General features: G+C 60.8%; 51 protein-coding genes (1 of these 51 only partly in view). 22 read left to right on the top strand and 29 right to left on the bottom strand.

Translation table 11 applies throughout. The features are described from left to right. The 9 genes from ACMDB8_RS05940 to ACMDB8_RS05900 form a co-directional block, all read right to left on the bottom strand. On the bottom strand, window positions 1-1051 hold the 5' portion of the coding sequence (locus ACMDB8_RS05940) for a phospholipase D-like domain-containing protein (RefSeq protein WP_056720764.1). It extends 107 nt beyond the left edge of the window; the window shows 1051 of its 1158 coding nt (coding positions 1-1051); its start codon is at window positions 1049-1051; the stop codon falls past the left edge of the window. A 1-nt stretch (window position 1052) separates the two neighbouring features. Next, the gene (locus ACMDB8_RS05935; protein WP_056720766.1) at window positions 1053-1643 is read right to left on the bottom strand and encodes a YceI family protein; all 591 of its coding nucleotides are present in this window, start codon (window positions 1641-1643) and stop codon (window positions 1053-1055) included. 102 nt (window positions 1644-1745) lie between these two features. After that, entirely contained in the window at window positions 1746-2516 is a 771-nt protein-coding gene (locus tag ACMDB8_RS05930) for an IclR family transcriptional regulator (protein ID WP_056720768.1), read from the bottom strand. A gap of 69 nt (window positions 2517-2585) precedes the next feature. Further along, the gene (locus ACMDB8_RS05925) at window positions 2586-4034 is read right to left on the bottom strand and encodes an amidase (RefSeq protein ID WP_269083132.1); all 1449 of its coding nucleotides are present in this window, start codon (window positions 4032-4034) and stop codon (window positions 2586-2588) included. Next, window positions 4031-5341: a citrate-proton symporter gene (locus ACMDB8_RS05920; RefSeq protein ID WP_409078227.1), complete on the bottom strand. Its 1311-nt coding sequence runs from the start codon at window positions 5339-5341 to the stop codon at window positions 4031-4033. Before ACMDB8_RS05920 ends, ACMDB8_RS05925 begins: the two co-directional genes overlap by 4 nt. 82 nt (window positions 5342-5423) lie before the next feature. Further along, window positions 5424-6599 carry a M20 aminoacylase family protein gene (locus tag ACMDB8_RS05915; RefSeq protein WP_056720771.1) on the bottom strand — a complete coding sequence of 392 codons (1176 nt, stop codon included), beginning with the start codon at window positions 6597-6599 and terminating at the stop codon, window positions 5424-5426. A 145-nt stretch (window positions 6600-6744) separates the two neighbouring features. Continuing rightward, window positions 6745-7068, bottom strand: a complete 324-nt coding sequence (locus ACMDB8_RS05910; RefSeq protein WP_056720773.1) for a hypothetical protein — start codon at window positions 7066-7068, stop codon at window positions 6745-6747. After that, on the bottom strand, window positions 7065-8159 hold the full coding sequence (locus tag ACMDB8_RS05905; protein WP_056720775.1) for a serine hydrolase domain-containing protein: 1095 nt from the start codon (window positions 8157-8159) through the stop codon (window positions 7065-7067). The genes ACMDB8_RS05910 and ACMDB8_RS05905 overlap by 4 nt, the downstream gene beginning before the upstream one ends. 101 nt (window positions 8160-8260) lie before the next feature. Then, entirely contained in the window at window positions 8261-9139 is an 879-nt protein-coding gene (locus ACMDB8_RS05900) for an acyl-CoA dehydrogenase family protein (RefSeq protein WP_409078228.1), read from the bottom strand. A gap of 150 nt (window positions 9140-9289) precedes the next feature. Between ACMDB8_RS05900 and olsB the strand changes: the two genes are divergently transcribed. Together olsB and ACMDB8_RS05890 are read left to right on the top strand one after the other, a co-directional pair. Further along, the gene (gene olsB, locus ACMDB8_RS05895; protein ID WP_046041475.1) at window positions 9290-10045 is read left to right on the top strand and encodes an L-ornithine N(alpha)-acyltransferase; all 756 of its coding nucleotides are present in this window, start codon (window positions 9290-9292) and stop codon (window positions 10043-10045) included. Further along, the gene (locus ACMDB8_RS05890) at window positions 10045-10836 is read left to right on the top strand and encodes a lysophospholipid acyltransferase family protein (protein ID WP_056720778.1); all 792 of its coding nucleotides are present in this window, start codon (window positions 10045-10047) and stop codon (window positions 10834-10836) included. Before olsB ends, ACMDB8_RS05890 begins: the two co-directional genes overlap by 1 nt. A gap of 138 nt (window positions 10837-10974) precedes the next feature. Here the strand turns inward: ACMDB8_RS05890 and ACMDB8_RS05885 are convergent, their stop codons facing one another. Further along, window positions 10975-11553 carry an ACP phosphodiesterase gene (locus ACMDB8_RS05885; RefSeq protein ID WP_056720780.1) on the bottom strand — a complete coding sequence of 193 codons (579 nt, stop codon included), beginning with the start codon at window positions 11551-11553 and terminating at the stop codon, window positions 10975-10977. A gap of 170 nt (window positions 11554-11723) precedes the next feature. Between ACMDB8_RS05885 and ACMDB8_RS05880 the strand changes: the two genes are divergently transcribed. From ACMDB8_RS05880 to ACMDB8_RS05870, 3 genes are read left to right on the top strand one after another with little or no spacing between them, the layout of a single operon-like run. After that, on the top strand, window positions 11724-12026 hold the full coding sequence (locus ACMDB8_RS05880) for an ArsR/SmtB family transcription factor (RefSeq protein WP_007976715.1): 303 nt from the start codon (window positions 11724-11726) through the stop codon (window positions 12024-12026). A 35-nt stretch (window positions 12027-12061) separates the two neighbouring features. Next, window positions 12062-13231 (top strand): MFS transporter, encoded by a 1170-nt coding sequence (locus ACMDB8_RS05875; protein ID WP_056720782.1) that lies wholly within the window; start codon window positions 12062-12064, stop codon window positions 13229-13231. A gap of 21 nt (window positions 13232-13252) precedes the next feature. Next, a complete protein-coding gene (locus ACMDB8_RS05870; RefSeq protein ID WP_056720785.1) occupies window positions 13253-14302 on the top strand; it encodes an alkene reductase in 1050 nt (349 codons plus the stop codon). Between the two features lie 260 nt (window positions 14303-14562). Here ACMDB8_RS05870 and emhR read toward each other — a convergent pair whose 3' ends face one another. Beyond that, the gene (gene emhR, locus ACMDB8_RS05865; protein WP_056720787.1) at window positions 14563-15195 is read right to left on the bottom strand and encodes an efflux system transcriptional repressor EmhR; all 633 of its coding nucleotides are present in this window, start codon (window positions 15193-15195) and stop codon (window positions 14563-14565) included. A 265-nt stretch (window positions 15196-15460) separates the two neighbouring features. Here emhR and emhA point away from each other — a divergent pair, with 265 nt between their 5' ends. The 4 genes from emhA to ACMDB8_RS05845 all read left to right on the top strand — a co-directional run bounded on the left by emhA (window position 15461) and on the right by ACMDB8_RS05845 (window position 22842). Continuing rightward, entirely contained in the window at window positions 15461-16618 is a 1158-nt protein-coding gene (emhA, locus tag ACMDB8_RS05860; protein WP_056720789.1) for an efflux RND transporter periplasmic adaptor subunit EmhA, read from the top strand. Window positions 16619-16621: 3 nt separating this feature from the next. Next, a complete protein-coding gene (gene emhB, locus ACMDB8_RS05855; RefSeq protein WP_056720791.1) occupies window positions 16622-19786 on the top strand; it encodes an efflux RND transporter permease subunit EmhB in 3165 nt (1054 codons plus the stop codon). Next, window positions 19783-21243 carry an efflux RND transporter outer membrane subunit EmhC gene (gene emhC, locus ACMDB8_RS05850; RefSeq protein WP_056720793.1) on the top strand — a complete coding sequence of 487 codons (1461 nt, stop codon included), beginning with the start codon at window positions 19783-19785 and terminating at the stop codon, window positions 21241-21243. Before emhB ends, emhC begins: the two co-directional genes overlap by 4 nt. A gap of 339 nt (window positions 21244-21582) precedes the next feature. Further along, on the top strand, window positions 21583-22842 hold the full coding sequence (locus ACMDB8_RS05845; protein ID WP_223541657.1) for an OprD family porin: 1260 nt from the start codon (window positions 21583-21585) through the stop codon (window positions 22840-22842). 95 nt (window positions 22843-22937) lie between these two features. Here ACMDB8_RS05845 and pcaC read toward each other — a convergent pair whose 3' ends face one another. From pcaC to pcaR, 11 genes are all read right to left on the bottom strand, one after another. Then, window positions 22938-23330, bottom strand: coding sequence for a 4-carboxymuconolactone decarboxylase (pcaC, locus tag ACMDB8_RS05840; RefSeq protein WP_056720797.1), 393 nt, complete (start codon window positions 23328-23330; stop codon window positions 22938-22940). A 10-nt stretch (window positions 23331-23340) separates the two neighbouring features. Continuing rightward, window positions 23341-24132, bottom strand: coding sequence for a 3-oxoadipate enol-lactonase (pcaD, locus tag ACMDB8_RS05835; RefSeq protein WP_056720799.1), 792 nt, complete (start codon window positions 24130-24132; stop codon window positions 23341-23343). 12 nt (window positions 24133-24144) lie between these two features. Continuing rightward, window positions 24145-25509: a 3-carboxy-cis,cis-muconate cycloisomerase gene (locus tag ACMDB8_RS05830; RefSeq protein ID WP_056720801.1), complete on the bottom strand. Its 1365-nt coding sequence runs from the start codon at window positions 25507-25509 to the stop codon at window positions 24145-24147. A gap of 45 nt (window positions 25510-25554) precedes the next feature. Further along, a complete protein-coding gene (locus ACMDB8_RS05825) occupies window positions 25555-26859 on the bottom strand; it encodes an MFS family transporter (protein WP_056720803.1) in 1305 nt (434 codons plus the stop codon). A gap of 192 nt (window positions 26860-27051) precedes the next feature. Further along, on the bottom strand, window positions 27052-27618 hold the full coding sequence (pcaG, locus tag ACMDB8_RS05820) for a protocatechuate 3,4-dioxygenase subunit alpha (protein ID WP_056720804.1): 567 nt from the start codon (window positions 27616-27618) through the stop codon (window positions 27052-27054). Between the two features lies 1 nt (window position 27619). Next, window positions 27620-28324: a protocatechuate 3,4-dioxygenase subunit beta gene (gene pcaH / locus ACMDB8_RS05815; protein WP_056720805.1), complete on the bottom strand. Its 705-nt coding sequence runs from the start codon at window positions 28322-28324 to the stop codon at window positions 27620-27622. A 37-nt stretch (window positions 28325-28361) separates the two neighbouring features. Further along, complete coding sequence (gene pcaF / locus ACMDB8_RS05810) at window positions 28362-29567, bottom strand: 3-oxoadipyl-CoA thiolase (RefSeq protein WP_409078229.1); 1206 nt, start codon at window positions 29565-29567, stop codon at window positions 28362-28364. After that, window positions 29564-30343: a CoA-transferase subunit beta gene (locus tag ACMDB8_RS05805; protein ID WP_056720807.1), complete on the bottom strand. Its 780-nt coding sequence runs from the start codon at window positions 30341-30343 to the stop codon at window positions 29564-29566. Before ACMDB8_RS05805 ends, pcaF begins: the two co-directional genes overlap by 4 nt. Then, window positions 30343-31200 (bottom strand): CoA transferase subunit A, encoded by an 858-nt coding sequence (locus ACMDB8_RS05800; RefSeq protein ID WP_008054173.1) that lies wholly within the window; start codon window positions 31198-31200, stop codon window positions 30343-30345. Before ACMDB8_RS05800 ends, ACMDB8_RS05805 begins: the two co-directional genes overlap by 1 nt. A gap of 273 nt (window positions 31201-31473) precedes the next feature. Then, the gene (locus tag ACMDB8_RS05795) at window positions 31474-32820 is read right to left on the bottom strand and encodes an MFS transporter (protein ID WP_056720808.1); all 1347 of its coding nucleotides are present in this window, start codon (window positions 32818-32820) and stop codon (window positions 31474-31476) included. Between the two features lie 123 nt (window positions 32821-32943). Beyond that, window positions 32944-33786, bottom strand: coding sequence for a pca regulon transcriptional regulator PcaR (gene pcaR, locus ACMDB8_RS05790; protein WP_008054175.1), 843 nt, complete (start codon window positions 33784-33786; stop codon window positions 32944-32946). 690 nt (window positions 33787-34476) lie between these two features. Between pcaR and ACMDB8_RS05785 the strand changes: the two genes are divergently transcribed. Then, window positions 34477-34677: a hypothetical protein gene (locus ACMDB8_RS05785; RefSeq protein ID WP_008054177.1), complete on the top strand. Its 201-nt coding sequence runs from the start codon at window positions 34477-34479 to the stop codon at window positions 34675-34677. A gap of 376 nt (window positions 34678-35053) precedes the next feature. Next, window positions 35054-36529, top strand: coding sequence for an inorganic phosphate transporter (locus ACMDB8_RS05780; protein WP_056720812.1), 1476 nt, complete (start codon window positions 35054-35056; stop codon window positions 36527-36529). A gap of 177 nt (window positions 36530-36706) precedes the next feature. On the opposite strand, the gene ccoM is transcribed toward ACMDB8_RS05780, so the two are convergent. The 3 genes from ccoM to ACMDB8_RS05765 form a co-directional block, all read right to left on the bottom strand. Further along, window positions 36707-36817, bottom strand: coding sequence for a cytochrome c oxidase subunit CcoM (ccoM, locus tag ACMDB8_RS05775; RefSeq protein ID WP_007976669.1), 111 nt, complete (start codon window positions 36815-36817; stop codon window positions 36707-36709). Between the two features lie 144 nt (window positions 36818-36961). After that, the gene (locus tag ACMDB8_RS05770) at window positions 36962-37123 is read right to left on the bottom strand and encodes a hypothetical protein (RefSeq protein WP_008074569.1); all 162 of its coding nucleotides are present in this window, start codon (window positions 37121-37123) and stop codon (window positions 36962-36964) included. 99 nt (window positions 37124-37222) lie between these two features. Then, window positions 37223-37564, bottom strand: coding sequence for a hypothetical protein (locus ACMDB8_RS05765; RefSeq protein ID WP_056720814.1), 342 nt, complete (start codon window positions 37562-37564; stop codon window positions 37223-37225). Between the two features lie 217 nt (window positions 37565-37781). On the opposite strand from ACMDB8_RS05765, the gene rapA reads away from it, so the two are divergent. Further along, window positions 37782-40628, top strand: coding sequence for an RNA polymerase-associated protein RapA (gene rapA, locus ACMDB8_RS05760; protein ID WP_409078230.1), 2847 nt, complete (start codon window positions 37782-37784; stop codon window positions 40626-40628). 170 nt (window positions 40629-40798) lie between these two features. On the opposite strand, the gene ACMDB8_RS05755 is transcribed toward rapA, so the two are convergent. Then, window positions 40799-42148, bottom strand: coding sequence for a spinster family MFS transporter (locus tag ACMDB8_RS05755; RefSeq protein WP_223541660.1), 1350 nt, complete (start codon window positions 42146-42148; stop codon window positions 40799-40801). 257 nt (window positions 42149-42405) lie between these two features. Here ACMDB8_RS05755 and ACMDB8_RS05750 point away from each other — a divergent pair, with 257 nt between their 5' ends. Both ACMDB8_RS05750 and ACMDB8_RS05745 read left to right on the top strand, forming a co-directional pair. Beyond that, window positions 42406-42771, top strand: a complete 366-nt coding sequence (locus ACMDB8_RS05750) for a YkgJ family cysteine cluster protein (protein ID WP_046043993.1) — start codon at window positions 42406-42408, stop codon at window positions 42769-42771. A 147-nt stretch (window positions 42772-42918) separates the two neighbouring features. Next, complete coding sequence (locus ACMDB8_RS05745; protein WP_317850372.1) at window positions 42919-45135, top strand: putative bifunctional diguanylate cyclase/phosphodiesterase; 2217 nt, start codon at window positions 42919-42921, stop codon at window positions 45133-45135. Here the strand turns inward: ACMDB8_RS05745 and ACMDB8_RS05740 are convergent. Continuing rightward, the gene (locus ACMDB8_RS05740) at window positions 45092-45988 is read right to left on the bottom strand and encodes an NAD(P)-dependent oxidoreductase (protein WP_409078231.1); all 897 of its coding nucleotides are present in this window, start codon (window positions 45986-45988) and stop codon (window positions 45092-45094) included. The genes ACMDB8_RS05745 and ACMDB8_RS05740 overlap by 44 nt on opposite strands. 196 nt (window positions 45989-46184) lie before the next feature. On the opposite strand from ACMDB8_RS05740, the gene ACMDB8_RS05735 reads away from it, so the two are divergent. Further along, window positions 46185-48380 carry a hypothetical protein gene (locus ACMDB8_RS05735; RefSeq protein ID WP_056720819.1) on the top strand — a complete coding sequence of 732 codons (2196 nt, stop codon included), beginning with the start codon at window positions 46185-46187 and terminating at the stop codon, window positions 48378-48380. Between the two features lie 295 nt (window positions 48381-48675). Here the strand turns inward: ACMDB8_RS05735 and ACMDB8_RS05730 are convergent, their stop codons facing one another. Further along, the gene (locus tag ACMDB8_RS05730) at window positions 48676-48981 is read right to left on the bottom strand and encodes a DUF2288 domain-containing protein (RefSeq protein WP_056720820.1); all 306 of its coding nucleotides are present in this window, start codon (window positions 48979-48981) and stop codon (window positions 48676-48678) included. A gap of 350 nt (window positions 48982-49331) precedes the next feature. Between ACMDB8_RS05730 and ACMDB8_RS05725 the strand changes: the two genes are divergently transcribed. The 5 genes from ACMDB8_RS05725 to ACMDB8_RS05705 all read left to right on the top strand — a co-directional run bounded on the left by ACMDB8_RS05725 (window position 49332) and on the right by ACMDB8_RS05705 (window position 54335). Further along, entirely contained in the window at window positions 49332-50459 is a 1128-nt protein-coding gene (locus tag ACMDB8_RS05725; RefSeq protein ID WP_056720823.1) for a branched-chain amino acid ABC transporter substrate-binding protein, read from the top strand. Between the two features lie 233 nt (window positions 50460-50692). Next, window positions 50693-51616, top strand: a complete 924-nt coding sequence (gene livH, locus ACMDB8_RS05720) for a high-affinity branched-chain amino acid ABC transporter permease LivH (protein WP_007947264.1) — start codon at window positions 50693-50695, stop codon at window positions 51614-51616. Continuing rightward, window positions 51613-52869 carry a high-affinity branched-chain amino acid ABC transporter permease LivM gene (locus tag ACMDB8_RS05715; RefSeq protein ID WP_056720824.1) on the top strand — a complete coding sequence of 419 codons (1257 nt, stop codon included), beginning with the start codon at window positions 51613-51615 and terminating at the stop codon, window positions 52867-52869. The genes livH and ACMDB8_RS05715 overlap by 4 nt, the downstream gene beginning before the upstream one ends. Continuing rightward, window positions 52866-53633 (top strand): high-affinity branched-chain amino acid ABC transporter ATP-binding protein LivG, encoded by a 768-nt coding sequence (gene livG, locus ACMDB8_RS05710; protein ID WP_056720826.1) that lies wholly within the window; start codon window positions 52866-52868, stop codon window positions 53631-53633. The genes ACMDB8_RS05715 and livG overlap by 4 nt, the downstream gene beginning before the upstream one ends. After that, entirely contained in the window at window positions 53634-54335 is a 702-nt protein-coding gene (locus tag ACMDB8_RS05705; protein WP_015093834.1) for an ABC transporter ATP-binding protein, read from the top strand. It begins immediately after the preceding gene. Between the two features lie 160 nt (window positions 54336-54495). Here the strand turns inward: ACMDB8_RS05705 and ACMDB8_RS05700 are convergent, their stop codons facing one another. Beyond that, window positions 54496-55404 carry a LysR family transcriptional regulator gene (locus tag ACMDB8_RS05700; RefSeq protein WP_046041267.1) on the bottom strand — a complete coding sequence of 303 codons (909 nt, stop codon included), beginning with the start codon at window positions 55402-55404 and terminating at the stop codon, window positions 54496-54498. A 105-nt stretch (window positions 55405-55509) separates the two neighbouring features. On the opposite strand from ACMDB8_RS05700, the gene ACMDB8_RS05695 reads away from it, so the two are divergent. Further along, window positions 55510-56106 carry a short chain dehydrogenase gene (locus tag ACMDB8_RS05695; protein ID WP_056720829.1) on the top strand — a complete coding sequence of 199 codons (597 nt, stop codon included), beginning with the start codon at window positions 55510-55512 and terminating at the stop codon, window positions 56104-56106. Between the two features lie 168 nt (window positions 56107-56274). Beyond that, entirely contained in the window at window positions 56275-56943 is a 669-nt protein-coding gene (locus tag ACMDB8_RS05690) for a COG3650 family protein (RefSeq protein WP_056720830.1), read from the top strand. Window positions 56944-56994 lie beyond the last annotated feature (51 nt).

The raw sequence follows: 56994 nt of genomic DNA, 5'->3' as shown, positions 1-56994 counted from the left end.
CTTGCTCGCTCAACCCAAAGTCCCGCTCGAAACTCGCCGCCACCGAGCGGGTCAATCCGGGGTCCAGGGCCTCCAGGTTGGCTTCCAGGTTGAAGCGCAGGTTCCAGTGATCGAAATTGCACGAGCCGATGCTCACCCAATCATCGACCAGGACCATTTTCAGGTGCAGGAAGCACGGCTGGTATTCGTAAATATTCACCCCCGCCTTGAGCAGTCGCGGGTAGTAGCGATGCCCGGCATAGCGCACGGACGGATGGTCGGTACGGGGCCCGGTCAGCAGCAACCGCACATCGACGCCACGGGCAGCGGCCCGGCGCAGGGAACGGCGGACTTTCCAGGTCGGCAGAAAGTACGGCGTGGCCAGCCAGATCCGTCGTTGACCGCTGTTCAGGGCACGCACCAGCGATTGCAGAATGTCACGGTGTTGACGGGCGTCGGCATAGGCCACCCGACCCATGCCCTCGCCGACGGACGGCACCCGTGGCAGGCGCGGCAGACCGAAATGCGAGGCCGGTCGCCAGGCACGTCGATGGCGGTTGGCAATCCACTGACGATCGAACAACAACTGCCAGTCGAGCACCAGCGGCCCGGTGATTTCCACCATCACTTCGTGCCATTCGCTGACGTCTTCGCCCGGTGTCCAGAACTCGTCGGTGACACCGGTGCCGCCGACCACGGCCAGGCTCTGGTCCACCAGTAACAGCTTGCGGTGATCGCGGTAGAAATTACCAACCCAGCGCCGCCAGTTCAGGCGATTGTAGAAACGCAATTCGACCCCGGCCGCCATCAGGCGCTGTCGCAAGGTCAGTGTGAACGCGAGGCTGCCGTAGTCATCGAACAGGCAACGCACCCGCACACCGCGCTCGGCAGCCTGGACCAGCGCCTGGACCATGGCTTCGGCGCAGGCACCCGCCTCCACCAGATACAGCTCCAGTTCGACCTGTTCTTCGGCACGGGCAATCGCCACCAGCATGCGCGGGAAGAATTGCGGACCATCGATCAGCAGTTCGAAGTGGTTGCCTTCACGCCAGGGAAAAATCGCTCCGGCCATGTCAGCGCGCCGTGAATATCAGTACCGCACTCACCGGCACTGAAAGACTGATCGCCGACAGGCCGGCCATTTTGCGCAACGCTTCCAACCCGGGAGCCAAATCGAAATCCTCGGCATTGATCACCAGCGGTTCGAGGGTCACCACCTGAAAGCGCCGGTCATCGAGCCGGGTCGCCAGCAATTGGGCGTTGTACGTGTGTTTCTGACCATGCAGGTCGACGGTCAGCGGCAGGCGCAACTCCAGTTGCGCGCCGGGAGCGAGGTCGTTGATCGGGCGCAGATCGATTTTCGTGGTGATCAAGGCGTCGGAAAACCGGTCGATCTGGAACAGTTCCTTGCGCATGCGCTCATCGCGCAGCGGGATGCCGCTGTTGATCGACTCCAGCTCGACTTCCACCTGCGCCAGCCCCTCGGGATCGACTTTGCCGTGCAGGACCAGGAAGCGCTGCACTTCAGAGACATTGGCATTCTTGGTGCTGACAAACGACAGGCGCGAAGACTCGCCGTCGAGGTACCAGTCGGCGCGGGCCGACAATGCGGCACCCGTCAGTAGCAGAAAAACGAGGGATCGGAGGGCGGAGCGCTTGAACATAGAGACTCGTCAGGCAGAGAAACCTGTGCTGAACCTTAACCGGCCTGACACAGGTTGCAAGAAATGTGTTGCCTTGAGTCTCTAAACCATCACAAGTTCCACTCAGGCCATCGCCTGTTGCACATTACCAATGGTCGCGGCCAGGCTGTTGAGGTGCAGGTTGAGTACCCGCTCCACCGGCGCCTGATCCATCGGCCAGTGCAGCGCCATGCTGCCGACCAGGCGGCCATCGGTGCGGATCGGCAGGGCCACCGCGCGAATCAGGAACGGCAGGCGCACCGGATACTCCCAATAACCCTCGGTGCGCTGCCCGAAGCCTTGATGCAATGCCTGCTCAGTGGTGTTGAACAAGGCTTCGTCCGTCACTCGCTCACGGCTGGCCAGACGCTCCACTTCATGGCTGTCCAGTTCGCCCAGGCACGCCCGGCCCATGGCCGAATGGAACAGGCTGGCGTGCTGGCCGACGATCTGACAGTTGTTCGGGTATCGCTTGCGCAGCACCGTGGGAATCGCGCTTTCCATGACCTCGATCCGCTCGCCATCAAAACACGACAAGTCCGCCACCAGCCCGGTGCGCTCGCTCAACTCCAGCAACAGCGGCGCGGCGTTCTCCACCAGGCGCCGCTTGAAGCGCTGCTGGCTGTCACCAAACAGGCGCTTGGCGCACAACCGGTAGCGCCGATCGCTCAGGCCGCGATAGATCCAGCCCCGCTCCTGCAACGTCAGCAACATGCGCGACACCGTGGCCTTGGGCAGGTTCGTCAAGTAGTGCAACTCCTCCAGCCCCAACGCCTGATGCTCACCCAGCAACTCGACAATCGCCAGGGCGCGCTCGACGGAACGCACGCTGCCGGATTCTGCCTTGCTCTCCATAGGTTCGATCTCCCTAAGCGCACATGGATGTTCACTTTGCGCAGCAAGATGCGGGCCTGTCGGCCAGTCTCAGGCATTTTGCAGACAGCCGGGCGGCCTGCGCTTGACCCATTGAGTCAACTGCTCATGGGCAAACGCCAGTTGCAACACCGCGCGGTCAGCCTGGGCCCGACCTATGATTTGCAGGCCCATCGGCAGTCCGGCCTGGTTGAATCCCACCGGCACATTCATGCTCGGCAACCCGGCCAGGGTCGGCCCGATGACAACCTCCATCCAGCGGTGGTAGGTGTCCATGGCCTGCCCGCCAACGACGCGCGGCCAAGGGGTTTGTGCATCAAAAGGAAACACCTGGGCGGTAGGCAGCAGCAGGAAGTCGTAACGTTCGAACAATTCGTTCAGCGCTCGATACCACTCGCTGCGACTGACCGAGGCCTGATAGACATCCGCCGCCGTCAGACGCAGCCCGCCCTCGACTTCCCATCGGGCTTCGGGTTTGAGTCGTTCGCGTTTTTGCGCATCGGCATACAACCCGCCGAGGCTGCCTTGCACCAGCCAGTGGCGATGCACCAGCCAGGTTTGCCACAGGCGTTCCAGGGAGAAGTCCGGCTGGCAGGCCTCGACTTTGCAACCCAGGGCGGCGAAGTCCTGCAACGCCGATTCACACAGGCTCATGACGCCGGGCTCCATCGGCAGGTAGCCGTTGTAGTCCCCCAGCCAGCCGAGTCGCACATCGCTGAAATCCTGCTGCAACGACTGATGAAATATCCCCGGGTCTTCAGTCAGCGACAACGGCACGCGCGGGTCATACCCGGCCTGGGTGCCGAGCAAACGGGCAACATCGGTGACCGTGCGGCCCATCGGGCCTTCAGTGGCCAGTTGCTGGACGAACATTTCCGGCCCGGGCCCGAACGGCACGCGCCCCTGGGACGGACGCAATCCATAGACGTTGTTGAACGCCGCCGGATTGCGCAGCGAGCCCATCATGTCGCTGCCGTCGGCCACCGGCAGCATGCGCAACGCCAGCGCCACCGCCGCCCCGCCACTGCTGCCGCCGGCAACCAGGGTCGGGTCGTAGGCGTTGGTGGTGGTGCCAAACACGCTGTTGTAGGTTTGCGAGCCGAGGCCGAACTCCGGGACGTTGCTCTTGCCGATGATGATCGCCCCGCAGTCGCGCACCCGCGCCACGCTGATGGCGTCGTGTTGCGGAACCTGCTCGGCGAACAGCGGCGAGCCCATTGTGGTGCGCAAACCGGCGGTGGCCGCCAGGTCCTTGACCGCTTGCGGCATGCCGTGCATCCAGCCTCGGGACTGACCCCGGTTGAGTTCGCTATCACGCTCGTCGGCCTCTGCCAGCAACGCCTGGGCCGGACGCAGGGACACCAGCGCATTGACCTGTGGATTGAAGCGTTCGATCTGCGCCAGATACGCCTGCATCACCTCGCGACAGGACACCTGCCGCCCATGAATGGCCCGGGACAGCGCATCGGCCTCCATTTCAACAATCGGATTGCTGCTCAAGGTTTCACCCCAAGATTGAGTTCAACGGATCTTTTTGCCCGTGGTGCTTCCTGCATGCAGTAGGTGCCGAGCAACGTCAGCAAGCAGGCGAACAACACGTAGAACGATGGCGCCACCGGAGTCGCCAAAACCTTGCTCAGCCAGGTGACGATCAGCGGCGCGAACCCGCCGAAGACCATGACCGCGACGTTGTAAGCCACCGACACCCCGGTGGAGCGCACTTCGATCGGGAACTGCTCGGCCAGTGCCGTCGGAGCCGGGCCGAAAAAACCACCGATCGCACTGCACAGCAACAGTTGCATCACCAGCAAACGCTCCACCGATGGCGCCGCCGCCACCCACACGTACAAGGGATAAACCATCAGGAAAAACGCCAGGGTGAAGGCCATCAACACCGAGCGGCGGCCGAGGCGGTCCGACAGTGCGCCAGACAAGGGAATGATCACGGTCATCAGCGCCACCGCGAGCATTTGCACCAGCAGCACCTGATCCAGCGGCAGGCCGAGATTCTTATGGGCGAAAGTCGGCATGTTCACCAACACCACGTAGAACGACACGGTCGCGCCACAGGCCAGGCCCATGGACACCAGAATGCTGCGTCGGTGTTCGCGGATCACTTGCATCAGGCTTGGGCTCGCGCCTTTGGCCTGTTTGCGTGCTTCGAGAAATTCTTCCGGTTCTTCCATGTGCTTGCGAATCCACAAGCCCACCGGGCCGATCAGCAAGCCCAGCACAAACGGAATCCGCCAGCCCCAGCTCTCCAGTGCCTCAGGGGACAGCAGGTGGGTGAACAAGGCGACCATCGCCGCCCCGGAGAACACCGCCAGGCATTGCCCGACCAATTGCCACGAACCATACAAACCCTTGCGGTGTGCCGGGGCGCTCTCCACCAGGAACGCCGTGGCGCTGGCGTACTCGCCACCTGTGGCGAAGCCTTGCAGCATCCGCGCAACCACGATCAACAGCGGCGCGCCCATCCCGATAGCGGCGTAGTTCGGCGCAAACGCAATCAGTGCGATGGATACGGTCATCAGGCGAATGATCATCTGCATCGCCGCCTTGCGTCCTTTGCGGTCCGAATACATCCCCAGCAGGATGCCGCCCACCGGACGCATGAAGAAGCCGACGCCGAAAGTTGCCAGGGCCATCAGCAAGGATGCGTATTCGTCGTCAGAGGGGAAAAATTGCCGGGCGATGATGCTGGCCAGAAAGCCGTAAACGATGAAGTCATACCATTCCAGCGCGTTGCCGATAACCGCGGCGACCACCTGCCGGGTGCGCGAAACGCCTGTGCTCGAAGTGTGCATGGGGAGCTCTCCAGAAACCTGTTGGGAAACGGCGGGCACGGCAGCGCGCACCCGGTCCAGCGGCAGTAGAAAGTGCCAGGAGTCAGGCAGGCTTGAGCCAGCTCTCGGTCAGCGCGCCCCAATACGCGGCACCGGTCAGCAGGATGTCGTCGTTGAAGTCATAGGCGGGGTTGTGGACCATCGGCCGCGACACGCCATTGCCGATGAACAGATAGGCGCCGGGGCAGCGTTGCAGCATCCAGGCGAAGTCTTCGCTGCCCATGAGTTTGGGGGTGTTGCCGTCCACCGCATCAGCGCCAACCAACTCGACACCGACCTGCCGGGCGAACTCGGTTTCGGCCGCGTGGTTGACCAGCACCGGGTAGGCCGGGCGATGTTCGATGCGCGAACTGCATCCGAAACTCCGGGCCTGGGATTCGATGATTGCGCGCACGCGTTCGAGGGTCTGCTCGCGCACCTGGGCATTCAGTGCCCGCAGGCTCAGGCGCAGGATCGCCTGCTGTGGAATGACGTTGGCCGCCTCCCCGGCCTGCAACGCGCCCACCGTGACCACCGCCGCCTGCTGCGCATCGATGTTGCGCGCGACCACGGTCTGCAGGGCCATGACCACACTGGCCGCCGCCACCAGCGGGTCGACTGCCAGATGCGGCATCGAACCGTGGCCGCCGACACCTTCGATGGTGACGTTAAGCAAATCCTGCGAGGCCATCATCGGCCCCTCACGAAAACCCAGATGGCCGGCGGGTAGCCCCGGCATGTTGTGCATGCCGAACAACGCATCGCAGGGGAAACGTTCGAGCAGGCCATCGGCGAGCATCGCTTCGGCACCGCCCTGGCCTTCTTCGGCAGGCTGGAAAATCAACGTCAGGGTGCCATCGAACTGGCGGGTCGCCGCCAGGTAGCGCGCCGCGCCCAGCAGCATCGTGGTGTGGCCGTCATGCCCACAAGCGTGCATGCAGCCCTGATGCTGGCTGCTGTAGGTTGCACCAGTGTTCTCGTTGATCGGCAGCGCGTCCATGTCCGCCCGCAAGCCGAGTCTGCGCGGGCTGCTGCCGTTACGCAGCACGCCAACCACACCGGTCTTGCCGATGCCGGTGTGCACCTCGTAGCCCCAATCCGCCAGGGATTTGGCCACCAGCGCCGAAGTGCGGTTTTCCTCGAAGCCGAGTTCCGGGTGGGCGTGGATGTCCTGGCGGGTGGCGTGCAGGTCGCTGGCCACGTCGTTGAGCCAGGCAAGGATGTGCTGATATCGGGTCATGACGATTGTCCTCGGGCCGGGTGTAGTCCCGTTCTTGTTGTTCGCTGTGATTTCGCGACAGCAGGTCGCGCTCACCGCCAGATAACCGCGAGTCGCGCGCCAGGACAATCGAATGTGGTTCCACAGAGTGGAACCTGAAGGGAAATCAGGGCCGCAAGCGGCAGCCCTGGCGCTCGCCGATCCACGCCGCACTGTTGCTGCGGCCCATGCCGCTGACCGTGACGCGCTTGCCGAACGGGTCATCGGTAAAGCCGCTGGCGGGCAGCCACTGTTTCACATAGCCGCGGCAGTACTCGGCGTCGTTGTTCATCACGTAGCGGCACGAACAGTATTCCTTGGCGGTGTAGGCGCTGATGATGTCGGGGAACGCCCACAACGCCACCCGCTCATGCCAGATCCAGCCGAGCAAGGCGATCAGCAGGATCAGCAACAGGGAACTGACCGGTCGACGACGAATGAAACCGCTCATGGCCGCACCTTCCCGGCAAAGGCCTTGAGCGCGAGCTGCAGCAATTGGTTGTGCCGGTAACGACCGTCGCGGTCATCGCCGTAGCGGACGATCACCAGTTGTTCACTGGGGATCACATACATTGCCTGGCCCCAATGACCCAACGCGGCGAAGGTGTCGGCGGGGGCATCGGGCCAGGGTCGTGCCACGCCCTCAACAGCTCGATTGAGCCACCACTGGCCGCCGGGGACGGCATCGTCTTGACCGGCGTGATAGTGAGTGAACGGCTCGCGGTTGAACGCCACCCAGTCCTTGGGCAGCAATTGCTTGTCTGCCCAGCGCCCCTCGCGGGCCATCAACAGACCGACCCGGGCCAGGTCCCTTGCAGTGAGGTAGGCATAGGAAGAAGCGACGAAAGTGCCCGTGTCATCGGTTTCCCAAATGGCATGGCGAATGCCCAGCGGCTCGAACAGCGCAGTCCACGGATAGTCGGGATAGCGGCTGGGGCCGACGATGGTTTTCAATGCGGCGGACAACAGGTTGCTGTCACCGCTGGAGTAGCGAAATGCCTGGCCGGGCGCTGCGTACTCCGCATGGGCCGCGGTGAACGCCGCCATGTCGTGGTGACCACGGGTGTAGAGCATGGCCACCACCGAAGACTTTAGCGGCGCGTATTCGTAGTCTTCCTGCCAGTCCAGGCCCGAGGCCCAGTGCAGCAGGTCGGCCATGGTCATGTCGGGGTATTTTTGCAGGGGCGGATAAAACTTCACCACAGGGTCGCTGAGTTTGAACAAGCCTTCGCCGTAGGCCACACCGAGGACCGTCGCCATCAGGCTCTTGCTGATCGACCAGGTCAGGTGCGGCGTCTCGGCCGTCGTCGGGCCGGCGTAGCGTTCGTAGATCAACTGGCCGTCGCGGATCACCAGCAAGGCATCGGTGCGAATGCCCTGGCGAGTAGTGTCGTCGCGGGGTGGGAAGGCATAGGCTTCCAGGGCTTGAAGCGCCGGGCCAGCGGGCGTCGGGGCGGTCGGCCATTGCTCGGCGGGCCAGTTTTCAGCCTGGGCCGTGAGGCTGAGCAACAGCAGGAAAATCAGGGACAAGCCTTTGGGCATGGCGGGGGCTCACAGGGAATAACCGGATCAGCCTAGCCCAGTTAAATGACACTCACGCGACCCTTGTAGGAGCTGCCGAAGGCTGCTCCTACCCGGAATCGTCAGAGGTCTGCCATTGCCTTGGCCAACCGCTTGCCCCGAGCCCCTGCCGCCAAATCCATCACCGCCTGATCCCGCTGCCACATCGTCGCCCACTCTGGAGGCCCTCCAGCCAGCGCTTCATTCACCTCAGCCTTGAGCCCATCGAACAGAGCAAACAACCCGCCAAGCATCACATGCCCGGCCGGATGGGTCGGTGGCTGGCGGCTGGCTTCCGCACACCCCGCCAGCAACCCCAGCAATCGCAGTTGCAAGCCTTGCGGCCAATCGCATTCCTGACCGACGCCATACAACCACGCCGTCATGGCGCTCAGTACATAGATGTCTTCCAGCGTGCGGAACGGTTTGACGTACGCGTCCCAACCATCCCCCGCGAGCAACTCGCACAGCGCGTTATCCAGAAACAGGTGGCCATGGCTGATGTCCGGCATCAACGGGATCGGCGCCAGCTTTTCCACCCGCACACCCGGCTCGTCGCGATAGATCACCGCCAGGCTCAAGCGTGGATCTGCGCCGGGCTCCTCACTGCGCGCAGCCACCAGCAGCCAGTCGGCTGCATTACCGGCGGTGACGAAATCCTTGCGTCCGCTCAGGCGCAAACCGCTCAACCGGGTTTGCATGTCGGCCGGGCGCAGGCTGCGCTGTTCGGTGGCGCACAGCGCACCCAGGCTCAGTGGCGCGCTTGGCCAGAGCATGCGCAAGGCCGCCTGATACCCCACCAGAAACGCCAGCCCCGGCGTCGCCATCAGCCGCCCGCCAAGCACCGCCAGTTCAAACGGCGCGACCGTGCCCAACTGCTGCAACAAAGTCGCGAAGCCTTCGGCCAGATCCGGGTTGGCGGGCAAGCGATCACGGCGGTTCAACAGGGTTTGCCAGGGCATAAGGGGCTCCTCGAGGGCTGTCATATAAGCATCACCAAAGCTTAATGGCGATGACACCGGGGCTACATAGCCTGACTTTGCACAACACGGCTAGACAAGTCGATTCGCTGTAGCCCAAAGACAGGTGAGCAGCCCGCACGGAGATTCGCCATGACTCAGATCGCCCGCATCAGCGACACCGGCAACGAACGCCGCCTGCAAGCCGAACGCCTGGTGGGCGCCGAGGCATTGCAGGAGGCCCAGGCCTTGCGCTTCAACGTGTTCAGCGGTGAGTTCAACGCCAAGCTCAAAGGCGCGGAACTGGGTCTGGACATGGATGACTACGACGTTCACTGCGCCCACATCGGTGTGCGTGACCTGAATACCGGCCGTCTGGTGGCGACCACCCGTTTGCTCGACCACACGGCTGCCAGCAGCCTGGGCAAATTCTACAGCGAAGAAGAATTCAGCCTCCACGGCCTGGTGCACCTGCAAGGCCCGATCCTGGAAATCGGTCGCACCTGCGTCGACCCGGCCTACCGCAACGGCGGCACCATCGCCGTGCTCTGGGGCGAACTGGCCGAAGTCCTGAACCAGGGCGGCTACAGCTACCTGATGGGTTGCGCGAGCATTCCGATGCAGGACGGCGGTGTACAGGCCCACGCGATCATGCAGCGTCTGCGCGAACGCTACCTGTGCACCGAACACCTGCGCGCCGAACCGAAAAACCCGCTGCCGAGCCTGGCCATCCCTTCGAACGTGATCGCCGAAATGCCACCGCTGCTCAAGGCCTACATGCGCCTGGGCGCCAAGATCTGCGGCGAGCCATGCTGGGACGAAGATTTCCAGGTCGCCGACGTGTTCATCCTGCTCAAACGCGACGAGCTGTGCCCGCGTTACGCCAAACACTTCAAGGCGGCTGTGTAATGAGCCGGCTGCGGGTGTACGCGCGAATCGCGCGAGTGCTGCTGGTGGTGACGCTGGGCCTTTGTATGGCCAGTGTGTTCGGGCTGTTCGAGCGCCTGGGCCTGGCCCACTCGATGGCGCGTCGTCAGCGCTGGTCGCGTTTTTTCATGGCCCGCCTGAGCAACGCCCTGCCCTTCGACGTGACCGTCCACGGCGAGCTGCCGAAGACGCCGATGCTGTGGGTCAGCAACCACGTGTCCTGGACCGACATCCCGTTGTTGGGGATGCTCACGCCGCTGTCGTTCCTGTCCAAGGCCGAAGTGCGCACCTGGCCGGTGGCAGGCTGGTTGGCGGCCAAGGCCGGCAGCCTGTTTATCCGCCGTGGCTCGGGTGACAGCCAGTTGATCCGCAAGCAGATGACCCGTCACCTGGAACAGGCACACCCCCTGCTGATGTTTCCGGAAGGCACCACCACCGACGGCCGTTCGCTGCGTACTTTCCACGGCCGCTTGCTGTCCGCCGCCATCGATTCCGAAGTGGCGATGCAGCCGGTGGCGATTCGTTATGTGCGTGACGGCCAGCCTTGCGCGCTGGCGCCGTTCATTGGCGACGATGACTTGCTTTCGCATCTGATGCGCTTGTTTGCCAATGACCGTGGCGGCGTGGAGATTCATCTGCTCAAGCCAATCGCTTGCGAAGGTCGGGAACGCGCGGCCCTGGCGTTCGAGGCACAGCAGGCGGTGCAGAAGGCGTTGTTTGGAGCTGTCGCAGAACCTCAGCGCGCACCGATGCGCCCTGCCATTGCGGCTTGATTCAATCTCCGATTCACCGAAGTACCCTGTGGGAGCGGGCTTGCTCGCGAAAGCGGTGTATCAGCCGATATCAATGTCGCCTGATACTACGCCTTCGCGAGCAAGTCGGATCGCCGCACCGCCGCTCCCACATTGGTTTTATGGTGTTGGATAGTTCCGGGCAAAATCCTGTAGCTGCGGATAGAACAACCGAAAGTCCTCGCTCAACGGTTCATACAACCGCCGCAACTCCTGCATCGCCGCCGCCAGTTCTTCCGGCCGGGTCAGGCGCCGCGAGATCCCGCGCAACACCTGCTCCAGCACTTCGAATTCCTGATACGAACCCAGCCAGTCATTGGCCACCATGTGCGGCGCAATCTTCGCCAGCCGCTCCGGCAGTTGTCGTTCGCTGGACAGCACCCGGTACACGTCTGAAGTGAACAGCTCCAGCGGCCGGTCGGCGTACAGAGTCCAGTCACGAGCCAGGCAATGGTCGAAAAACACGTCGAGCACGATCCCCGCGTAGCGACGACGGGTCAGGGAAAAACGCGACAACGCGACGTCCACCAGCGGATGGCGATCGGTGAACACGTCGATGCTGCGGTGCAACTGGATAGCCCCCTCGATTTCCGGAGCGAACTGCCCTTGCAGCCGTCCCTTGACGAAATCGCCATACAGACTGCCGAGCAATTGGCCAGGACGCTGGCCACCGAGGTGAAGATGTGCGAGATAGTTCATGGGCGCAGCTTAGCACTGCCCCCTTGTCTTGTTACACTCACCATATCGTTATAACTCGATATACCGAAATGCGAGCTGGTCAGAGCCAAATCATATTTGTATATCGCGAAATACCGATTTAAAGTTCGCCTCATCGCGATATAGCGTTTTAAACATCACGAGCCCACATCATGACCATCAATCTCGACGAAATAATAAAAGCCCTGGCACACCCAGTACGGCGAGAAATCCTGCACTGGCTCAAGGACCCGACCGTCGAATTTCCCGACCAGTCCCATAGTAACGAGCACGGCGTTTGCGCCGGGCAGATCGATCAACGTTGCGGCCTGTCGCAGTCCACGGTGTCCGCACACCTGGCGACCCTGCAACGCGCCGGCCTGATCAGCAGCCGTAAAGTCGGCCAGTGGCATTTTTTCAAACGTAACGAGGAAACCATTCAGGAGTTCCTCCGCATATTCAACAAAGAGCTCTGACCCTTAACGTCAGCCAGCCGACAAGGAATTAACCAATGCCCCTCTCGCTACTCATCCTGGCCTTGAGCGCCTTCGCCATCGGCACCACCGAGTTCGTCATCATGGGCCTGCTGCCCAACGTGGCGGCTGACCTCGGTGTGTCGATTCCCGGTGCCGGCTGGCTGGTGACCGGTTACGCCCTGGGCGTGGCCATCGGTGCGCCGTTCATGGCGCTGGCCACCGCCAAACTGCCGCGCAAGGCAGCCCTGGTGGCGTTGATGGGCATCTTCATTGTCGGCAACCTGCTTTGCGCAGTCGCCGGCGACTACAACGTCCTGATGTTCGCACGTGTGGTCACCGCCCTGTGCCACGGCGCCTTCTTCGGTATCGGTTCGGTGGTAGCCGCCGGACTGGTGCCTGCGAACAAACGCGCTTCGGCCGTGGCCCTGATGTTCACCGGCCTGACCCTGGCCAACGTCCTCGGCGTACCGCTGGGCACCGCCCTCGGTCAGGAAGCCGGCTGGCGTTCGACCTTCTGGGCCGTGACCGTAATCGGTGTGATCGCACTGATCGGCTTGATCCGCTTCCTGCCGGCCAAGCGTGATGAAGAAAAACTCGACATGCGCGCCGAACTGGCCGCACTCAAGGGCGGCGGTATCTGGCTGTCCCTGAGCATGACCGCGCTGTTTGCCGCGTCGGTGTTCACCCTGTTCACCTACGTCGCCCCGCTGCTGGGTGAAGTGACCGGCGTCTCGCCCCGTGGCGTGACCTGGACCCTGATGCTCATCGGTCTGGGCCTGACGGTCGGCAACATCATCGGCGGCAAGCTGGCCGACAAAGGCATGGCCGCGACGCTGATCGGCGTGTTCATCACCATGGCCGTGGTGTCCACCGTGCTGACCTGGACCAGTGTCGCGCTGATCCCGACCGAAATCACCCTGTTCCTCTGGGCCACCGCGTGCTTCGCCGCCGTACCGGCGCTGCAAGTGAACGTGGTGACCTTCGGCAAGGCCGCACCGAACCTGGTGTCGACCCTGAATATTGGCGCTTTCAACATCGGCAACGCCGTGGGTGCCTGGGTCGGCGGCAGCGTGATCGCCCACGGCTTCGGCCTGACCAGCGTGCCCCTCGCGGCAGCCGTACTGGCGGTACTCGCCCTGCTGGTGACCCTGATTACTTTCCGTCAGAGCGGCAATCCCGATCTGGCCCCAGCTACTTCTAACTGATCTCCAAAAGAGAGCCATTAAATGACGACTATTTTCGATCCGATCAAACTGGGCGACCTCGAGTTGGCCAACCGCATCATCATGGCGCCACTGACCCGCTGCCGCGCCGACGAAGGTCGCGTGCCCAACGCGCTGATGGCCGAGTACTACGTGCAACGCGCCTCCGCCGGCCTGATCCTCAGCGAAGCCACTTCGGTCACGCCAATGGGCGTCGGCTACCCGGACACCCCGGGCATCTGGTCCAACGATCAGGTGCGTGGCTGGTCCAACGTGACCAAGGCGATCCATGGCGCGGGCGGCAAGATCTTCCTGCAACTGTGGCATGTGGGTCGCATTTCCCACGGTTTGTACCTGAACGATGAAGCCCCGGTCGCCCCGAGCGCCATCCAGCCCAAGGGCCACGTCAGCCTGGTGCGTCCGTTGGCCGACTTCCCGGTGCCGCGCGCCCTGGAAACCGCTGAAATCGCCGACATCGTCGACGCTTACCGCGTCGGTGCCGAGAACGCCAAGGCCGCCGGCTTCGACGGTGTGGAAATCCATGCCGCCAACGGTTACCTGCTCGACCAGTTCCTGCAAAGCAGCACCAACCAGCGCACCGACAACTACGGCGGCTCCCTGGAAAACCGTGCCCGCCTGCTGCTGGAAGTGACTGACGCGGCGATCGAAACCTGGGGGGCCGGCCGTGTGGGCGTGCACCTGTCGCCACGCGCCGACCTGCATGACATGGGTGACGACAACCTGGCCGAAACCTTCACCTACGTCGCTCGCGAACTGGGCAAGCGTGGCATTGCCTTCATCTGCTCGCGGGAGAAAGAAGGTGCCGACAGCCTCGGTCCACAACTCAAGGAAGCCTTCGGCGGCCCTTACATTGCCAACGAGCGTTTCACCAAGGACAGCGCCAACGCGTTGCTCGCCAGCGGCAAGGCCGATGCAGTCGCATTCGGCGTACCTTTCATTGCCAACCCTGACCTGCCGGCACGTTTGAAGGCTGATGCACCGCTGAACGAAGCGCGCCCGGAACTGTTCTACGCCCCGGGTCCGGTTGGTTACATCGACTACCCGACGCTGTAATCGACAACTGTTGAAAACCAAAAGCCCCGACTCGAAAGAGCCGGGGCTTTTTAATATGTGACGGTTTGACACTATCCCCACGATCATCGGCAGGTACTCACAGCACTCGACACAAATTCCCTACAAATTACTGAGCTTGCTACCTGTCAACCTGCCGAGTGTAAGTATATAAAAGCACCCCATTGTGGAAGGGCGCGTGAAGAACTGTTCATCTTCGGCTTCAACGGTTGACACACAAGGCGCCGATTACGCATTTTGCTTTATTTGCGCAGGCTGGGGCTAAAGCGCAACAGATCCAGACCGGTATCGACCCAACGCTCGGCTTCGGCGTGCAATTCAAAACTGTCGGGGGCCAGCAGCCACTGGTACAGGATGCCATCAATATAAGCATGCAAGCTGATCGCGGCGCGGGCAGTGTCGAGGTTTTCCGGCAACTGGCCACGGTTCACGGCATTGCTCAGGGCCAGGCCGATCCGCTCATTACATTCGAGGCTGGCTGACACCCGTTGTTGGCGCAGATCGCACATTTCATTGGTGAATTCGCACTTATGAAAAAGAATCTCGTTAATGCGTCGGGTTTTCGGGTCCAGCGCAATTTGATGAAACAAATGAATCAACAGCTTGCGCATGCAGCCCAGGGGATCGAGTTCGTCTTCGCTCTCGCTGGCCTTGGCCATTTCTTCCAGCGGCTCATGCAGGGTGTCGAGCATGGCCTGCACCAGATCCGCCTTGTTGCTGAAATGCCAGTAGATGGCCCCTCGAGTGACGCCGGCCAGGGTCGCGATGTCCGCCAGGGTGGTACGCGCCACGCCTCGCTCGTAAAAGGCCTTTTCGGCCGCCACGAGAATTTGCGCGCGGGTTTCCTGAGCTTCCTCTTTGGTACGACGGACCATGGCAGTACAACCTCAATCAGGGTGCTTCAGCGATGCCTGAACATCGGCTGAATAAAAGTGGGGCGAACGTTCTGGGGGGGCGTCCCCGGCCTACAATTTCAACCTTTCAACGGCTTGTGTAACGGCGCGGGTACATAGCCTGGGTATTTACAAACAGCCATGTACGTAAGTATATTCCTTAGCAAGCTACTTATCCACTCGGCAAACATTTTTCAACCTTCCACCTTTCTAGTGCGCACCTTGCGCGCCTGACCCGAGGATTTTCATGCAATTCAAGCCAGCTGTTACCGCTCTGGTCGCCGCCGTCGCCCTGGCATCGCTGCTCAGCGGATGCAAAAAGGAAGAGGCAGCACCGGCCGCCCCACCGCCTCAGGTCGGCGTCGTGACTCTGCAACCGCAAGCTTTCACCCTGACATCCGATCTGCCAGGCCGTACCAGTGCGTTCCGCATTGCCGAAGTCCGCCCGCAGGTCAACGGCATCATTCTCAAGCGCCTGTTCAAGGAAGGCAGTGACGTCAAGGCCGGCCAGCAGCTCTATCAGATCGACCCGTCGATTTATGAAGCAACGCTCGCCAGCGCCGAAGCCAATCTGCGTTCGACCAAGTCGATTTCCGACCGCTACAAGCAACTGGTCGACGAACAAGCCGTAAGCCGTCAGGAATACGACACTGCCGTGGCCAATCGCCTGCAATCGGAAGCCGCGCTGCAGACCGCACAGATCAACGTGCGCTACACCAAGGTCTATGCCCCGCTGACCGGCCGCATCGGCCGCTCCTCGGTGACCGAAGGCGCGCTGGTCAGCAATGCCCAGGTCGACGCGATGGCGGTGATCCAGCAAATCGACCCGATCTACGTCGACGTGACGCAGTCCTCGGTCGAGTTGCTGCAACTGCGCCGTGAGCTGGAAAGCGGTCGCCTGCAAAAGGCCGGCGATAACGCAGCCTCGGTCAAGCTGACCCTCGAAGACGGCAGCGAGTACAAGCTGGACGGCAAGCTGGAGTTCTCCGAAATCTCGGTTGACCAGACCACCGGTTCTGTCACCCTGCGCGCCATCTTCCCGAACCCTGAGCACACCCTTCTGCCTGGCATGTTCGTGCACGCCAAGTTGCTGGCCGGTGTGAACAGCGCGGCGATCCTGGCCCCGCAACAAGGCGTGACCCGCGATCTCAAGGGGACGCCAACCGCACTGGTTGTCGGCCCGGACAACAAGGTCGAACTGCGTCAACTCAAGGCCAACCGCACCGTCGGCAACCAATGGCTGATCGAAGACGGCCTGAAGGCCGGCGATCGCCTGATCACCGAAGGTCTGCAATTCGTCAAACCCGGCATCGAAGTCAAGGCCAGTGAAGCGACCAACGTAGCCGCAAAGAACCCGGCCCCCGCCCAGGCAGCTGATAAAGCGTCTGGCGGCAAAGGGGAGTAAACCATGTCGAAATTTTTTATCGACCGTCCGATTTTCGCCTGGGTAATTGCCCTGGTGATCATGTTGGTCGGGGCACTATCGATCCTCCGGTTGCCGATCAACCAGTACCCGAGCATTGCGCCTCCGGCGATTGCGATCTCCGTGACCTACCCGGGTGCTTCGGCACAAACGGTTCAGGACACCGTGGTTCAGGTGATCGAGCAACAGCTCAACGGTATCGACCACCTGCGTTATGTCTCGTCGGAAAGTAACTCCGACGGCACCATGACCATTACCGCGACCTTCGAGCAAGGCACCAACTCCGATACCGCGCAGGTTCAGGTCCAGAACAAGCTGAACCTGGCCACCCCGCTGCTGCCGCAAGAAGTGCAGCAACAGGGTATCCGCGTCACCAAGGCGGTGAAGAATTTCCTGTTGGTGATCGGCGTGGTGTCGCGTGACGGCAGCATGACCAAGGACGACCTGTCCAACTACATCGTGTCGAACATGCAGGACCCGATCTCGCGGACCGCCGGTGTCGGTGACTTCCAGGTGTTCGGTTCGCAGTACGCCATGCGTATCTGGCTCGACCCGGCCAAGTTGAACAACTTCAACCTGACCCCGATCGACGTCAAGACCGCTATCGCCGCGCAAAACGTCCAGGTGTCGTCCGGCCAGCTCGGCGGCCTGCCTGCCCTGCCCGGCACCCAGCTGAACGCAACCATCATCGGCAAGACCCGCCTGCAGACCGCGGAGCAATTCGACAAGATCCTGCTCAAGGTCAACAAGGACGGCTCCCAGGTTCGCCTCAAGGATGTCGCCGAAGTCGGTCTGGGTGGCGAGAACTACAGCATCAACGCCCAGTTCAACGGCGCCCCGGCTTCCGGCCTGGCGGTGAAACTGGCCACCGGTGCCAACGCTCTCGACACCGCAAAAGCCCTGCGCACGACCATCGACAGCCTCAAGCCGTTCTTCCCTGAAGGGATGGAAGTGGTGTTCCCGTACGACACCACCCCGGTGGTGACCGAATCGATCAAAGGCGTGGTTCACACCCTGGTCGAAGCGGTCGCACTGGTGTTCCTGGTGATGTTCCTGTTCCTGCAAAACTTCCGCGCCACCATCATCACCACGATGACTGTGCCGGTGGTATTGCTCGGTACGTTCGGGATCCTCGCGGCCGCCGGCTTCAGCATCAACACCCTGACCATGTTCGGCATGGTGCTGGCCATCGGCTTGCTGGTGGACGACGCCATCGTCGTGGTGGAAAACGTCGAACGGGTAATGAGCGAAGAAGGCCTGTCGCCCAAGGAAGCCACCAAGAAATCCATGGGCCAGATCCAGGGCGCACTGGTCGGTATCGCCCTGGTGCTGTCGGCGGTTCTGTTGCCGATGGCGTTCTTCAGCGGCTCCACCGGTGTGATCTACAAGCAGTTCTCGATCACCATCGTCTCGGCCATGGCCCTGTCGGTACTGGTCGCGCTGATCTTCACCCCGGCGCTTTGCGCCACCATGCTCAAACCGATCCCGAAAGGCGAGCATGGTGTACCCAAGCGTGGTTTCTTTGGCTGGTTCAACCGCAATTTCGACCGCGGCGTTCGCGGCTACGAACGCGGTGTCGGCAATATCCTGCAGCGCAAGATCCCGTATCTGCTGGCGTACCTGCTGATCGTGGTGGGCATGATCTGGCTGTTCACCCGCATTCCAACGGCGTTCCTGCCGGAAGAAGACCAGGGTGTACTGTTCGCCCAGGTGCAGACCCCGGCCGGCTCCACGGCCCAGCGCACCCAGGTGGTGGTGGATGAAATGCGTGAATTCCTGCTGCGCCCTGGCAAGGATGGCGGCGAAGGCGATGCGGTGAACTCGGTGTTTACCGTGACCGGCTTCAACTTCGCCGGCCGTGGCCAGAGTTCGGGCATGGCGTTCATCATGCTGCGTCCGTGGGACGAACGTAACGCCGACAACAACGTGTTCAAGGTGGCGGCCCGTGCCCAGCAGCACTTCTTCACCTTCCGCGATGCCATGGTGTTCGCCTTCGCGCCACCAGCGGTACTGGAACTGGGTAACGCCACCGGTTTCGACGTGTTCCTGCAGGACCGTGCCGGTATCGGCCACGAAAAACTGATGCAGGCGCGCAACCAGTTCCTCGGCATGGCGGCGCAAAGCAAGATCCTGTCCCAGGTCCGTCCGAACGGCCTGAACGACGAACCGCAATACCAGTTGGAGATCGATGACGAGAAGGCCAGCGCCCTGGGCGTGACCATCGCTGACATCAACAACACGTTGTCGATTGCCTTGGGCAGTAGCTACGTCAACGACTTCATCGACCGCGGTCGTGTGAAGAAGGTTTACGTGCAAGGCCAGCCCGGTGCTCGCATGAGCCCTGAAGACCTGCAGAAGTGGTACGTGCGTAACGCCACCGGCACCATGGTTCCGTTCTCGGCGTTCGCCAAGGGCGAGTGGATCTACGGTTCGCCGAAACTGGCCCGTTACAACGGCGTGGAAGCGATGGAAATCCTCGGCGCCCCGGCTCCGGGATACTCCACCGGTGAAGCCATGCTCGAAGTCGAAGCCATCGCCAGGAAACTGCCGGCGGGTGTCGGTATTTCCTGGACCGGCCTGTCGTATGAAGAGCGTCTGTCCGGTTCGCAAGCACCGGCGCTGTACGCCCTGTCGCTGCTGATGGTGTTCCTGTGCCTGGCGGCGTTGTATGAAAGCTGGTCGATTCCGATCGCGGTGATGTTGGTGGTGCCGCTGGGGATCATCGGTGCACTGATGGCCACTAGCCTGCGCGGTTTGTCCAACGACGTGTACTTCCAGGTAGGTTTGTTGACGACTATCGGTCTGGCGGCGAAAAACGCCATTCTGATTGTCGAATTTGCCAAGGAACTGCACGAACAAGGGCGTAGCCTGCGCGATGCAGCGATCGAGGCCTGCCGCATGCGTCTGCGACCGATCATCATGACCTCGCTCGCCTTCGTCCTCGGTGTGGTACCACTGGCGATATCCACGGGCGCAGGTTCCGGTAGCCAGCATGCAATCGGTACCGGCGTGATCGGCGGTATGATCACGGCGACTGTGCTGGCGATCTTCTGGGTCCCGCTGTTCTTCGTCACCGTGTCGTCCATAGGCCAGCGCAAAATCGCCGACCAGGATGATGCTACTGAAACTCCTAAAGAGGCTGGCCAATGAGCAAGTCGCTACTCTCCCTGGCAGTCGCCGCCTTCGTGCTCGGTGGCTGCTCGCTGATACCTGATTATCAGCAGCCCGAAGCGCCGGTGGCGGGCCAGTACCCGCAGGGCCTGGCATACTCGCCGGCCCAGGCACCGGCGCAAGCGGCTGCCGAGCAGGGCTGGAAGCAGTTTTTCCATGACCCGGCGCTGCAACAACTGATCCAGGTGGCCCTGGAAAACAACCGTGACCTGCGTGTCGCGGCCCTGAACATCGACGCGTTTGCGGCTCAATACCGCATCTCCCGTGCCGATCTGTTCCCGGCCGTCTCGGCCAACGGCACCGGCAGCCGTCAGCGGCTTCCGGCTGACGCTTCGCAGACCGGCGAAGCAGGCATCACCAGTTCCTACTCGGCAACTGTTGGCGTCAGCGCCTACGAACTCGACCTGTTCGGTCGGGTTCGCAGCCTGAACGAAGAAGCGCTGCAGAAGTACTTCGCCACGGAAGAAGGCCGCCGCAGCACGCAGATCAGCCTGGTGGCCAGCGTGGCCAATGCCTACCTGACCTGGCAGGCCGACAAGGAACTGTACAAGCTGACCCAGGACACCCTGGCTGCCTTCGAGGAGAGCTACAAGCTCACCGCCCGCAGCAACGAAGTCGGCGTCGCCTCGGCCCTGGACCTGGCGCAGTCGCGTACCTCGGTGGAAAACGCCCGTGCGCAACTGGCCAAGTACACCCGTCAGGTCGCCCAGGACGAAAACAGCCTGGTGCTGCTGCTCGGTACCGGCGTCCCGGCCAACCTGCAAGCAGCCAAACCGCTTGACGACGACCTGCTGAGCGACGTTCCGCCCGGCCTGCCGTCGGACCTGCTGCATCGCCGTCCGGACATCCTTCAGGCCGAGTACAACCTCAAGGCCGCCAATGCCAACATCGGCGCGGCGCGGGCTGCGTTCTTCCCGAGCATCAGCCTCACAGCCAATGCGGGCAGCCTGAGCCCGGACCTGTCCGGTCTGTTCAAGGGTGGCTCGGGCACCTGGTTGTTCCAGCCGCAAATCAACCTGCCGATCTTCAACGCCGGCGCCCTGAGCGCCAGCCTGGATTACTCGAAGATCCAGAAAGACATTGGCGTGGCGAACTACGAGAAGTCCATTCAAACGGCCTTCCAGGAAGTCGCCGACGGCCTGGCCGCCCGCCAGACCTACGTCCAGCAGTTGCAGGCGCAGAAAGATTTCGTCAATGCCAACCAGGACTACTACCGCCTGGCCGAGCGTCGCTACCGCATCGGTGTCGACAGCAACCTGACCTTCCTCGATGCCCAGCGTCAGCTGTTCAGTGCGCAACAGGTGTTGATCACCGACCGTCTGGCGCAGTTGGTCAGCCAGGTCAACCTGTACAAGGCCCTGGGTGGTGGCTGGAACGAACAGACGGCGAAGAACGAGCCGTTGAAAGAAGAAGCGCCGAAGATGAAGTACTTCTGATAGCGCTGTGAAAACAAGAAGCCCACCTTTTGGTGGGCTTTTTGTTGGCAGTCTGAAAATCTTTGTTGTCCGTTATGGCCGGCCAACACACCACAAAACCCGAATCAATCTTGCGTTCGATAATCGCCCAAAACACGTTTTTTACGATTGAACCATCCAGTACATTCCACGCACCATCCGAACCACAAAACCAATAACAACAGGTTCGACACCATGCCCCCGCGCCCTGCCCTCTCCGGCTGACCCGCTTCGTTTTGTGCTGATTTCGAATATTCGTCTGCAACCCCGGGTTGCGGCATCACCGCGCTTTATCCCCAAGAATTAGAGAGACCCGAGCTCATGACGTCTTCCACCGCGCAGTATTTCGTTCCCGGCCTGATCGCCACCGCCCTGGCCAGCGCCGCCCTGCCCGCCTACGCCGAGGAGTCGGGTTTTGTCGAAGGGGCCAAGGTCAACCTGAACCTGCGCAACTTCTACATCAACCGCAACTTCACCAACCCGACCAAGGCTCAGGGCAAGGCTGAAGAGTGGACGCAAAGTTTCATCCTCGACGCCAAATCCGGCTTCACCCAGGGCACCGTCGGGTTCGGCATGGATGTGCTCGGTTTGTATTCGGTGAAGCTCGACGGCGGTAAAGGCACCGGCGGTACGCAACTGCTGCCGCTGAATCATGACGGTCGCCCGGCAGACAACTTTGGCCGCACCAACGTGGCGTTCAAGGCCAAGCTGTCGCAGACCGAAGTCAAAGTCGGCGAGTGGATGCCGGTGCTGCCAATCCTGCGTTCGGACGACGGTCGCTCGTTGCCGCAAACCTTCCGTGGTGGCCAGATCACCTCGAAGGAGATCAATGGCCTGACGCTCTACGGCGGCCAGTTCCGCCAGAACAGCCCACGGGACGACAGCAGCATGGATGACATGTCGATGACCGGCAAAGCCGCGTTCACCTCCGACCGTTTCAACTTTCAGGGCGGCGAGTACGTGTTCAACGACAAGCGCACCCAGATCGGTCTGTGGAATGCCGAGCTCAAGGACATCTACAGCCAGCAATTCATCAATCTGATCCACAGCCAGCCGATCGGCGACTGGACCCTGGGCGCCAACCTGGGTTTCTTCTACGGCAAGGATGACGGCAGCGCCCAGGCCGGCGAGCTGGACAACAAGACCCTGTACGGCCTGTTTTCGGCCAAGCACGGCGGCCACACCTTCTATGTCGGACTGCAGAAACTCACCGGCGACAACGCCTGGATGCGGGTCAACGGCACCAGCGGCGGCACACTGGCCAACGACAGCTACAACTCCAGCTACGACAATGCCCAGGAGAAATCCTGGCAAGTACGCCACGACTACAACTTCGCCGCCGTGGGCGTACCGGGCCTGACCCTGATGAACCGCTACATCAGCGGTGACAATGTGCACACCGGCACTATCACCGACGGCAAGGAATGGGGACGGGAAAGTGAACTGGGCTACACCGTGCAAAGCGGTGCGCTGAAGGACCTGAACCTGAAGTGGCGCAACTCGACCATGCGTCGCGACTACAGCAACAACGAGTTCGATGAGAACCGCGTGATCATCAGCTATCCGATCAGCCTGCTTTAAAAATCAAAAGATCGCAGCCTGCGGCAGCTCCTACAGGTGTTCACTTACCCCTGTAGGAGCTGCCGCAGGCTGCGATCTTTTTTGAAGCTGCCACCCTATTCCCGCGACTCAACCCCCAACTCATCCCACACCGACTCGGCCAGGTGGAACGTCGCATTGGCCGCCGGAATCCCGCAGTAGATTGCACTCTGCATGATGACTTCCTTGATCTCGCCACGGCTCACGCCATTGTTGGCGGCGGCGCGAAGGTGCAGTTTGAGTTCGCCCTCGCGGTTCATGCCGATCAGCATGGCGATGGTGATCAGGCTGCGGGTGTGGCGCGGCAGGCCCGGGCGGGTCCAGATGTCGCCCCAGGCGTGGCGGGTGATCATTTCCTGAAACTCCGAGTTGAACTCGGTCAGGGCGGTCAGGCTGCGGTCGACGTGGGCGTCGCCGAGGACCGCGCGACGGACTTCCATCCCCTCGTCGTAACGTTGTTTCTCATCCACAGGAAAACCCTCAGTCAGCCGACAGGAACGCCAGCACGCGCTCGCTGAACGCATTGCCTGCCTGGACGTTGGACAAGTGCGCGGCGTAGAACTCGGCGTACTCGGCCCCGTGCACATGCTCTTGAATAAAATGCCCACCGGACGGTGGCGTTACCGCATCTTCGCTACCGGCAATCACCAGCAACGGCACCTTGATCGAAGACAGCTGATCGCGGAAATCGGCATCGCGCACCGCCCCGCAGTTGGCCGCATAGCCTTCTGGCGAAGTGGCCGCGAGCATGTCGGTAATCTGCTTGGCTGCCGCCGGGTTGGCTTCGGAGAAATCCGGGGTGAACCAGCGGGCAATCGACGCATCGCGCAGGGCAACCATGGCCGCCTGTCCATCGCGCAGCACCATCTCAATGCGCGGGTTCCACACCGACGGATCGCCGATTTTTGCCGCTGTGTTGCACACGATCAGTTTGTTCAGGCGCCCGCCGGCATTGATCCCCAGCCACTGGCCGATCAACCCGCCCATGGACAATCCGCAGAAATGCGCGCGCTCGATGTGCAAGGCATCCAGCAAGGCGAGCACGTCGCGGCCCAGTTGCTCGATGCTGTACGGGCCCGGCGTCACCAGCGATTGGCCGTGACCACGGGTGTCGAAACGCAGCACGCGAAAATGCTCAGTGAACGCCGGGATCTGCGCGTCCCACATGTGCAGGTCCGTGCCCAGGGAGTTGGACAGCACCAGTACCGGCGCATCGACCGGTCCATCGAGTTGGTAATGCAGTTCGCCCTCGGCGAGTTGTACAAAAGCCACAGCAAGTCTCCTTCAGGCAGTCAATGCAGAATGTTCAGCCACCGCCCGCTCGACCCAGGTCTGGGCCTGACCGAGATAGTGGGCGGGGTCCAGCAGATGATCGAGTTCAGCCGCCGACAGCTCGGCGGTCACTTGCGGTTCGTCGCCGAGGACCGCGCGCAGGTGACGTTGTTCGGCAACGGCGCGTTTGCAGCATTGCTCCAGCAGATGGTGCGCGGTATCGCGCCCAACCCGCTGCGCGAGGACGATGCTCACCGCTTCGGCGAGCACCAGGCCCTGGGTCAAATCGAGGTTGCGAGCCATGCGCCCGGCATCCACTTCCAGTCCTTTGGCGATCAACAGCGCTTGCTGCAGGCTGCCCGACACCAGGCAGCAAATCTCCGGCAGGGTTTCCCACTCGGCATGCCACAGGCCCAGGCTACGCTCGTGTTCCTGAGGCATGGCGCTGAACAGCGTCGACAGCAGACCCGGCACACGCGTCGCCGCGCCAATCAGCACCGCCGCGCCCACCGGATTACGCTTGTGCGGCATGGTCGAGGAACCGCCCTTGCCCGGCGCCGAGGGTTCGAACACTTCGGCGGCCTCGGTTTGCATCAACAGGCTGATATCACGCCCAAGCTTGCCGAGACTGCCGGCGATCAGGCCGAGCGCGGCGCCGAACTCCACCACGCGATCACGCTGGGTGTGCCACGGCTGATCGGGCAAGGTCAGTTGCAGCTCTTCGGCCAGCGCTTGGGCAATCGGCATGGCCTGCTCGCCAAGGGCCGCCAGGGTTCCGGACGCGCCGCCAAATTGCAGCACCAGCACACGCGGCTTGAGTTCGGCCAAACGTTGACGACTGCGGGTCACTGCCCCCAGCCAGCCGGCGACCTTCATGCCAAGGGTGACCGGCGTCGCATGCTGCAGCCAGGTGCGTCCGGCCAATGGCGTGGTCGCGTAGCGCTGGGCCTGGGACGCGAGGGTCTGCCCCAGTTGTGCCAGGTCGCCTTCGATCAGTTCCAGCGCGCGGCGCAGTTGCAGCACCAGGCCGCTGTCCATCACGTCCTGGCTGGTCGCGCCCAGATGTACATAGCGCTCGGCTTCGGCATCGGTGGCCGCGATCTGTTTGCCCAGCGCCTTGACCAACGGAATCGCCGAATTCCCGGCCGTGGCAATCGCCTCGCCCAACGCCGCAAAGTCGTAAAGCCCGGCACGGCAAGCCGCTTCAATCGGCGCGACAGCACTCGACGGAATCAACCCTGCCCGCGCTTCGGCCCGGGCCAGTGCCGCTTCGAAATCTAGCATGGCCTGGACCCGGCCCTGATCGCAGAACACCTCACGCATATCGCGGGCAGTGAAATAGGCATCGAACAATTGATTGCCCGGTCGCTGGTTCATAAACAGTTCCTGAAGGCGCGGGCCTTTGCGACCCGCGCGTGAAGATCAAAGGTCTTGCTGCAGATACTTCGGCTGTTTCGGCAGGCGCAGGCTGAACAGGAATGCCACCGCCATCATCACCGTGACGTACCAATAGAAGGAGTTTTCCATGCCCACGGCCTTGAGGCTCAAGGCCACATATTCCGCCGAACCACCGAAGATTGCATTCGCCACCGCATATGCCAGGCCGACACCCAGTGCACGCACCTCGGGCGGGAACATCTCGGCTTTCACCAGGCCACTGATGGAGGTGTAGAAACTGACGATTGCCAGCGCCACGGTAATCAGCACGAAGGCCAGGAATGGACTGGTCACGCTTTTCAGGCTCAACAGGATCGGCACGGTGAACAGCGTGCCGAGGGCGCCGAACCAGAGCATCGAGTTACGCCGGCCGATCTTGTCGGCGAGCATGCCGAAAATCGGTTGCATGCACATATAGAGGAACAACGCGCCGGTCATGATGTAGCTGGCGGTCTTGGCCGGCATGCCGGCGGTGTTTACCAGGTACTTCTGCATGTACGTGGTGAAGGTGTAGAAAATCAGCGAGCCACCGGCGGTGTAACCGAGCACGGTGATGAACGCGGCTTTATGGTCGCGAAACAACGCGCTGATGCTGCCGGCATCCTTGTTTTCGCGCATTTCCTTGCTGGTGGTTTCTTTCAGCGAACGACGCAGATACAGCGAAACCAGCGCCGCCATGGCACCCACCACGAAGGGAATCCGCCAGCCGTAGGCACGCAGGTCATCTTCGGTGAGGAACTGTTGCAGGATCACCACCAGCGACACCGCGAGCAACTGGCCGCCGATCAGGGTCACGTACTGGAACGAGGCGAAGAAACCGCGCTGGCCCTTGAGCGCCACTTCACTCATGTAGGTCGCGGTAGTGCCGTACTCACCGCCCACCGACAAGCCTTGCAGCAAACGGGCGAACAGCAACAGGATAGGTGCCCAGACCCCGATGCTGTTATAGGTCGGCAGGCAGGCGATCAGCAGCGAGCCGAAGCACATCATCAGAATCGAGATCAACATCGAATTCTTGCGTCCGTGCTTGTCCGCCAACCGCCCGAAAATCCAGCCGCCAATCGGTCGCATCAGGAACCCGGCGGCAAACACGCCAGCGGTGTTGACCAGTTGCACCGTGGGGTTATCGGACGGAAAAAAGGCCGGTGCGAAATAGATCGCACAGAAGGCGTAGACGTAGAAGTCGAACCATTCGACCAGGTTGCCGGACGAGGCACCGACAATGGCGAAGATCCGCTTCTTGCGTTCTTCGCCGGTATAAAGAGCTATGGACGCAGTGGGTGTTGTCATTGTTTTTTCACTCTTTGGGGACAGTGAGAGTCTAGACACACTTAGCAACACTCCCGTTCCACAATACGTCAGCAACAAAAATCCACTGTGGGAGCGAGCTTGCTCGCGAAGGCGTAGTGTCAGTTGATAAAAATGTTGCCTGACATACCGCTTTCGCGAGCAAGCCCGCTCCCACAAGGGGATGGTGTTCACTTAATAGTCGAAGAACACCGTCTCGGCATCGGTGCCCTGCAGAATCACGTTCCACTGGTACACACCCGCCGCATCCCGCTTGGCCAGCAGCGTATGGCGACGCTCGGCCGGCACGCATTCCAGTAACGGATCGTTGACGTTGGCGGCTTCGCCATCAAAGTAAATCCGCGTCAGCAAGTGCTTGACCAGGCCACGGGCAAACACCAGTACCACCAGGTGCGGAGCCTGGGTCGTGCCTTTGAGCCCCTCGACCGTACCGGGCTTGATGGTGGTGAAACGAAAACGCCCTTCGGCATCCACCGGCACCCGGCCAAAGCCTTCGAAGTTCGGGTCCAGGGGTTTGTCCTGGTCGTCTTCCGGGTGGTCATACTTGCCGGCGGCGTTGGCCTGCCAGACTTCCAGCATCGCGTCGTTGACGATGTCGCCATTGCCATCGACCACTTGCCCGGTGATCGCCACCCGTTCGCCCAGGGTTTGTTCGACGGTCAGGTTTTCGCGGTTCAGCCAGGTCAGGCCGATGTGGTAGTACGGCCCGACGGTGTGGGACGTGGTAGCAGTCAGCGTCATCTTATTTCTCCATCGGCGTGGCGTCGCGGCCGCGCAAAACGATGTCCCAGCGATAACCGAGGGCATAGGAAGGGATGGTTTTTTCCAGATCGAACGCGGCGATCAAGCGCTCCTTGGCACTGGTATCGGGCACGCAGTTGTAGATCGGGTCGTACGCCAGCAACGGGTCGCCCGGGAAATACATCTGCGTCACCAGGCGCGTCAGGATGCTCGGCCCGAACAGCGAGAAATGGATGTGCGCCGGGCGCCACGCGTTGTGGTGGTTGCCCCACGGATAGGCACCAGGCTTGATGGTCTGGAACTGGTACCAGCCATCGGCATCGGTCACGGTGCGGCCGGTGCCGGTGAAATTCGGGTCCAACGGTGCGTCGTGCAGGTCGCGGGCATGGGCGTAGCGACCGGCGGCGTTGGCCTGCCAGATCTCCACCAGAATCCCGGGCACCGGCAGACCGTTTTCATCCAGCACGCGACCGTGGATGATGATGCGCTCACCCTGTGGCTGTCCCTCGTGCTGGGCGGTCAGGTCGCTGTCCTTCTCATTGACGCGCTCGGCGCCGATGGTCGGACCGGTAATTTCCGACAACGAATGCGGCAGGAACACCAACGGTTTCGACGGCGAGCGCAGGTTGGTTGATTGGTAGGTCGGATGCAGGTACGGCGGTTGAGTGCCTTCCTGCGGACGACGGTAACCAGGCTTGTCAGTCATGAAACATTCCTCAGTTCTTATAAGTCTTCAGAGCGCGTCAGACGCGCTCGATCGCCAAAGCCAGACCTTGGCCGACACCGACGCACATGGTCGCCAGACCTTTCTTGCCGCCGGTTTTTTCCAGTTGATGCAAAGCGGTCATTACCAACCGCGCACCGCTCATGCCCAATGGATGGCCCAAGGCAATCGCGCCACCGTTCGGGTTGACCTGGGCCGCGTCGTCCGCGATCCCCAGTTCACGCAGCACCGCCAGGCCCTGGCTGGCAAAGGCTTCGTTGAGTTCGATCACGTCGAAATCGCTGACCGCCACACCGAGGCGTTCGATCAGTTTACGCACCGCCGGCACCGGGCCAATGCCCATTACACGCGGGGCAACACCAGCGCTGGCCATACCCAGCACTTTGGCGCGGGCAGTCAGGCCGTGTTTTTTCACCGCTTCGGCCGAGGCCAGGATCAACGCGGCGGCGCCGTCGTTTACACCCGAGGCGTTGCCGGCGGTGACGGTTTTTTCGGGGCCGTTGACCGGTTTGAGTTTGCTCAGGGCTTCCAGGGTGGTGTCGGCGCGAGGATGTTCGTCCTGGCTGACCACGGTTTCACCCTTCTTGTGGGCAATGCGCACTTCAACGATTTCTTCGGCGAAGAACCCGGCGGCTTGCGCAGCGGCCGTGCGTTGTTGACTGCGCAGGGCGAACGCGTCTTGATCGGCGCGGGACACCTTGTAGTCGTCGGCCACGTTGTCAGCGGTCTGCGGCATCGCGTCCACGCCGTACTGCGCTTTCATCAACGGATTGATGAAGCGCCAGCCAATGGTGGTGTCTTCGAGCTTCATGTTGCGCGAAAACGCGGCATCGGCCTTGCCCATCACGAACGGCGCACGGGACATCGATTCGACGCCACCGGCGATCGCCAGCTCCATCTCGCCGCTGGCGATGGCGCGGAACGCGGTGCCGATGGCATCCATGCCCGAAGCGCAGAGGCGGTTGAGGGTCACGCCAGGAATACTTTCCGGCAGGCCCGCCAGCAACAGCGCCATACGCGCGACGTTACGGTTGTCCTCACCGGCCTGGTTGGCGCAGCCGAGGAACAACTCGTCCACGGCGTTCCAGTCCACCGACGGGTTGCGCTCCATCAAGGCCTTGATCGGCACGGCAGCCAGGTCGTCGGCACGCACCGTCGACAAGCCACCGCCGAAGCGGCCGATGGGGGTACGAATCGCGTCGCAGATATAAACGTCACGCATCACGCTTCTCCGGGGGCTTGGCCGTGTGCGGCAGCGGTGCGGGCCTCGAGGTCGCGCAGCGCGGTCAGTTCGACTTCAGTCGGCTCGGCGGTTTGCTCGACATGGTCGGCAAAGCGAATCGCCCAACCGGTGGCCGCAACCACTTGCTCGCGGGTCACGCCCGGGTGCAGTGCGGTGACCACGAATTCGTGGGTGCCCTCCTCCGGTTCCATGATGCACAGGTCGGTGATGATCCCCACCGGACCGGCGCCTGGCAGGCCGAGACGCTTGCGCGAATCACCGCCCTCGCCGTGGCCGACCGAGGTAATGAAGTCCAGTTTGTCGACAAAGGAGCGCGACGACTGCTTGAGGATAATCAACACGCTCTTGGCGGATCCGGCAATCTCCGGCGCGCCACCGGCACCTGGCAGACGCACTTTCGGCGAGTGGTAATCACCCACGACGGTGGTGTTGATGTTGCCGAAACGGTCGACCTGCGCCGCGCCGAGGAAGCCGACGTCAATGCGCCCGCCCTGCAGCCAGTAACGGAAAATCTCGCCGGTCGGGACTACGGTGTCAGCGGTTTCCGCCAGTTCACCGTCACCAATCGACAGCGGCAGTACGCTTGGCTTGGCACCGATTGGACCCGATTCGTAGATCAAGACCACATCAGGCGAGGAAGTCAGGCGCGCCAGGTTGGCCGCTTTCGACGGCAGGCCGATACCGACGAAGCACACCGAACCGTTCTTCAGACGGCGAGCGGCGGCGACGGTCATCATTTCATTGGTGGTGTAAGTCATTACTTCGCCTCCGAAGCGGCGGCCAGTTTGGCCTGGAACTCGCTGAAGTCAGCGCTGCCGTGGATGTATTCGTTGATCCACGCGGTGAAGGTTTCACGGTCGCGGGCAATCGGGTCCCAGGCCTGGTAGAAGCGGTTGTCGCGCTCGTTGTAACCGTGGGCGTAGGAAGGATGCGCACCACCAGGTACGTGGCAAACCGCGCTCAAGGCCCAGGTTGGCAATACACAGGAGTTCATCGGTGCATTGAGGTCGTCGACGATTTCCTCAACGGTGACGATGCAGCGCTTGGCGGCCAGTGCGGCTTCTTTCTGCACGCCGAGGATGCCCCAGAGCAGCACGTTGCCCTTGCGGTCGGCTTTCTGCGCGTGAATCACGGTAATGTCCGGGCGCACCGAAGGCACGGCGGCCAGCACTTCGCCAGTGAACGGGCAGGTAACCGATTTGATCAGTGGATTGACCTTCGGCAGGTCGGAACCGGCGTAGGCACGCAGCACCGCAAACGGCAGGCCGGAAGCGCCGGCGACGTAGGCATTGGCCAGGTCGGCATGGCTGTGTTCTTCGATTTCCAGCGCGTGGGGCCACTGCTTCTCTACGGCGTCACGCAGGCGATGCAGGGAGCCGACACCCGGGTTGCCGCCCCAGGAGAAAATCAGCTTGCGAGCACAACCGGCACCGATCAACTGGTCGTAGATCAAGTCAGGGGTCATCCGCACCAGGGTCAGGTCTTTCTTGCCCTGGCGAATGATTTCGTGACCCGCCGCCGTCGGGATCAGGTGAGTAAAGCCTTCGAGCGCGACCGTATCGCCGTCGTTTACGAATTGCTTCACCGCGTCGTGCAGCGAAAGGATTTCAGCCATTGGGGCAGGCTCCCGTTTATTGTTAACCGACAGTGGAAGAAGGCGCCGATGCGCAGCGCCGGAATGACTGAAGATTAAGCCCGTGCAAAACGCCAAACAATCCGATAATCGACTAACCGTTCGATTATCGAACATATTGTTGCCTGGCTATCTTTATAGCCTGCCCCCCAAAAGATCGCAGCCTGCGGCAGCTCCTACAGATTTACACATTCCCCTGCAGGAGCTGCCGCAGGCTGCGATCTTTTACTGCTACACCACTATTTCAAACCGGAATCAGGTCGCATCCGCATGACTGACCATGCCCTTGATTACCACCGCCGTCGTTGCCAGCGCCGCCGGAATCACCAGCGCCGTCAGCACCTGCTCGAAGTTCCAGCCCAGCCCCAGCAGCGTCGCACCCATCCACGCCCCGAGAATGGCGCCGAAGCGGCCGATGCCGAGCATCCACGACACGCCGGTGGCCCGCCCCTGAGTCGGATAGAACCGCGCCGCCAGTGACGGCATTGCCGATTGCGCACCGTTGACACACATCCCGGCTACCAGTACCAGGGTCGCCAGGATTGTGATGTTGCCCAGGCTCTGCCCTACCGCGTAGGCAAACACCCCGGCCAGCAGGTAGAAAGTGCCGATGACCTTGTGCGGATTGAACCGGTCCATTGCCCAGCCCACGCCTACCGCACTCAAAACGCCACCGAACTGGAACAGCGCGCCGATGAAGGCGGCCTGCTCCATGCTCGCGCCACTGTCACGCATCAGGGTCGGCAGCCAACTGGTCAGCAGGTAAACGATTACCAGGCCCATGAAGTAAGTCAGCCACAACAGCAAGGTGCCGGTGCTGTAGGTACCGGAGAAGATCACCGCGAACACATTGCGTGCCTTCACGGATTTCTGTTCCGGCACGCTGAAGCTGGACGCCTGGGCCACTACCGTCGGGTCGATCGGCGCCAGTGCCTTGCGCACTTTGTCCGTGCCGCGGTTGCGCACCACCAGGTAACGCGCCGACTCCGGCAGCCAGAACAGCAGAACGACGGCGAGGATCAGCGGCAGAACTCCGCCGATCAGCAACAGGCTGTGCCAGCCAAAGGCCGGAATGAGCTTGGCCGAGATAAATCCGCCGCCAGCCATGCCGAGGTTGAAGCCGCAGAACATGCTGGTCACCAGCAGGGACTTTTTGCGCTCAGGGGTGTACTCCGACAGCAGCGTGGTGGCGTTTGGCATGCCGGCCCCCAGACCCAGGCCGGTCAGGAAGCGCAACACCAGCAACTGATCGACATTGGTGCTGTAGGCCGAGGCCAGGCTGAAGGCACCGAACAAGAGCACCGCGCCGACCAGTACGACTTTTCGCCCGAAGCGGTCAGCCAGAGGGCCGGAGCCCAGTGCGCCGAAGACCATGCCGATCAACGCCGCACTCATCACCGGGCCGAGACTGGCGCGGTCGATACCCCAGTCCTGGGACAGGGCCGGGGCGATGAAACCCATGGCCGCGGTGTCGAGGCCATCGAGGAAGACAATCAGGAAACACAGGATCACCACGCGCCACTGGTAGCGCGAAATGGGTTGGGCATTGATGAAGGACTGCACGTCGAGGCAGTTACCTACAGCAGACTGAGGCTGGTTCATTATTTTTATTCCACGGATCGCAGTCGAACGGTGTCAGCAGATGCTGACGAAGCCGCGACAGTAATGATCCGGAGGAAACAGCGTCAATTCGATAAACGCGACTCTGTGCGTTTATCGAACAGCTTAGGCAAACAGCTGGGCGCTGAGGTCTCGGCTGGCACTCAACAAACCGGGCAGGAAACGCTGCTCCAGTTCATTGCGGCTGACCCGCCCCGCATGGGTGCTGACGTTTAGGGCCGCAACCACCTGCCCGGAAGCGTCGTACACCGGGACGGCAATCGAACGCAGCCCTTGCTCGAGTTCCTGGTCGACGATGCACCAGCCTTGCAGTCGTACTTCTTGCAGGCATTCGAGTAGCGCCTCGGGGGTGTGGATCGTGCGGCTGGTCTTGGCCTGCAATTCGGCGTGGTCAAGGTATTCGCCCAGGGACGTGTCATCCAGCGCGGCCAGCAGGATGCGCCCCATCGACGTGCAATAGGCCGGCAAGCGCCCACCCACCGACAGATCCACCGAAATCAGGCGCTGGGTGGTCGCGGAGCGGGCGATGTACAAAATGTCATCACCCTCCAGCGTGGCCATGTTGCAGGCCTCGTGCAGTTGTTCGCTCATGCGGTCCAGGTAAGGCTGGGCGGAAACCGCCAGCGGCGTGGATGACACATAGGCATGACCGAGGGTCAGCACTTTGGGCAGCAGCGAATAGGTGCGGCCGTCGGTGGTGGCGTAGCCGAGCTTGATCAAGGTGTGCAGGCAACGGCGCACGGCGGCGCGGGGGATTTCCGTGCGGTGGCTGATCTGGGCGATGGTCAGGTGCCGCTTGCGCTCCTGGAACGCTTGCACCACGGCCAGGCCACGGGCCAGGGACGTCATGAAATCCGGGTCGCCGGTCAGTGCCTGGATCCGTTTGGCTGGTGAGGCAACGATGGGAGGAGCCACTGAAGCGAAGGAATTGCGCATTTGATCGTTCATACAAGGTCCTTTTACCCATTCGGATCAGCGACTATTACAAAGGGCTGGCGCCTGACGCTCAAGCCCAGCCTGCCAACTCCGTGCGATTATCGAACGATCGACCGATAATCGCAATCCACCCTATGAACAACCCGATCCACCGACGCCCGGTTTTCGCCGACTCTCGCCCCTATGTTTACGTCGACTCGGCACAGGACTTAATGGGGCAATCCAATTACCGAAACTTACCTGACTTAATGGCGTCAGAAAGGCATCGCAGCGATCTGGTATCAGTCGACGCTCTACTTCATTGTAAAGTTGCAGGCAACAAAACGGTCACACACCAAGAACAACTTTTAACTCTTTGGAGATAGTGTTCTTCAAATCGGCCGCTATAATACAATTTAGTAGCGCTCCGGTTTTTTACTTGCCGAACCCGCTGCCCGGCAATGCGCTGATCCATCGCCGTTGCCCGTTGCAAGCGCCAGATTCGCATTGCACAGCCTTGCCGATGCGCTTGCCGAACCAGGAAACTGAAGCTACGTCAGCTGTTTATCTCTGGTGCCGTGGCCGCCTGTGACATGGAAGTATTGATCACGTTGTTGTCAAAAACGATGCCTTGACGGCACTGTCTCATTCGACGAACGTGATCAAACGATTTGATGCAGCGCGTTTTCACCAGAATTTATCCCAACTCAATCAGGTAGCACTGTGACGAAAGACGAACTGCGCGCGGAACTAGAGCGCCAGGAACAACGTTACAAGGAAGTTTACGGCGGAGAAGTCACCACTTACGCCGCTCAGCCCGAACCGGAACGCAAACCCTGGCGTAAACGCGCCACTGTTCAGGATCAGGTTTTCCAGCAGGAAATTCAAAAAATGGAAAAGGAACTCAAAGCCGAAGAGCCATGACTGCTTCGGCCTGATCCTGACAAAGGCCTGCCTCTGCACCCGCTAAAAGCGGGATGTATGGATGCTGCCTTTCGCGCCCGCTACGAGCGGGCAGCGGCCATCACCGTCGCCGAATCCGACAGAATTCCGGGATCTGACCTATTTCTCAGATTTTTCTCACATCCGTTCAAGCCCCTCTTAACGGGCCGTGAAGGTTTTGTGACAGTGTGTTTTTTCAATTAAATCAATGGCTTAAAAAACGCAGCAAAACCGTGGGTTTTCAGGCACGGCGGCAAAAAAATTCGTTGAAGAATGTTACCGATGAGCAGCTAGTGCATTGATTAGCAGTCTTTTCTGGCATAATCGCGCCCCCTTATGACCGGGTCAGAAAACCTTCATGATCGATTTATTCAGCGGACTGGATGCTTGGGTGCTTGTGAGCCTCTTGCTCGCCCTGGCCTTTGTCCTCGCCTTCGAGTTCATCAACGGCTTTCATGACACCGCTAACGCGGTGGCGACCGTTATCTACACCAAAGCCATGCCGCCTCATCTGGCGGTGTTCTTCTCCGGTGTGTTCAACTTCCTCGGCGTGCTGCTGGGCGGGGTCGGCGTGGCGTATGCCATCGTCCACCTGTTGCCGGTAGAACTGCTGATCAATGTGAACACCGGTCACGGGCTGGCCATGGTGTTCTCGTTGCTCGCCGCCGCCATTACCTGGAACCTGGGCACCTGGTACTTCGGTATTCCCGCGTCCAGTTCCCACACGCTGATCGGTTCGATTCTCGGTGTGGGCCTGGCGAACGCCTTGATCAACGACATACCGTTGGCCGATGGCGTGAACTGGCAGAAGGCGATCGATATCGCCATGTCGCTTGTGTTCTCGCCGATGGCCGGCTTCCTGATCGCCGCGCTGATCCTGATCGGCCTTAAATGGTGGCGTCCACTGTCGAAGATGCACAAGACGCCGGAACAGCGCCGCAAGATCGACGACAAGAAGCACCCGCCATTCTGGAATCGCCTGGTACTGGTGATCTCGGCCATGGCCGTGAGTTTCGTGCACGGTTCCAACGATGGCCAGAAAGGTATCGGCCTGATCATGCTGGTCCTGATCGGTATCGTGCCGGCGCAGTTCGTCCTCGACCTGAACAGCACGACCTACCAGATCGAGCGGACTCGCGACGCCACGTTGCACTTGAGCCAGTTCTACCAGCGTAATTCCGAAACACTGGGCGAGTTCCTGGCCCTGGGCAAGAGCCTGGATGGCGATCTGCCGGAGAAATTCCGTTGCAACCCGCAACAGACCGAACCGACCATCACCGCCCTGCTCGGCACCCTCAAGGGTGTAGCCGACTACCACTCGCTGCCGTCGGAAAGCCGCATCGAAGTACGTCGCTACCTGCTCTGCCTGGACGACACGGCGAAGAAAGTCAGCAAGCTGCCAACGCTCGCCCCCCGTGAAAAGGCTGACCTGGACAAACTGCGCAAGGACCTGACCACCACCACCGAATACGCTCCGTTCTGGGTGATCCTGGCGGTTGCACTGGCCTTGGGCCTAGGCACCATGGTCGGCTGGAAACGCGTGGTACTGACCATTGGCGAGAAAATCGGCAAGCAAGGCATGACCTACTCCCAAGGCATGTCGGCGCAGATCACCACCGCCAGCCTGATCGGCATGGCCAACATCTTCAGCCTGCCGGTTTCCACCACCCACGTGCTGTCCTCGGGCGTGGCGGGCACCATGGTCGCCAACAAGAGCGGCCTGCAAAGCGGCACCGTCAGAACCATCCTGCTGGCCTGGGTATTGACCCTCCCAGCCACCGTGGCCCTGTCGGCCGGGTTGTTCTGGCTGGCCTCGAAGGCCCTTGGCAGCTGATAAGCAGCCAAATCAGAAAAGGCGCGCTCCGCAAGGAACGCGCCTTTTTTATTGCCAAACACTTAAGTCTCCCACAGTGGCTCCATGCACTCCGGCAGATTTTCAAAGGCAAAAAAAAGGGCAACCGAAGTTGCCCAAAATGCCTTGCGTGCTCATTACATCTGGAAAGAACTGCGGTTATTTCCGCTTGTGTGAATCCTTCCAGATAAAAAGTCCGAACCCTGCAAAAAATACAAACATGAGGCTGACAGTCAGCACTCCGGCGATCACCACGTTGTCGAAAAACATGACGCGTCTCCTGTACCTGCCCTGTTGCGATAGGGCTAAGTTAACCAATCGGGCAGGAGAGAATATTGACCGGGATCAATGTCGCCCGAGACTGGGCAAGAGGAAGGGAGAAGTTTGACCCGCATCAATGAATGCGGGGGGATTTCAGCGTTTCTTCGGTTTGTTCTTCGGCTTTTTTTTAGCCTTGCCCAACGGCATGGCCTGTTCGAACGCCTGGCGAACTTCATTGAGCCGCTTTTCATTGAGGTCATGAACACGCTTGGCGCGCTCGGCATTGAGGTCAATCAGTTTGTCGTCTTGGCTCATGGCGGTCAGTGCATCGCTTGAAATGAGTTTCAGCTGCCGTAGCGGTCGGCAACCCTGCGTTAATAATGCGGCTTGATGAGTGAGCTGACCAGCCTGCGCTCAAATCTCGATATCGACCCACAGCCCCTGCCGCGGCTGATCTTCCATCAGCGGTGCCACCGGCACGGTGTTATCGGCATTGAGTTCATCCCCGGGAATCGCCATGTGAGCCTCGGGGTCATGATCGGCCTCGTGGCGACGTCGTTCCTGCTCCTGTCTGCGGCGCTGTTCCTCGCGCAGCACCAGCCCGTCCTCTTCAGGATTGCGCTTTTGCAGGTCGATCGTACTTTCACTGGAGCTTTCCTGCACCGGCACCACCGGAGGAATATCCGGACGCTGACGGATCGGGTCGGTCTGTGAAGTGATCGGCACGGCACTCAAGGGGAGCATCGGTGGCAGCATGGTTTTCAGTCTCCTGTCAGCAGGCTGTCGGCTGCGGGGATGGCGACTTGAGCCATCGGTCGCAAACTGTGACTCATTTGGCACTCATTAGTGCACCGGGCGGCGCGTCATGCACAGGTGGACTAACGTATGACTGTGAGTTTTTCTGAGAGTCCTTTGGCCCTCAAGCCCTCATTCCGTTAAGATAGCCCGCTTTTTCAGGTGGGAGTCAGGCAGCATGGCGCAGCAGTATCAACCGGGGCAACGCTGGATCAGTGACAGCGAAGCCGAGCTGGGTTTAGGCACCGTTCTGGCACAGGACGGCCGCTTGTTGACCGTGCTCTATCCGGCCACTGGCGACACTCGCCAGTACGCGCTAAGGAATGCGCCCCTCACCCGTGTGCGGTTTTCGCCCGGTGATTCCATCACTCACTTCGAAGGCTGGAAGCTGACTGTTCGCGAAGTCGATGACGTCGATGGCCTGCTGGTTTACCACGGCCTCAACGGACAGAACGAAGTGGTCACCCTGCCGGAAACCCAACTGTCGAACTTCATCCAGTTCCGCCTGGCCAGCGACCGTCTGTTCGCCGGCCAGATCGACCCGCTGGCCTGGTTCTCCCTGCGCTATCACACCCTGGAACACACCAGCCGCCAGTTGCAGTCCGCCCTTTGGGGCTTGGGCGGCGTGCGTGCGCAACCGATCGCGCACCAGTTGCACATTGCCCGCGAAGTCGCCGACCGTATCGCGCCACGGGTTCTGCTGGCCGACGAAGTGGGCCTGGGCAAAACCATCGAAGCCGGCCTGGTGATCCATCGCCAATTGCTCTCGGGCCGTGCCAACCGCGTGCTGATCCTGGTTCCGGAAAACCTGCAGCACCAGTGGCTGGTCGAGATGCGCCGCCGCTTCAACCTGCAGGTCGCTCTGTTCGACGAAGAACGCTTCATCGAAAGCGATGCCAGCAACCCGTTCGAAGACACCCAGCTTGCGCTGGTCGCGCTTGAGTGGCTGGTGGACGACGAGAAGGCCCAGGACGCGCTGTTCGCGGCAGGCTGGGACTTGCTGGTGGTCGACGAAGCTCACCACCTGGTGTGGCATGAAGATCAGGTCAGCCCTCAATATTCGCTGGTCGAGCAACTCGCCGAGACCATTCCCGGCGTGCTGCTGTTGACCGCCACCCCGGAACAACTGGGCCAGGACAGCCACTTCGCTCGTCTGCGCCTGCTGGACCCGAACCGTTTCCATGACCTGCAAGCCTTCCGCGCCGAGAGCGAAAATTATCGCCCGGTGGCCGAAGCCGTTCAGGAACTGCTCGACAAGGGACGCCTGTCGCCTGAAGCGCACAAGACCATCCACGGTTTCCTCGGCAATGAAGGCGAAGCCCTGCTGACCGCGGTCAATGATGGCGACACTGAAGCCAGCGCCCGTCTGGTGCGCGAACTGCTCGACCGACACGGCACCGGCCGCGTACTGTTCCGTAACACCCGCGCCGCCGTGCAGGGTTTCCCGGAGCGCAAGCTGCACCCGTACCCGCTGCCGTGCCCGGACGAATACCTCGAACTGCCGTTGGGCGATCACGCCGAGCTGTACCCGGAAGTCAGCTTCCAGGCCCAACCGGACGCCAGCGAAGAGGAACGCTGGTGGAAATTCGACCCGCGCGTCGAATGGCTGATCGACCAGCTGAAGATGCTCAAGCGCACCAAAGTACTGGTGATCTGCGCCCACGCCGAAACCGCCATGGACCTGGAAGACGCCCTGCGCGTGCGTTCCGGCATCCCGGCCACGGTGTTCCACGAGGGCATGAACATCCTCGAGCGTGACCGCGCCGCTGCCTACTTCGCCGATGAGGAGTTTGGCGCGCAAGTGCTGATCTGTTCGGAAATCGGCAGTGAAGGTCGCAACTTCCAGTTCTCCCATCACCTGGTGCTGTTCGACCTGCCGTCCCACCCGGACCTGCTGGAACAACGCATCGGTCGTCTGGACCGGATCGGCCAGAAGCACATCATCGAACTGCACGTGCCATACCTGGAAACCAGCCCGCAAGAGCGCCTGTTCCAGTGGTACCACGAAGCGCTGAACGCATTCCTCAACACCTGCCCGACCGGCAACGCCTTGCAGCACCAGTTCGGCCCGCGCCTGCTGCCACTGCTCGAAGAAGCCGACGATGGCGAATGGCAGGCGCTGATCGACGAAGCCCGCACCGAGCGTGAACGTCTGGAAGCCGAGCTGCACACCGGTCGCGACCGTTTGCTGGAGCTGAACTCCGGCGGCGCGGGCGAAGGCGATGCGCTGGTGGAGGATATCCTTGAGCAAGACGATCAGTTCGCGCTGCCGATCTACATGGAAACCCTGTTCGACGCCTTCGGCATCGACAGCGAAGACCATTCGGAAAACGCACTGATCCTCAAGCCGAGCGAAAAAATGCTCGACGCCAGCTTCCCGCTGGGCGATGACGAAGGCGTGACCATCACTTACGACCGTAACCAGGCGCTGTCTCGCGAAGACATGCAGTTCATCACCTGGGAGCACCCGATGGTCCAGGGCGGCATGGACCTGGTGCTGTCCGGTTCCATGGGCAACACCGCCGTGGCGCTGATCAAGAACAAGGCACTCAAGCCGGGCACCGTGTTGCTGGAACTGCTGTATGCCAGCGAAGTGGTTGCCCCGCGCTCGCTGCAACTGGGCCGTTACCTGCCGCCGGCCGCCCTGCGCTGCCTGCTCGACACCAACGGCAACGACCTGTCGGCCCGAGTGTCGTTCGAGACCTTGAACGACCAGCTCGAAAGCGTGCCGCGTGCCAGCGCCAACAAGTTCATCCAGGCCCAGCGTGACCAACTGACGCCACGGATCAACGCCGGTGAAGCGAAGATCCTGCCGCGCCACACTGAACGTGTCGCCGAGGCGCAACGTCGCCTGGCCGCCGATACCGACGAAGAACTGGCGCGCCTGACCGCCTTGCAAGCGGTCAACCCGACCGTGCGCGACAGCGAACTGGTGGCCCTGCGCAAACAACGCGAGCAAGGCCTGGCCATGCTCGACAAGGCTGCGCTGCGACTGGAAGCGATTCGGGTGCTGGTGGCGGGTTAACAACCCTCCTCCACCGCTATGAAAAGAAGGCCCGCAGCGATGCGGGCCTTTTTTGTTTACTTCAAATTCAGTAGTGCTGCTGATGGCCTCATCGCGAGCAAGCTCGCTCCCACATTGGATCTTCAGTGCCTATGAGATACCTGTGGGAGCGAGCTTGCTCGCGATAGCGGTTAAGCAGTCACCGCAGAACTGTCAGGCTCAACCACCGCCACCAACCCGTCCTTCATCCGCTTGGCGTCCCTCACAAAACACCGCGAAGCCAGGAACAGAAACACCACGGTGAGCAACAACGCCACCGGTATCAGGTACATCGCGTCATGCAGGCCGACCGCTTTAAACGCCTCAGTCATTTGCTCCGCGCCCGCCGCAAGCATCGCCGTGTGGGCGAAGTGATCCGACAAGGCCCCGACCACCACCGGCCCCAGGCCACCGCCCAACAGGTACAGCCCGGCAAAGAACAGCGCCATCGCCGTTGCCCGCAACCGAGGCTCGACCACATCCTGAATCGCCGTGTACACGCAGGTATAAAAGTTGTAGGCGAACAGCCAGCCCATACTGAATACCGCGACAAACACACCGATCTCGATTCGCCCGGAATGCAGCGCCCACGCGGTGCAGACCGTCGAAATCACCAGGCTGAAGGCGGCAAACAGGAGCCGCCCGTTGGCGATGCGCTGGTGAATCTTGTCCGCGATCCAGCCACCGAGGGTCAGGCCGACCAGCCCGGTCACACCGACAATGACCCCGGTCGCCACTGCGGCATCCTGCAACGGCATGAGGAAGTAGCGTTGCAGCATCGGCACCAGAAACGAGTTACAAGCATAGGTGGCGAAGTTGAAACACAGGCCGGCCATCACCAGCCACAGGAAGGTTGGCACTGCCAGTACCCGCCGGATCGGTCGATCGATCTTTTCCTGCGAAACCTGAACGCTCTCGGCGGCGCCGCGCTTGGGTTCCTTGATGAAAAACATGAAGATCGCCAGGATCAGCCCGGGTACCGCCGCGATAAAGAACGGCGCGCGCCAGCTATCAAAGACCTTGACCATCCAGCCAATGGTGAAGAACGCCAGCAACAGCCCCAATGGCAGCCCCAACATGAAGATCCCCATGGCCCTCGCCCGGCGGTGAGCCGGAAACAAGTCGCCGATCAGCGAGTTGGCGGCTGGCGCGTAGCTGGCCTCGCCAATGCCGATGCCCATGCGCACGATCAGGAAACTCCAGAAACTGCCCACCATGCCGTTGACGGCGGTCAACCCGCTCCACACCGCCAGCCCCCAGCCCATCAGTTTGCTCCTCGAACCGGTATCGGCCATGCGCCCCAGCGGCAAGCCGGCAATGGCGTAGACGATGGTGAATGCCGTCCCGATGATCCCCAACTGGAAATCACTGAGGTGCCATTCCATGCGAATGGGTTCGATGATGATGGCCGGGATGGTGCGGTCGAAAAAATTGAACAGGTTGGCCAGGAACAACAGGAACAGGATGCGCCAGGCATTGGCCGCTTGGGTCGAGTTCTGCATGGGTCCGTCTCTTTTATTGTTTTTGGGGCGTCACTGCCCCCGGACTTTGCAATCTAGACAGGCCGGCCACGACTGTCTTTCATTATTCGCCAGGCTGATATCAACCCATCGCGCACCGCCGCTCCCACAGGGTATTTCGTAGCCCGTCCGGTCTATGAAAAATACCTTTGAGCCCCCCTTCCCAAGCCGTTGGCGAAGCCTAGAATAGCGGCCTTGTTTCCCCCCCTGTGTCTCCACTTCTCCTTAGATAATTGCCCATGTCCGAAGCCAGTCCGTGTCTGAATTGCGGTGCCTGCTGTTCTCACTTTCGCGTGTCATTTTTCTGGGGTGAATGCGCCTCGTCCGGGGGGACGGTACCCGATGAGCTTGTCGAGCAGATCAGCCCCAGTCGGGTCGCGATGCTCGGCACCGGCTGCAAACCCGTACGCTGCACCAGCCTGGTCGGAGACGTGGGCAGTACGGTGCAGTGCTCGATTTACGAAAAACGCTCCAGCACCTGTCGGGAATTCGACGCTTCCTGGGTCGATGGCCTGGCCAATCCCGATTGCGATGCGGCCCGTGCCGCTTTCGGCTTGCCGGCGCTGCAACCTGCGTTCGAGACGCCTCAGAAGCAAATCGCCTGACTACTAGCACTAATCGCTATCAGGCTAATGTCAAAATCATTGGCACCAATGTGCCACTACCGCTTGCGCTCCATCCACGCCCTCTATACTCCAAGGCATTCGCCGTCGCTGCTTGCGCCGGCCTGAAGGATAACGATGGGGCATGCTATGGAGTGGCTTGGTTTGCATTTCATTACCGAGCTACCAGAGAGCGGGCAGGTCATACTCAATTGCACACATGACCCTTTTCTGGTGCTGCTGGCTTATCTGGTCGCCTGTGTCGGCTGTTTCGCGACACTGGACATGGCCGAACGGGTTGCTCACGCTGAGAAATCCGCGTCCAAGACACTCTGGCGCTGGGTGGGCAGCGGATGCCTGGCCGGCGGTATCTGGGCCATGCACTTCGTCGGGATGCTGGCCTTCCAGGCGCCTGTCGATCTTCACTACCAACTGCCTGTCACGCTGTTTTCGCTGACCATCGCGCTGCTCGCCGCGTGGCTGGCCATGCATACCCTCAGCCTCCCGGACTTGAGTTTGCAGCGCTGTCTCAAGGCATCGATCGGAATCGGCCTGGGCATCGCGACCATGCATTACGTGGGCATGACGGCCATGCACTCCGAGGCCTCGGTCTATTACCATCCGGGCCTGTTTGCCCTTTCCATCGCGATCGCGATCGGTGCCGCGCTGGCCGCCTTATTGCTGGCATGGTATCTGCGCGACGGCGTCGGCATGCTGCATCAGCTCTTTAAATGCTGCGCCAGCCTGGTGCTCGGGGCGGGTATCCTCGGCATGCACCTCACGGCCATGGCCGCTTTCAACCTGGTGCTGCCCAGCGACAGCGTGCCGGAGCAATCGGGCGAACACAGCCACCTGCAACTGGCACTGACCGTGACGGTCATGGCCCTGCTGATCATCGGCAGCAGCATCAGCGCGGCACTGGCGGACAAAAAACTGCAACACAAGGACCACGACCTGCAACGGGTCAACTCCCTGCTCAGCCAACTTGACCAGGCGCGCATGTCGCTGCAACAGGTGGCGCACTACGACGCGCTGACCAACCTGATCAACCGCCGCGGGTTCAACCAGATCTTCGCCGAAAAACTCATCGAGAAAACCAACGAAGGTGGAATGCTGGCGGTCCTGTTCCTGGACATCGACCATTTCAAGCGGATCAACGACAGCCTTGGCCACGATGCCGGTGACGAACTGCTAAAGGTGCTTGCCGGGCACATCAAGAGCTCGATTCGCAGTCACGAGGACGTGGTCGCGCGCTTCGGTGGTGACGAGTTCTGCCTGCTCATCGACCTGCGTGATCGTGAAGAAGCGCGGCATATGGCCCAACGCATCATGCTCAAGATGAAGGAGCCCATCGAGCTGGCCGGCAGGCGCATGGTCATGACCACAAGCATCGGCATCAGCCTGTTTCCGGAGGACGGCAAGACCTGTGAGGAACTGTTGAAGAACGCCGACCTGGCGCTGTATCAATCCAAAGGCAGCGGCCGCAATGGACTGAATTTTTTCAGCGCCAACCTGAAGACCCGCGCCACACTCGAGCTGCAACTGGAAGAAGAGTTGCGCCACGCCCTGCGTGAAGACACCGGTTTGATGCTCTATTACCAGCCCATCTATGACCTCAAGACCGGCCAGGTCAGCAAACTCGAAGCCTTGATCCGCTGGCAACACCCGGTCCACGGTTTCCTCGTACCGGATCGTTTTATCGCCATTGCCGAGGCCAACGGCCTGATCGCCGAGTTGGACAATTGGGTGCTGCGCAAGGCCTGCGAAGACTTGGGCGAGTTGTCGCGCCAAGGCTGTGAGGACCTGAAGATCGCCGTGAACTGTTCGCCCCTGAACCTGGCGCGCGAAGAACTGGCCGATGAAATCGAATACGCATTGCGAGCCTCCGGTGTGCAGCCCCACCGGCTGGAACTGGAGGTTACCGAAAACGCCTTGATGGGCAATATCGCCAACACCCTGGTGCTACTGCGGCAGATACGCGCTCTCGGCGTTTCGCTGTCGATCGATGACTTCGGCACCGGCTATTCATCCCTGGCCTACCTCAAGCGCTTGCCGCTTAACACGCTGAAAATCGACCGTTCGTTCATCCAGGACATTCCCAAGGCGACCCAGGATATGGAGATTGTCCAGGCGATCATCGTCATGGCCCATACCCTGCACCTGCAAGTGGTCACCGAAGGGGTCGAAACCTTCGAGCAGTACCAATTCCTGGAAAACCACGGTTGTGACTTCGTTCAAGGCTATCTGCTGAGCCGGCCGGTGCCACTGGTCGAGTTGCTTCCGGTGCTGAACGAAATCAACCAGCGCAAGGACACCTGCACCGTCACGACGCTGAGCCTGGCTCACGGTACATCTGCACTAATGTAGACGGGTCCTTTTCAAGGAAACCCTGACTTCCATGCAGGCGCATCAACTGCGCGGCCAGGCCGCTGATCGGTGTTGCCGAGCCTTGCTCACGGGAAAACTTCACCGCTGTATCCAGATCCTTGAGCAAGGTGCGCACGTGCCACTTGACCGGCTCGAAACGGTTTTGCGCCATCTGCGGGGCCAGGATCTGCAAGGGTTTCGAATCGGCAAAGCCGCCGGCCAGCGCTTCGGCGATCAGGCTGGCATCGACCCCGGAACGCTCCGCCAGCGCGACCACTTCGGCAATCACCAATGCATTGCAGGCGACGATCATCTGATTGCACGCCTTGGTCACCTGCCCTGCCCCGACGCCGCCCATGTGTGTTACACGCTGCCCCAGGTTCAACAGCACAGGCCGGACCCGCTCCAGATCCTGTGATTCACCGCCGACCATGATCGCCAGGCTTCCAGCCTCGGCACCGACCACGCCGCCGGACACCGGCGTGTCGAGCCAGCCCATGCCCGTTCTAGCGGCAAGTTCTGCGGCCATTTCCCGCGTGGCGTTGGGCTCCAGGCTGGAGAAATCCACCAGCAGCTGGCCCTTTTTTGCGCCCTCCACAACGCCTGCCGGACCAAATACCACCTCGCGTACGACCGAAGTATCCGCCAGGCACAGCATCACCACGTCAGCGTGCCGGCACAGCTCGGCCGGGCTGGCGACCTGACGCGCGCCCGCCTCCACCAGCGGCCTGCACTTGTCCGGATTGCGATTCCACACCGCCAGCGGGTAACCCGCGGCCAGCAGGCGCCGGCACATCGGCAGCCCCATCAGGCCGATCCCGGCAAACCCTAGCGAAGGTAGCGTTGACATCATTTTGCCTCTTCTTGATTAAAGATCACCGAATATTGGCCGATTCATCATGACTTAGGAAAGGATTCACCCCGAGCAATGCTCAGGCTAAAGACCAAGGCATGGTCCAAGTACGCGCTGAAAAAAGACGCGATTGTATTCCGTGACGGTTCGACGACTGCGAGTCGGCCAACCAATCAGCCCAGGTAGATGGCGAACAATGACTTCTAAAAACAACCCGGCCACTGCGGTAACCGATCTGACGTTGAGCCCCGCGGCCAACAGCCCGTCATCACCGAAGCCATTGATTCAATCGCGCCCGTTGGCGACCCAGCAATACCTCTACTTCACCGAAACCAACACCGACCGCATCCTCGACAACCTCGACGGCCTGCGCGACATGGTGTTCCCGCGCGCACCGCACCTGGAAGGCGACAGCGAACAGCACAGCGATCAGGAATTCCCGTCGGTGTGCCTGATCGGCCTGGGCCGCTGCGGCTCGAACATTGCGCTGGACGTGGCGGAGCTTGTGTATAACGCCCGCAAGTTCTACCTCAATGAATTCAACAACGAAGATCGCCTGTCGCCGGACAAGCGTTTTACCGAAAAGGGCTACAGCCCGGCCCAGTGGATCCGTAACAACCTGCGCCTGGGCCAGAACAAAAACACCAAGCCAGTGTTTCTGGTCGAGCCGCTGGTGATGCTCGGGGACCTGGACAAAGACATCGCCGGACGCATCCGTTTCTCGCGCAAGGGCGAAAAAAGCGGCTTCCTGCGCGACTACAGCAAAATGAAAATCATGGACCTGTCGGAAGTCCATGCCGGTGGCGCCGGTAACGCGCCGATCCTCGGCCAGTACCTGGCCAAGATCATCCTGAACAAGGACACCCAGCGTTTCTCCAGCCCCGACTGGAAGATGATTCACTCGTACCTGATCGACAGCTGTGGCATCAAGGCCAACCAGTCGCGCCTGTATTTCTCGATCTTCAGTGCCGGCGGCGGTACCGGCTCGGGCATGGCCTCGGAATTCGGCCTGGCCCAGCAGCATTCGTATATGAACAAGACGTTCGACACCAAGCCGATGGACGAGCACGACAGCAAGAGCGGCCACTCCTTCGTCTTCGAACCGATCTTCACCAGTGGCATCTGTGTACTGCCGAACATTTCCGATCACCGCAGTGAAATGTCCGAGGCGTTGCACATCAACGCCGGTCGACTGCTGTGCAAATACCTGTCGGAAGAGTGGGACTTCTCCTACAACTTCGCCAACGAAGACAGCAGCGAAGCCAGCGTCATGGGCCGCATCCGCCCGTGGAACGCGATGATGCTGATCTCCAACGACATCATGCGTTACGCCGAAGAGAACGATGACGGCAACATCCAGAACATTGATGTCAATGCCATGGAAAAGCACGCCAACCAGTACATCTCGCAGCAGATCTTCAACATTCTGACGGCGCAGGCAGTTACGACTGACTACGACCAGAACTATTTCCGTCGCGCCGGCATCGATATCGGCGAAACCATCCGCCTGGACGCCAATGACCTGTTCATGAGCCTGGCCGGCCCGGTGGCGATTGCCTACGCCGAGTCCGTGGTGCCGGAAACCCCGGCACCGAGCAGCGACAAATTCAAAGTGTTCGAGAAAGAGCCGCAGCGCCTGAACATCGACGACCTGTTCTTCCGTTCGATCGATCTGCCGCACTTCAACAAGGTCACCCAGGCCATCGAAGGCATCAGCCTGTTGCCGATCGAGTCCAAGCGCTATCGCGCGTCGCTGGAACAGTACAAGAACTCGGGTTACGACGCGGCGGCCCTGCATGACCTGCACTTCTTCAAGAATTGCTCGTCGGTGGTGTCTATCGTTTCGTTGCCGAAGGACTACAAGCTGTCCTACATGGATTTGAACCGGTTGAAGACCCACCTCAACAGCCTGTTCCCCAACACTACACTCAAGCGCTACGCGTTGGTGATCGGTGCTTCGGCCAACCTGTCGCTGACCACCCTGATCGCCAAGAGCCCGTGCCTGTCGGACGACTTCCTGACGCTGATCGTGGCGTTCATCAAGCGCTGCTTCGCGAAAAACCCGTACCGATTCGACGAGACCCTGGACAACTCGATCCTGGACTTCATCATCAACGAACAATTCGATGAAGACCGCATCGACGAGTTGCTCAACGAATTCGAGAACCCGGCGAAGATCCTCGATACCAACTGGTACGCGATCAAGCCGATGTACGAGAAGAAGTACCGCGAACTGATCAACGACAAGGAAAAATTTGTCTCGATCAATGACATCCGCCTGTCCCGGGATTGCGTGAAGAAATCGATCAAGTACCTGCGTGAGATCTACCGTCACCGCATCGGCAAGACCAAGGTTATTTCGTTGAATAACCATACGGGCAAGACGGCTTGATGAGGTATGCCTGAAAAGATCGCAGCCTTCGGCAGCTCCTACGGGCTGCGGTTCACATGACACCGCAGCGCGCCTTTGTAGGAGCTGCCGAAGGCTGCGATCTTTTGATCTGATCTTTTGATCTTTTATCCAACATTCAGAAACAATTGAGCAGACGTTCAGCTGCCCTCCCAACTGTTCCCGTTACGTTTACGTCACCGTGAGGCTGTGGCCTTTCTCTACGGCAACATGCCATCACGCTACTCGGCTACACACTTTTCCCTCCGAAAGAAGCGCACCAATCAGGTGCGGCCTTTTATACCTGCGCTCTTTCCTGGATCAGAATCCACGGCGAAACAACCACGGCCCACAACTGCGGATCACGCTCAAAAAGATCCAGCGCCCGCGTTTCAGACAGCTTGGCGACCTTGTCAGCGGCCAGCCAGGCAGCCACTTTCTCCCCTTCATCCTGGGCCACGGCCTCGGCGGCGGCGATCAGATCCAGGCCAGGATCGACCCACAATAGGGCACCCTTGGCGAAGAACGGCTCCAGCTCTTTCCAGGTAATAGATGCGGTTTCACCAAGCAGCTTGGCATAGAGGGTGCTAGGTTCTTGATTCATGGGACTGTCCGGAAAAGAAATCGACGTAGATGATAACGTCGGTGGTCTGGCAGAAAAACCCGGATGCAATTGAGTGACCGAAATGAAAAGCGCAGGAAAGCCAGGGAATGCACTGAATATGGCTATAAGCCCCTCAACACCCCGCCGCAATTCTGTCTTTTACTTTCAATAAAGCGACACTTGCAGGTTTTGTCCCCCGGCGCTGCCTTCCCAGGCTGACAATCGGCGCTCTACACTGTACCGGTACAGTTGCCGAGGGACTTTTCCGGGGAATGTCGCAGATATCTGACCCGGTTCTGCTGCTTTCGGCGCCAGGACTATAAAAACTACAACAGTAAGAGTGGAGCACTATGACTAAGGCTACTAAGCAGATTTCCAAACTGTTTGCCGCTATGGTTCTGGCCGGGGTTGCCAGCCATTCGTTCGCAGCTGACACCATCAAGATCGGCATCGCCGGCCCCAAGACCGGCCCTGTAGCCCAATACGGCGACATGCAGTTCAGTGGCGCCAAAATGGCCATCGAGCAAATCAACGCCAAGGGCGGCGTGGACGGCAAGAAACTCGAAGCCGTTGAATACGATGACGCCTGTGATCCGAAACAAGCTGTGGCAGTCGCGAACAAGGTCGTCAACGACGGCGTCAAGTTCGTAGTCGGTCACCTGTGCTCCAGCTCCACTCAACCGGCTTCGGACATCTACGAAGACGAAGGCGTGATCATGATCACCCCGGCTGCCACCAGCCCGGACATCACCGCCCGTGGTTACAAAATGGTGTTCCGCACCATCGGTCTGGACAGCGCCCAGGGCCCTGCCGCCGGTAACTACATTGCCGACTTCGTAAAACCGAAGATCGTTGCTGTTCTGCACGACAAACAGCAATACGGTGAAGGCATCGCCACCGCCGTGAAGAAAACCCTGGAAGGCAAAGGCGTGAAAGTCGCCGTGTTCGAAGGCGTCAACGCCGGCGACAAAGACTTCTCGTCGATGATCTCCAAGCTCAAGCAAGCCAACGTCGACTTCGTCTACTACGGCGGCTACCACCCGGAGCTGGGCCTGATCCTGCGTCAATCCCAGGAAAAAGGCCTGAAAGCCAGGTTCATGGGTCCGGAAGGCGTGGGTAACGACTCCATTTCGCAGATCGCCAAGGACGCTTCCGAAGGCCTGCTGGTGACCCTGCCGAAATCCTTCGACCAGGATCCGGCCAACGTTGCCCTGGCTGATGCGTTCAAAGCCAAGAAAGAAGATCCGAGCGGTCCGTTCGTGTTCCCGGCCTACTCGGCTGTGACCGTGATCGCCGACGGCATCAAGGCTGCCAAGTCCGAAGACTCCGCCAAAGTGGCTGAAGCCATCCACGCCGGCACCTTCAAGACGCCTACCGGCGACCTGAGCTTCGACGAAAAAGGCGACCTGAAAGACTTCAAATTCGTGGTTTACGAGTGGCACTTCGGCAAACCAAAAACTGAAGCCAAGCCTCAGTAAGGCATTGCCTGACTGACTGCCAACAAAGCCCACGGCGTGCCGTGGGCTTTGTTTTACGAACGTATCTGGGCCGCGCTGGCGTGATCCGCCAGTCTCCCCACCTGAAAATCTCAAAACCGTCATCAGCGGTTCGCTGGCAAACCCCGGATTCGAAGTGGATGCAGATCCACGGGGCTCGGGCGGGAAAATGACTCCACCAGTGAAATGCGTATCAGGTTTTTAGGAGCGCTGTAATGCCTGACATCTATCACTTCTTCCAACAGCTGGTTAATGGTCTGACCATTGGCAGCACGTATGCCCTGATCGCCATCGGCTATACGATGGTCTACGGCATCATTGGAATGATCAACTTCGCCCACGGCGAGGTGTACATGATCGGTTCCTACGTGGCGTTCATCGCCATCGCCGGGCTGGCCATGCTGGGACTCGACAGCGTGCCGCTGTTGATGACCGCCGCTTTTCTCGCCACCATCGTTGTAACCAGTGCCTACGGCTACAGCATCGAACGGATCGCCTACCGCCCCTTGCGCGGCAGCAACCGTCTGATCCCGCTGATCTCCGCCATCGGCATGTCGATCTTCCTGCAGAACACCGTTCTGCTGGCGCAAGACTCCAAGGACAAATCCATCCCCAACCTGATTCCGGGCAACTTTGCCTTTGGGCCAGGTGGCGCACATGAAGTGCTGATTTCCTACATGCAAATCGTGGTGTTCGTGGTGACCCTGGTCGCCATGCTCGGCCTGACCCTGTTCATCTCCCGCTCTCGCCTGGGTCGCGCCTGCCGCGCCTGCGCCGAGGACATCAAGATGGCCAACCTGCTGGGTATCAACACCAACAACATCATCGCCCTGACCTTCGTCATCGGTGCGGCACTGGCAGCCATTGCCGCCGTGCTCCTGAGCATGCAATACGGCGTGATCAACCCGAACGCCGGTTTCCTGGTTGGCCTCAAGGCCTTCACCGCAGCCGTGCTGGGCGGTATCGGCAGTATTCCGGGCGCCATGCTCGGCGGGCTGGTACTTGGCGTGGCGGAAGCCTTTGGTGCCGATATCTTCGGCGACCAGTACAAGGACGTCGTGGCGTTCGGTCTGCTGGTCCTGGTGTTGTTGTTCCGGCCAACCGGCCTGCTGGGCCGTCCGGAGGTTGAGAAGGTATGACTAGGAATCTTAAACAGGCACTGTTCAGTGCCTTGCTGGTGTGGGCCGTGGCCTACCCGGTACTCGGTCTGAAGCTGACCATCGTCGGCATCAACCTCGAAGTTCATGGCACCAGCGACGCCACCCTGATCACCATCGCGGTGTGCTCGGTACTGATGTTCCTGCGTGTGCTATTCGACCAGCAGATCAGCTCGGCCTGGCGCTCTTCGCCGAGCATGCCGCTGATCCCGGCCAAGGCCAGCAACTTCCTGACCCTGCCGACCACTCAGCGCTGGATCATCATCGCGCTGATCGCCGGTGCCCTGGTCTGGCCGTTCTTCGGCTCTCGCGGTGCGGTGGACATCGCCACGCTGGTGCTGATCTACGTGATGCTCGGCCTCGGCCTGAACATCGTGGTCGGCCTGGCCGGTCTGCTCGACCTCGGTTACGTCGGGTTCTATGCCGTCGGCGCCTATAGCTACGCGCTGCTGTCGCACTACTACGGCCTGAGCTTCTGGATCTGCCTGCCGATCGCCGGCCTGATGTCAGCCACCTTCGGCTTCCTGCTCGGTTTCCCGGTGCTGCGCTTGCGTGGCGACTACCTGGCGATCGTGACCCTGGGCTTCGGTGAAATCATCCGTCTGTTCCTGCGTAACCTGACCGGCCTCACTGGCGGTCCGAACGGCATCAGCAACATCGAGAAACCGACGTTCTTCGGCCTGACCTTCGAACGCAAGGCCGCGGAAGGCATGCAGACCTTCCATGAGTATTTCGGCCTGGAATACAACTCGATCAATAAGGTGATCTTCCTCTACCTGGTTGCGCTGTTGCTTGCCCTGGGTGCGCTGTTCGTCATCAACCGCTTGCTGCGCATGCCCCTGGGCCGTGCCTGGGAAGCGTTGCGTGAAGACGAAATTGCCTGCCGCGCATTGGGCCTGAACCCGACCATCATCAAACTGTCGGCCTTCACCCTGGGTGCGAGTTTCGCCGGTTTTGCCGGTAGCTTCTTCGCTGCCCGTCAAGGCCTGGTGACGCCGGAGTCCTTCACCTTCATCGAGTCGGCGATCATCCTCGCCATCGTGGTGCTGGGTGGCATGGGCTCGCAACTGGGCGTGATCCTCGCTGCCGTGGTGATGATCCTGCTGCCGGAAATGATGCGTGAGTTCAGTGAGTACCGCATGTTGATGTTCGGTGCCTTGATGGTACTGATGATGATCTGGCGCCCTCAGGGTCTGCTGCCCATGCAACGTCCTCACATGGAGCTGCGCAAATGAGCCGCGAGATCCTCAAAGTAGAAAACCTGAGCATGCGCTTCGGCGGCTTGCTGGCGGTCAACGGCGTTGCCTTGAGCGTGAAAGAGAAACAAGTGGTTGCGCTGATCGGCCCCAACGGCGCCGGCAAGACCACCGTGTTCAACTGCCTGACCGGCTTCTACAAGCCGAGCGGCGGCAGCATCCTGCTCGACGGCGAGGCGATCGAAGGCCTGCCCGGCCACAAGATCGCCCTCAAGGGCGTGGTGCGCACCTTCCAGAACGTGCGGTTGTTCAAGGACATGACGGCGGTCGAGAACCTGCTGATCGCCCAGCATCGTCACCTGAACACCAACTTCCTGTCCGGACTGTTCAAGACCCCGTCGTTCCGCAAGAGCGAGCGCGAGGCCATGGAATACGCCGAGTACTGGCTGGACAAGGTCAACCTGCGCGAGTTCGCCAACCGTCCGGCCGGCACCCTGGCCTACGGTCAGCAACGTCGCCTGGAAATCGCCCGCTGCATGATGACCCGCCCGCGCATCCTCATGCTCGACGAACCGGCCGCCGGCCTGAACCCGAAGGAAACCGAAGACCTCAAGGCGCTGATCAGCATGCTGCGTGAAGAGCACAACGTCACCGTGCTGCTGATCGAACACGACATGAAGCTGGTCATGAGCATTTCCGACCACATCGTCGTGATCAACCAGGGCACGCCCCTGGCCAACGGCACGCCGGAACAGATCCGCGACAATCCTGAAGTGATCAAAGCCTACCTGGGGGAAGCGTAAATGCTGCAGTTCGAAAACGTTTCCACCTTCTACGGCAAGATCCAGGCCCTGCACAGCGTCAACGTCGAAGTCCGCCAGGGCGAGATCGTGACCCTGATCGGCGCCAACGGTGCCGGCAAGTCCACGCTGCTGATGACGCTTTGCGGTTCGCCGCGCGCCCACAGCGGCAGCATCCGCTACATGGGTGAGGAACTGGTCGGCCAGGACTCCTCGCAGATCATGCGCAAGAGCATCGCGGTTGTGCCGGAAGGTCGCCGGGTGTTTTCCCGCCTGACCGTGGAAGAAAACCTGTCCATGGGCGGTTTCTTCACCGCCAAGGGCGACTATCAGGAACAGATGGACAAGGTTCTCGGACTTTTCCCACGCCTGAAAGAGCGCTTCAACCAGCGCGGCGGCACCATGTCCGGCGGCGAACAGCAAATGCTCGCCATCGGCCGTGCGCTGATGAGCAAGCCCAAGCTGTTGCTGCTCGACGAGCCTTCCCTGGGCCTGGCACCGATCATCATCCAGCAGATCTTCGACATCATCGAACAGCTGCGCAAGGACGGTGTGACGGTGTTCCTGGTCGAGCAGAACGCCAACCAGGCGCTGAAAATCGCTGACCGTGCCTACGTTCTGGAGAACGGCCGGGTGGTGATGCAAGGCACCGGTGAAGCCCTGCTGACCGACCCGAAAGTGCGCGAAGCGTACCTCGGTGGTTGAGCCATTGCGGTAAACAAAAAAACGGCCTTTGCGGGCCGTTTTTTATGCCTGCGAATGAGATCGGTGTAGGAGCTGCCGAAGGCTGCGATCTTTTGATCTTAAAAAACCAAAGTCAAAAGATCGCAGCCTTCGGCGGCTCCTACAGGGTCCGTGTGATGGTTCAAAGCCGATCCAGCACCTCCCCACTGCGCTTGAACCACCCGATCAGATAATCCGCCAGCACCTGCGTGCGCTTGGGCAATCCGCCCTGATACGGATGCACCAGGTACATCGGCATGCTGCGGGTCTGATAATCGCGCAGGAGCCATCGCAAACGCCCGTCGGCCAGTTCCGTTGGCAAACAGTAGGACGGCAAGCGCGCAATACCGGCGCCGACCAGTGCGGCTTTCTTCAACAGGTTGTAGTGGTTGCTGGCGAACGGCCCCGACACCCGCACCCGCAATAACTCGTGCTGCTGGTGATACAGCCATTCTTCGCGACCGCTGTAATGGCTGTTGAGCAGGCAGCGATGTTCGGCCAGCGCCTGGGGGGTTTGCGGTTCACCGTATTGTTCCAGATAGGCCGGGCTGGCACAGGTCAGTTCTTGCCACGCCAGCAGTGGACGCGCCACCAGTCGCTGGTCAATGGCCACGTCGGAACGAATCGCCAGATCGAAGCCGTCGCGGGACAGTTCTCGGTAACTGTTGTTGAGCTCCAACTCGATCTGTACCTGGGGATACTTGGCAGAGAACTCCAGCAACAGGCCATCGAAGAAGGTTTCCCCGAGCGACACCGGTACCGTCATCCGCACCGGGCCGGCCATGTCGTCCTTCAGACGCGCCAGGGCCTGGCGGGCCCGCTCGACTTGCACCACCAGCGCCTGGGCCTGGGGCAACAACGCAGCACCGGCGGCGGTCAGGCTCAAGCGGCGGGTGGTGCGTTGCAACAACACCACGGAAAACTGCGCTTCCAACTGGCTGATGCGCTTGGACAGCTGGCCTTTGCTGCAACCGAGCTGCTGCGCCGCCAGGGTAAAACTCCCCGCTTCGATCAATACCGCGAACGCCGCCAAGTCATCCATCTCGCTCATGGATTGTTTCCATTTGAAAACCAAAGGTTGCCTATTAGTGCGCTTATCCGGAGAAAAAACCACCCTAAACTGAAACCTCGTTCAACCCACACGAGGATCCCCCCCATGAAAATTCTTTTGATCGGCGCAAATGGCACCATCGGTTCGGCCGTCGACAGGGAACTGTCGCAACGTCACGAAATCATCCGCATCGGTCGCACCAGCGGCGACTTTCAAGTGGACATCAGTGACAGCGCCTCGATTCGCAAACTGTTCGAGCAGACCGGCAAATTCGATGCACTGGTGTGTGCCGCCGGCAACGTGACCTTCGCACCGCTCAACGAGATGACAGAAGAAAGCTTTGCCCTGGGCCTGAAAGACAAGCTCATGGGCCAGGTCAATCTGCTGCTGATTGGCCGCGAGTTCGCCAATGACGGTGCCTCGTTCACCTTCACCACCGGCGTGCTCAGCCACGATCCGATCTACAGCGGTGCCTCGGCAGCACTGGTCAACGGTGCGCTGGACAGCTTCGTCCGCGCCGCCGCCATCGAACTGCCCCGCGGCCTGCGTGTGAATTCGATCAGCCCGAATGTCCTGGTCGAAGCCATGGGCAAATACGCGCCGTATTTTCGTGGCTTCAAGCCGGTTCCTGCGGCGGATGTGGCTTTGGCCTACGCCAAAAGCGTGGAAGGCCTGCAAACAGGTCAGACCTTTCACATCTGAAAAGCAAAAGATCGCAGGCTGCGCCAGCTCCTACAGAGGCGTGCGCGTATTCCGTAGGAGCTGCCGAAGGCTGCGATCCTTCCGCGCCAATACAAAGTGGAGACGATAACGGGTTGTGATGAACGGTCAGGCTGAGTAACGTGGCGGCACTTGTCAGGAGACCCCAAGATGCGTGTTGCCCGTTCCTTAGTCCTCGTTGCCCTGCTTCCGCTGTTCGCCGCTTGCCAGTTGTTCGAGGGTGAGCGGCAGAACGCCTCCCATGTCGGCCAGACACGCATGCAAGGCCAGTTGACCGCGGCGGACGGCAAACTGCTGTTCCAGCCGTGCAACCAGACAAACCGCTACGTGGTCAACGACACGGGCGGTACCAGCGTCCTGCAGCAGGCCGCAAACCTGGCGGACAAGCAGGGCAAGCTGTTTGCCGACGTGCGCGGGCGGGTTGTGGCCGGCAGCGGTGGTGACGGCCAGCTCGATCTGGAGCAGTTGTACCGCGTCGAGCGCTCGGGCAACGCGTGCGACGATCCGAATTTCAAGCTGCTGATCCTGCGCGCCGCCGGCCACACCCCGCAGTGGAGCGTGAAAGTCAGCGGCAAAGGCATGGTCCTCGACCGGGCCGGCCAGCCGCCGCTGGCCGTGCCTTACGTCGAGGAGCAACTGGGCGATGGCCGTTTCAACCTCAGTACCGAAGCCAACAACCAGCACATCGAACTGTGGGTTGCACCGCAACGTTGCGTCGACAGCAGTACCGGCAGCATCCAGCACATGAGCGCCGAACTGCGCATCGACGGTCAGGTGCAGCGCGGCTGCGGGTATTTCGGCGGATCGCGCGACGACTGATCGTTTAAGCCTCACGGGCCTGCGCCTTTGAGGCTTATAATCGCGGGCTTC

The sequence above is a fragment of the Pseudomonas monachiensis genome, assembly GCF_047345015.1.
Taxonomy (GTDB): Bacteria; Pseudomonadota; Gammaproteobacteria; order Pseudomonadales; family Pseudomonadaceae; genus Aquipseudomonas; species Aquipseudomonas monachiensis.
This window is presented reverse-complemented; position numbering and strand designations above follow the sequence as displayed.

What these genes read in the sequence shown, in the direction of transcription:
- ACMDB8_RS05930 (WP_056720768.1), bottom strand. Translation starts at nt 2,516, where the DNA reads ATGGAGAGCAAGGCAGAATCCGGCAGCGTGCGTTCCGTCGAGCGCGCC.
- olsB (WP_046041475.1), top strand. Translation starts at nt 9,290, where the DNA reads ATGACTCAGATCGCCCGCATCAGCGACACCGGCAACGAACGCCGCCTG.
- ACMDB8_RS05905 (WP_056720775.1), bottom strand. Translation starts at nt 8,159, where the DNA reads ATGCCCAAAGGCTTGTCCCTGATTTTCCTGCTGTTGCTCAGCCTCACG.
- ACMDB8_RS05805 (WP_056720807.1), bottom strand. Translation starts at nt 30,343, where the DNA reads ATGACTTACACCACCAATGAAATGATGACCGTCGCCGCCGCTCGCCGT.
- ACMDB8_RS05875 (WP_056720782.1), top strand. Translation starts at nt 12,062, where the DNA reads ATGCCCCTCTCGCTACTCATCCTGGCCTTGAGCGCCTTCGCCATCGGC.
- rapA (WP_409078230.1), top strand. Translation starts at nt 37,782, where the DNA reads ATGGCGCAGCAGTATCAACCGGGGCAACGCTGGATCAGTGACAGCGAA.
- ACMDB8_RS05830 (WP_056720801.1), bottom strand. Translation starts at nt 25,509, where the DNA reads ATGAACCAGCGACCGGGCAATCAATTGTTCGATGCCTATTTCACTGCC.
- pcaG (WP_056720804.1), bottom strand. Translation starts at nt 27,618, where the DNA reads ATGACGCTGACTGCTACCACGTCCCACACCGTCGGGCCGTACTACCAC.
- ACMDB8_RS05910 (WP_056720773.1), bottom strand. Translation starts at nt 7,068, where the DNA reads ATGAGCGGTTTCATTCGTCGTCGACCGGTCAGTTCCCTGTTGCTGATC.
- livH (WP_007947264.1), top strand. Translation starts at nt 50,693, where the DNA reads ATGCCTGACATCTATCACTTCTTCCAACAGCTGGTTAATGGTCTGACC.
- ACMDB8_RS05765 (WP_056720814.1), bottom strand. Translation starts at nt 37,564, where the DNA reads ATGCTGCCACCGATGCTCCCCTTGAGTGCCGTGCCGATCACTTCACAG.
- emhC (WP_056720793.1), top strand. Translation starts at nt 19,783, where the DNA reads ATGAGCAAGTCGCTACTCTCCCTGGCAGTCGCCGCCTTCGTGCTCGGT.
- ACMDB8_RS05715 (WP_056720824.1), top strand. Translation starts at nt 51,613, where the DNA reads ATGACTAGGAATCTTAAACAGGCACTGTTCAGTGCCTTGCTGGTGTGG.
- ACMDB8_RS05880 (WP_007976715.1), top strand. Translation starts at nt 11,724, where the DNA reads ATGACCATCAATCTCGACGAAATAATAAAAGCCCTGGCACACCCAGTA.
- ACMDB8_RS05745 (WP_317850372.1), top strand. Translation starts at nt 42,919, where the DNA reads ATGGAGTGGCTTGGTTTGCATTTCATTACCGAGCTACCAGAGAGCGGG.
- ACMDB8_RS05825 (WP_056720803.1), bottom strand. Translation starts at nt 26,859, where the DNA reads ATGACAACACCCACTGCGTCCATAGCTCTTTATACCGGCGAAGAACGC.
- ACMDB8_RS05705 (WP_015093834.1), top strand. Translation starts at nt 53,634, where the DNA reads ATGCTGCAGTTCGAAAACGTTTCCACCTTCTACGGCAAGATCCAGGCC.
- emhB (WP_056720791.1), top strand. Translation starts at nt 16,622, where the DNA reads ATGTCGAAATTTTTTATCGACCGTCCGATTTTCGCCTGGGTAATTGCC.
- ACMDB8_RS05920 (WP_409078227.1), bottom strand. Translation starts at nt 5,341, where the DNA reads ATGCACACTTCGAGCACAGGCGTTTCGCGCACCCGGCAGGTGGTCGCC.
- ACMDB8_RS05735 (WP_056720819.1), top strand. Translation starts at nt 46,185, where the DNA reads ATGACTTCTAAAAACAACCCGGCCACTGCGGTAACCGATCTGACGTTG.
- ACMDB8_RS05780 (WP_056720812.1), top strand. Translation starts at nt 35,054, where the DNA reads ATGATCGATTTATTCAGCGGACTGGATGCTTGGGTGCTTGTGAGCCTC.
- ACMDB8_RS05900 (WP_409078228.1), bottom strand. Translation starts at nt 9,139, where the DNA reads ATGCCCTGGCAAACCCTGTTGAACCGCCGTGATCGCTTGCCCGCCAAC.
- ACMDB8_RS05770 (WP_008074569.1), bottom strand. Translation starts at nt 37,123, where the DNA reads ATGAGCCAAGACGACAAACTGATTGACCTCAATGCCGAGCGCGCCAAG.
- ACMDB8_RS05690 (WP_056720830.1), top strand. Translation starts at nt 56,275, where the DNA reads ATGCGTGTTGCCCGTTCCTTAGTCCTCGTTGCCCTGCTTCCGCTGTTC.
- emhR (WP_056720787.1), bottom strand. Translation starts at nt 15,195, where the DNA reads ATGGTCCGTCGTACCAAAGAGGAAGCTCAGGAAACCCGCGCGCAAATT.
- ccoM (WP_007976669.1), bottom strand. Translation starts at nt 36,817, where the DNA reads ATGTTTTTCGACAACGTGGTGATCGCCGGAGTGCTGACTGTCAGCCTC.
- ACMDB8_RS05740 (WP_409078231.1), bottom strand. Translation starts at nt 45,988, where the DNA reads ATGATGTCAACGCTACCTTCGCTAGGGTTTGCCGGGATCGGCCTGATG.
- livG (WP_056720826.1), top strand. Translation starts at nt 52,866, where the DNA reads ATGAGCCGCGAGATCCTCAAAGTAGAAAACCTGAGCATGCGCTTCGGC.
- pcaH (WP_056720805.1), bottom strand. Translation starts at nt 28,324, where the DNA reads ATGACTGACAAGCCTGGTTACCGTCGTCCGCAGGAAGGCACTCAACCG.
- ACMDB8_RS05845 (WP_223541657.1), top strand. Translation starts at nt 21,583, where the DNA reads ATGACGTCTTCCACCGCGCAGTATTTCGTTCCCGGCCTGATCGCCACC.
- ACMDB8_RS05890 (WP_056720778.1), top strand. Translation starts at nt 10,045, where the DNA reads ATGAGCCGGCTGCGGGTGTACGCGCGAATCGCGCGAGTGCTGCTGGTG.
- ACMDB8_RS05935 (WP_056720766.1), bottom strand. Translation starts at nt 1,643, where the DNA reads ATGTTCAAGCGCTCCGCCCTCCGATCCCTCGTTTTTCTGCTACTGACG.
- emhA (WP_056720789.1), top strand. Translation starts at nt 15,461, where the DNA reads ATGCAATTCAAGCCAGCTGTTACCGCTCTGGTCGCCGCCGTCGCCCTG.
- ACMDB8_RS05695 (WP_056720829.1), top strand. Translation starts at nt 55,510, where the DNA reads ATGAAAATTCTTTTGATCGGCGCAAATGGCACCATCGGTTCGGCCGTC.
- ACMDB8_RS05800 (WP_008054173.1), bottom strand. Translation starts at nt 31,200, where the DNA reads ATGGCTGAAATCCTTTCGCTGCACGACGCGGTGAAGCAATTCGTAAAC.
- ACMDB8_RS05725 (WP_056720823.1), top strand. Translation starts at nt 49,332, where the DNA reads ATGACTAAGGCTACTAAGCAGATTTCCAAACTGTTTGCCGCTATGGTT.
- ACMDB8_RS05700 (WP_046041267.1), bottom strand. Translation starts at nt 55,404, where the DNA reads ATGAGCGAGATGGATGACTTGGCGGCGTTCGCGGTATTGATCGAAGCG.
- ACMDB8_RS05755 (WP_223541660.1), bottom strand. Translation starts at nt 42,148, where the DNA reads ATGCAGAACTCGACCCAAGCGGCCAATGCCTGGCGCATCCTGTTCCTG.
- ACMDB8_RS05730 (WP_056720820.1), bottom strand. Translation starts at nt 48,981, where the DNA reads ATGAATCAAGAACCTAGCACCCTCTATGCCAAGCTGCTTGGTGAAACC.
- ACMDB8_RS05885 (WP_056720780.1), bottom strand. Translation starts at nt 11,553, where the DNA reads ATGAACTATCTCGCACATCTTCACCTCGGTGGCCAGCGTCCTGGCCAA.
- ACMDB8_RS05795 (WP_056720808.1), bottom strand. Translation starts at nt 32,820, where the DNA reads ATGAACCAGCCTCAGTCTGCTGTAGGTAACTGCCTCGACGTGCAGTCC.
- ACMDB8_RS05915 (WP_056720771.1), bottom strand. Translation starts at nt 6,599, where the DNA reads ATGACCCGATATCAGCACATCCTTGCCTGGCTCAACGACGTGGCCAGC.
- pcaR (WP_008054175.1), bottom strand. Translation starts at nt 33,786, where the DNA reads ATGAACGATCAAATGCGCAATTCCTTCGCTTCAGTGGCTCCTCCCATC.
- ACMDB8_RS05750 (WP_046043993.1), top strand. Translation starts at nt 42,406, where the DNA reads ATGTCCGAAGCCAGTCCGTGTCTGAATTGCGGTGCCTGCTGTTCTCAC.
- ACMDB8_RS05870 (WP_056720785.1), top strand. Translation starts at nt 13,253, where the DNA reads ATGACGACTATTTTCGATCCGATCAAACTGGGCGACCTCGAGTTGGCC.